The organism is Aerosakkonema sp. BLCC-F183, assembly GCF_041929145.1.
GTDB lineage: Bacteria > Cyanobacteriota > Cyanobacteriia > Cyanobacteriales > Aerosakkonemataceae > Aerosakkonema.
Window position 1 is genome coordinate 115343 of sequence record NZ_JBHFNU010000044.1, and the last position, 57671, is coordinate 173013.

The 57671-nt window shown below is 44.4% G+C and carries 54 protein-coding genes (2 of these 54 running past the window's edge); 36 read left to right on the forward strand and 18 right to left on the reverse strand.

Annotated features, from left to right (window positions below; genetic code table 11):
• From ACE1CD_RS11890 to ACE1CD_RS11900, 3 genes are all read right to left on the reverse strand, one after another.
• A protein-coding gene (locus ACE1CD_RS11890) for a prephenate/arogenate dehydrogenase (protein WP_374824215.1) crosses the window boundary here: on the reverse strand, positions 1-315 show its start. It extends 540 nt beyond the left edge of the window; the window shows 315 of its 855 coding nt (coding positions 1-315); the start codon lies at positions 313-315; its stop codon lies off the left edge, out of view.
• Between the two features lie 11 nt (positions 316-326).
• On the reverse strand, positions 327-2165 hold the full coding sequence (locus ACE1CD_RS11895) for an APC family permease (RefSeq protein WP_374796021.1): 1839 nt from the start codon (positions 2163-2165) through the stop codon (positions 327-329).
• Positions 2166-2426: 261 nt separating this feature from the next.
• Positions 2427-2597, reverse strand: a complete 171-nt coding sequence (locus ACE1CD_RS11900; protein WP_374796022.1) for a hypothetical protein — start codon at positions 2595-2597, stop codon at positions 2427-2429.
• A 9-nt stretch (positions 2598-2606) separates the two neighbouring features.
• Between ACE1CD_RS11900 and ACE1CD_RS11905 the strand changes: the two genes are divergently transcribed.
• The 6 genes from ACE1CD_RS11905 to petD all read left to right on the forward strand — a co-directional run bounded on the left by ACE1CD_RS11905 (position 2607) and on the right by petD (position 9136).
• Positions 2607-4157 (forward strand): pentapeptide repeat-containing protein, encoded by a 1551-nt coding sequence (locus ACE1CD_RS11905; protein ID WP_374796023.1) that lies wholly within the window; start codon positions 2607-2609, stop codon positions 4155-4157.
• Between the two features lie 129 nt (positions 4158-4286).
• A complete protein-coding gene (locus tag ACE1CD_RS11910; protein ID WP_374796062.1) occupies positions 4287-5846 on the forward strand; it encodes a pentapeptide repeat-containing protein in 1560 nt (519 codons plus the stop codon).
• Between the two features lie 87 nt (positions 5847-5933).
• Complete coding sequence (locus ACE1CD_RS11915; protein WP_374796024.1) at positions 5934-6542, forward strand: DUF1517 domain-containing protein; 609 nt, start codon at positions 5934-5936, stop codon at positions 6540-6542.
• A gap of 75 nt (positions 6543-6617) precedes the next feature.
• A complete protein-coding gene (locus ACE1CD_RS11920; protein ID WP_374796025.1) occupies positions 6618-7493 on the forward strand; it encodes a hypothetical protein in 876 nt (291 codons plus the stop codon).
• A 434-nt stretch (positions 7494-7927) separates the two neighbouring features.
• Positions 7928-8596 (forward strand): cytochrome b6, encoded by a 669-nt coding sequence (gene petB / locus ACE1CD_RS11925; RefSeq protein ID WP_374796026.1) that lies wholly within the window; start codon positions 7928-7930, stop codon positions 8594-8596.
• Between the two features lie 57 nt (positions 8597-8653).
• Positions 8654-9136 (forward strand): cytochrome b6-f complex subunit IV, encoded by a 483-nt coding sequence (gene petD / locus ACE1CD_RS11930; protein WP_374796027.1) that lies wholly within the window; start codon positions 8654-8656, stop codon positions 9134-9136.
• Positions 9137-9277: 141 nt separating this feature from the next.
• Here the strand turns inward: petD and ACE1CD_RS11935 are convergent, their stop codons facing one another.
• Positions 9278-9487, reverse strand: coding sequence for a hypothetical protein (locus tag ACE1CD_RS11935; RefSeq protein ID WP_374824218.1), 210 nt, complete (start codon positions 9485-9487; stop codon positions 9278-9280).
• 89 nt (positions 9488-9576) lie between these two features.
• Here ACE1CD_RS11935 and ACE1CD_RS11940 point away from each other — a divergent pair, with 89 nt between their 5' ends.
• Positions 9577-9867, forward strand: a complete 291-nt coding sequence (locus ACE1CD_RS11940; protein WP_374796029.1) for a TIGR02450 family Trp-rich protein — start codon at positions 9577-9579, stop codon at positions 9865-9867.
• A gap of 89 nt (positions 9868-9956) precedes the next feature.
• A complete protein-coding gene (locus tag ACE1CD_RS11945) occupies positions 9957-10829 on the forward strand; it encodes an aldo/keto reductase (protein WP_374824221.1) in 873 nt (290 codons plus the stop codon).
• A gap of 581 nt (positions 10830-11410) precedes the next feature.
• Here ACE1CD_RS11945 and ACE1CD_RS11950 read toward each other — a convergent pair.
• The 5 genes from ACE1CD_RS11950 to ACE1CD_RS11970 form a co-directional block, all read right to left on the reverse strand.
• On the reverse strand, positions 11411-11638 hold the full coding sequence (locus ACE1CD_RS11950) for a type II toxin-antitoxin system prevent-host-death family antitoxin (RefSeq protein WP_374824224.1): 228 nt from the start codon (positions 11636-11638) through the stop codon (positions 11411-11413).
• A gap of 5 nt (positions 11639-11643) precedes the next feature.
• Positions 11644-12075: a PIN domain-containing protein gene (locus ACE1CD_RS11955; protein WP_374824227.1), complete on the reverse strand. Its 432-nt coding sequence runs from the start codon at positions 12073-12075 to the stop codon at positions 11644-11646.
• Positions 12072-12326, reverse strand: a complete 255-nt coding sequence (locus ACE1CD_RS11960; RefSeq protein ID WP_374824230.1) for a DUF6364 family protein — start codon at positions 12324-12326, stop codon at positions 12072-12074. Before ACE1CD_RS11960 ends, ACE1CD_RS11955 begins: the two co-directional genes overlap by 4 nt.
• A gap of 93 nt (positions 12327-12419) precedes the next feature.
• Positions 12420-15110 carry a tetratricopeptide repeat protein gene (locus ACE1CD_RS11965; RefSeq protein ID WP_374824233.1) on the reverse strand — a complete coding sequence of 897 codons (2691 nt, stop codon included), beginning with the start codon at positions 15108-15110 and terminating at the stop codon, positions 12420-12422.
• Positions 15111-15170: 60 nt separating this feature from the next.
• Positions 15171-15632 (reverse strand): hypothetical protein, encoded by a 462-nt coding sequence (locus tag ACE1CD_RS11970; RefSeq protein ID WP_374824236.1) that lies wholly within the window; start codon positions 15630-15632, stop codon positions 15171-15173.
• Positions 15633-15801: 169 nt separating this feature from the next.
• Here ACE1CD_RS11970 and ACE1CD_RS11975 point away from each other — a divergent pair, with 169 nt between their 5' ends.
• Both ACE1CD_RS11975 and ACE1CD_RS11980 read left to right on the forward strand, forming a co-directional pair.
• Complete coding sequence (locus tag ACE1CD_RS11975) at positions 15802-17115, forward strand: pentapeptide repeat-containing protein (RefSeq protein WP_374796039.1); 1314 nt, start codon at positions 15802-15804, stop codon at positions 17113-17115.
• Positions 17116-17177: 62 nt separating this feature from the next.
• Positions 17178-17300, forward strand: a complete 123-nt coding sequence (locus tag ACE1CD_RS11980; RefSeq protein WP_374796040.1) for a hypothetical protein — start codon at positions 17178-17180, stop codon at positions 17298-17300.
• Positions 17301-17544: 244 nt separating this feature from the next.
• On the opposite strand, the gene ACE1CD_RS11985 is transcribed toward ACE1CD_RS11980, so the two are convergent.
• Together ACE1CD_RS11985 and ACE1CD_RS11990 are read right to left on the reverse strand one after the other, a co-directional pair.
• Positions 17545-19080, reverse strand: coding sequence for a dolichyl-phosphate-mannose--protein mannosyltransferase (locus tag ACE1CD_RS11985; protein WP_374824239.1), 1536 nt, complete (start codon positions 19078-19080; stop codon positions 17545-17547).
• A complete protein-coding gene (locus tag ACE1CD_RS11990) occupies positions 19077-20075 on the reverse strand; it encodes a Gfo/Idh/MocA family protein (protein WP_374824433.1) in 999 nt (332 codons plus the stop codon). Before ACE1CD_RS11990 ends, ACE1CD_RS11985 begins: the two co-directional genes overlap by 4 nt.
• 365 nt (positions 20076-20440) lie before the next feature.
• Here ACE1CD_RS11990 and ACE1CD_RS11995 point away from each other — a divergent pair, with 365 nt between their 5' ends.
• Entirely contained in the window at positions 20441-20743 is a 303-nt protein-coding gene (locus tag ACE1CD_RS11995) for a ferredoxin (protein WP_374824242.1), read from the forward strand.
• A 329-nt stretch (positions 20744-21072) separates the two neighbouring features.
• On the opposite strand, the gene ACE1CD_RS12000 is transcribed toward ACE1CD_RS11995, so the two are convergent.
• Positions 21073-22728 (reverse strand): SpoIID/LytB domain-containing protein, encoded by a 1656-nt coding sequence (locus ACE1CD_RS12000; protein ID WP_374824245.1) that lies wholly within the window; start codon positions 22726-22728, stop codon positions 21073-21075.
• Between the two features lie 346 nt (positions 22729-23074).
• Between ACE1CD_RS12000 and ACE1CD_RS12005 the strand changes: the two genes are divergently transcribed.
• The 4 genes from ACE1CD_RS12005 (at position 23075) to ACE1CD_RS12020 (ending at position 25242) form a co-directional block, all read left to right on the forward strand.
• Positions 23075-23338: a sulfiredoxin gene (locus ACE1CD_RS12005; RefSeq protein WP_190475653.1), complete on the forward strand. Its 264-nt coding sequence runs from the start codon at positions 23075-23077 to the stop codon at positions 23336-23338.
• 215 nt (positions 23339-23553) lie between these two features.
• Positions 23554-24027, forward strand: coding sequence for a Dps family protein (locus tag ACE1CD_RS12010; RefSeq protein WP_374796242.1), 474 nt, complete (start codon positions 23554-23556; stop codon positions 24025-24027).
• A 64-nt stretch (positions 24028-24091) separates the two neighbouring features.
• Positions 24092-24745, forward strand: coding sequence for a helix-turn-helix domain-containing protein (locus ACE1CD_RS12015; RefSeq protein WP_374824248.1), 654 nt, complete (start codon positions 24092-24094; stop codon positions 24743-24745).
• A 170-nt stretch (positions 24746-24915) separates the two neighbouring features.
• The gene (locus tag ACE1CD_RS12020) at positions 24916-25242 is read left to right on the forward strand and encodes an STAS domain-containing protein (protein ID WP_374796239.1); all 327 of its coding nucleotides are present in this window, start codon (positions 24916-24918) and stop codon (positions 25240-25242) included.
• 103 nt (positions 25243-25345) lie between these two features.
• Here ACE1CD_RS12020 and ACE1CD_RS12025 read toward each other — a convergent pair whose 3' ends face one another.
• Positions 25346-26473 carry a PP2C family protein-serine/threonine phosphatase gene (locus ACE1CD_RS12025; protein WP_374824251.1) on the reverse strand — a complete coding sequence of 376 codons (1128 nt, stop codon included), beginning with the start codon at positions 26471-26473 and terminating at the stop codon, positions 25346-25348.
• A 186-nt stretch (positions 26474-26659) separates the two neighbouring features.
• On the opposite strand from ACE1CD_RS12025, the gene ACE1CD_RS12030 reads away from it, so the two are divergent.
• Positions 26660-27124, forward strand: coding sequence for an ATP-binding protein (locus tag ACE1CD_RS12030; RefSeq protein WP_374824254.1), 465 nt, complete (start codon positions 26660-26662; stop codon positions 27122-27124).
• On the opposite strand, the gene ACE1CD_RS12035 is transcribed toward ACE1CD_RS12030, so the two are convergent.
• Positions 27073-27846: a DUF1350 family protein gene (locus ACE1CD_RS12035; RefSeq protein ID WP_374824436.1), complete on the reverse strand. Its 774-nt coding sequence runs from the start codon at positions 27844-27846 to the stop codon at positions 27073-27075. The two genes, ACE1CD_RS12030 and ACE1CD_RS12035, sit on opposite strands and share 52 nt — an antisense overlap.
• 28 nt (positions 27847-27874) lie before the next feature.
• On the opposite strand from ACE1CD_RS12035, the gene ACE1CD_RS12040 reads away from it, so the two are divergent.
• From ACE1CD_RS12040 to ACE1CD_RS12075, 8 genes are all read left to right on the forward strand, one after another.
• Positions 27875-28081 carry a hypothetical protein gene (locus tag ACE1CD_RS12040; protein WP_374824257.1) on the forward strand — a complete coding sequence of 69 codons (207 nt, stop codon included), beginning with the start codon at positions 27875-27877 and terminating at the stop codon, positions 28079-28081.
• A 40-nt stretch (positions 28082-28121) separates the two neighbouring features.
• Positions 28122-28361, forward strand: a complete 240-nt coding sequence (locus ACE1CD_RS12045) for a type II toxin-antitoxin system Phd/YefM family antitoxin (RefSeq protein ID WP_374824260.1) — start codon at positions 28122-28124, stop codon at positions 28359-28361.
• A 45-nt stretch (positions 28362-28406) separates the two neighbouring features.
• A complete protein-coding gene (locus ACE1CD_RS12050) occupies positions 28407-28589 on the forward strand; it encodes a hypothetical protein (RefSeq protein ID WP_374824262.1) in 183 nt (60 codons plus the stop codon).
• Positions 28586-28795, forward strand: a complete 210-nt coding sequence (locus ACE1CD_RS12055) for a hypothetical protein (protein WP_374824265.1) — start codon at positions 28586-28588, stop codon at positions 28793-28795. The genes ACE1CD_RS12050 and ACE1CD_RS12055 overlap by 4 nt, the downstream gene beginning before the upstream one ends.
• A 159-nt stretch (positions 28796-28954) precedes the next feature.
• Complete coding sequence (locus ACE1CD_RS12060) at positions 28955-29275, forward strand: CU044_2847 family protein (RefSeq protein ID WP_374824268.1); 321 nt, start codon at positions 28955-28957, stop codon at positions 29273-29275.
• On the forward strand, positions 29276-33067 hold the full coding sequence (locus tag ACE1CD_RS12065) for an NB-ARC domain-containing protein (RefSeq protein WP_374824271.1): 3792 nt from the start codon (positions 29276-29278) through the stop codon (positions 33065-33067). It abuts the gene before it with no gap.
• A gap of 33 nt (positions 33068-33100) precedes the next feature.
• Complete coding sequence (locus ACE1CD_RS12070; protein WP_374824274.1) at positions 33101-35509, forward strand: WD40 repeat domain-containing protein; 2409 nt, start codon at positions 33101-33103, stop codon at positions 35507-35509.
• A gap of 588 nt (positions 35510-36097) precedes the next feature.
• Positions 36098-37576 (forward strand): ATP-binding protein, encoded by a 1479-nt coding sequence (locus ACE1CD_RS12075; RefSeq protein WP_374824277.1) that lies wholly within the window; start codon positions 36098-36100, stop codon positions 37574-37576.
• Between the two features lie 125 nt (positions 37577-37701).
• Here the strand turns inward: ACE1CD_RS12075 and ACE1CD_RS12080 are convergent, their stop codons facing one another.
• Positions 37702-37968, reverse strand: coding sequence for a hypothetical protein (locus ACE1CD_RS12080; protein ID WP_190465508.1), 267 nt, complete (start codon positions 37966-37968; stop codon positions 37702-37704).
• Positions 37969-38248: 280 nt separating this feature from the next.
• Between ACE1CD_RS12080 and ACE1CD_RS12085 the strand changes: the two genes are divergently transcribed.
• The 3 genes from ACE1CD_RS12085 to ACE1CD_RS12095 all read left to right on the forward strand — a co-directional run bounded on the left by ACE1CD_RS12085 (position 38249) and on the right by ACE1CD_RS12095 (position 42093).
• Positions 38249-39796: a nucleoside transporter C-terminal domain-containing protein gene (locus ACE1CD_RS12085; protein WP_374824280.1), complete on the forward strand. Its 1548-nt coding sequence runs from the start codon at positions 38249-38251 to the stop codon at positions 39794-39796.
• A gap of 145 nt (positions 39797-39941) precedes the next feature.
• Entirely contained in the window at positions 39942-40550 is a 609-nt protein-coding gene (locus ACE1CD_RS12090; RefSeq protein WP_374824283.1) for a DUF3318 domain-containing protein, read from the forward strand.
• Between the two features lie 577 nt (positions 40551-41127).
• On the forward strand, positions 41128-42093 hold the full coding sequence (locus ACE1CD_RS12095; protein WP_374796229.1) for a DMT family transporter: 966 nt from the start codon (positions 41128-41130) through the stop codon (positions 42091-42093).
• A 395-nt stretch (positions 42094-42488) separates the two neighbouring features.
• Here the strand turns inward: ACE1CD_RS12095 and ACE1CD_RS12100 are convergent, their stop codons facing one another.
• The 3 genes from ACE1CD_RS12100 to ACE1CD_RS12110 are packed head-to-tail and all read right to left on the reverse strand — an operon-like array spanning position 42489 to position 47268.
• On the reverse strand, positions 42489-44240 hold the full coding sequence (locus ACE1CD_RS12100) for a glycosyltransferase (RefSeq protein ID WP_374824286.1): 1752 nt from the start codon (positions 44238-44240) through the stop codon (positions 42489-42491).
• Between the two features lie 44 nt (positions 44241-44284).
• Positions 44285-45499: a glycosyltransferase gene (locus tag ACE1CD_RS12105; RefSeq protein WP_374824289.1), complete on the reverse strand. Its 1215-nt coding sequence runs from the start codon at positions 45497-45499 to the stop codon at positions 44285-44287.
• Positions 45496-47268 (reverse strand): glycosyltransferase family 39 protein, encoded by a 1773-nt coding sequence (locus tag ACE1CD_RS12110; protein ID WP_374824292.1) that lies wholly within the window; start codon positions 47266-47268, stop codon positions 45496-45498. The genes ACE1CD_RS12105 and ACE1CD_RS12110 overlap by 4 nt, the downstream gene beginning before the upstream one ends.
• A gap of 320 nt (positions 47269-47588) precedes the next feature.
• Here ACE1CD_RS12110 and ACE1CD_RS12115 point away from each other — a divergent pair, with 320 nt between their 5' ends.
• The 9 genes from ACE1CD_RS12115 to ACE1CD_RS12155 form a co-directional block, all read left to right on the forward strand.
• The gene (locus ACE1CD_RS12115; protein ID WP_374824295.1) at positions 47589-48587 is read left to right on the forward strand and encodes a glycosyltransferase family 2 protein; all 999 of its coding nucleotides are present in this window, start codon (positions 47589-47591) and stop codon (positions 48585-48587) included.
• Positions 48588-48680: 93 nt separating this feature from the next.
• Positions 48681-49403: a TVP38/TMEM64 family protein gene (locus ACE1CD_RS12120; RefSeq protein WP_374796222.1), complete on the forward strand. Its 723-nt coding sequence runs from the start codon at positions 48681-48683 to the stop codon at positions 49401-49403.
• A 225-nt stretch (positions 49404-49628) separates the two neighbouring features.
• The gene (locus tag ACE1CD_RS12125) at positions 49629-50360 is read left to right on the forward strand and encodes an acyltransferase (protein WP_374796221.1); all 732 of its coding nucleotides are present in this window, start codon (positions 49629-49631) and stop codon (positions 50358-50360) included.
• Positions 50361-50976: 616 nt separating this feature from the next.
• A complete protein-coding gene (locus ACE1CD_RS12130; RefSeq protein WP_374824298.1) occupies positions 50977-52248 on the forward strand; it encodes a glycosyltransferase family 2 protein in 1272 nt (423 codons plus the stop codon).
• 8 nt (positions 52249-52256) lie between these two features.
• Complete coding sequence (locus tag ACE1CD_RS12135; RefSeq protein WP_374824301.1) at positions 52257-53945, forward strand: B12-binding domain-containing radical SAM protein; 1689 nt, start codon at positions 52257-52259, stop codon at positions 53943-53945.
• 162 nt (positions 53946-54107) lie between these two features.
• Positions 54108-54476 (forward strand): EamA family transporter, encoded by a 369-nt coding sequence (locus ACE1CD_RS12140; protein ID WP_374796218.1) that lies wholly within the window; start codon positions 54108-54110, stop codon positions 54474-54476.
• Positions 54477-54506: 30 nt separating this feature from the next.
• Entirely contained in the window at positions 54507-56069 is a 1563-nt protein-coding gene (locus ACE1CD_RS12145) for a glycosyltransferase family 39 protein (RefSeq protein ID WP_374796217.1), read from the forward strand.
• Positions 56070-56101: 32 nt separating this feature from the next.
• Positions 56102-57076 carry a glycosyltransferase family 2 protein gene (locus ACE1CD_RS12150; protein WP_374796216.1) on the forward strand — a complete coding sequence of 325 codons (975 nt, stop codon included), beginning with the start codon at positions 56102-56104 and terminating at the stop codon, positions 57074-57076.
• A gap of 50 nt (positions 57077-57126) precedes the next feature.
• On the forward strand, positions 57127-57671 hold the 5' portion of the coding sequence (locus ACE1CD_RS12155) for a hypothetical protein (protein WP_374796215.1). The gene runs 1048 nt beyond the window's last position; the window shows 545 of its 1593 coding nt (coding positions 1-545); it begins with the start codon at positions 57127-57129; its stop codon lies off the right edge, out of view.

The following is a 57671-nucleotide window of genomic DNA, read 5'->3' on the forward strand; positions in this document are numbered from 1 at the left end:
CCAAATTGGTGCTAAAGCTTTCACAACCGGTGTTTTAACCGAACCTACATCGGTCACGATTGTGTTGGCAGAAAGGTGAGGAATTAACGCCTCAAAAGTCGGAATAATCGCTCCCAAAGGAGTGCAAATAAAGACAAGATCGGCGTCAGCGAGCAAAGACAAATTTACGGTAGCATCATCGACAATTTGGCGTGCGATCGCCTCCTGACAAGTTCGATCGCGACGGCTGACACCCAAAACTCGATGGCCTAGACTACGCAAGTCCAACGCCAGGGAACCACCAATCAATCCCAATCCGACAATACCAATTTTCATCTAATTTTCGATTACAGATAATACCTGACAGTAGTAACTACCCGACTTTTGTGAGCGCGTAAAGCTGCTTTTAAGAATATGGCAGTTTGGTTGTGCAATATGCCTTCCCACCAATTCGCCGTGACAAAAGACGGAATAATTACCGTGGATAAAACGCCTGGGTGCTTATCTTCAAAATCGCTGACAAAATCGACAAGAGTTCTAATTACCGAGCGATAGGGAGAGTCCACAATTACCAGCGGAATATCTGCTTCTAGCTGTTGCCATCGCCTTTGTAGTTTTTCGCGATCGGTAGTACCGATATCAACATGAACCGCCACAATTTCATCGGCAATACTGCGTGCATACTCCAGTGCTTGAATCGTCCCTCGGTTTAATTGACCGACCACAACTACCGCCGGGTGAGTAGCGACTTCCGCTTTCGGTCTGCGAATATAACTGCGAGGCGCTACTCCCTGAATGCTCAGCCGTTCTGCTACATATTTATAGTGACGGCGAATAGCTAAAAATAAGTTCACAACCAAAGGAATTGCCACCACCACTAACCAAGCTCCCTCTAGGAATTTAGTCGCCACAATTACAGCAAGAACAACTGTAGTAGCAATAGCACCTATACCGTTCATCAAGGCGCTTGCTCTCCAACCGGAAGTTTTTTCTTGGAACCAGTGGCGCACCATTCCCGCTTGCGAGAGGGTAAAAGAAGTGAACACACCTACCGCATACAGCGGAATAATCGCGTTAACTTGCCCTTTAAACACAACGATCAAAATTGCGGCAAACAGACTGAGAATATAAATCCCATTGGAATAAACCAGACGATCGCCCAATAATGCTAATTGTCGCGGCAAAAATCCATCGCGAGCTAAAAAGTAACAAAGTCTGGGAAAGTCCGCAAAGCTGGTATTAGCCGCTAAAAGTAAGATTAATAGCGTGGCTATCTGGATAAAGTAATAAAATGGGTGATGTTCGCCTAAAATCTGGCGACCCAACAAAGAAACTACCGTTTCTCCTTCCTGTGGAACAATGCGGTAGGCATTTGCCAAAAGAGTGATACCCAAGAACATAATGCCTAGAATTTCGCCCATATACAACAATGTGAGGCGGGCATTTTTCCACTCAGGACGCTTAAAAGCTAAAACTCCATCAGATATAGCTTCCACTCCTGTCAGTGCCGTACAACCCCTAGAAAAGGCGTTCAAAACGAAAAATAAACTCACCGATTCTTTGGCCGGAATATTTGGGTAATTTGCAGGTACCTGACCTGTAAACTGTTGGTAAAAGCCAATACCAATCAGGATAAAAATACTGAAAATAAACGCATAAGTGGGAATCATAAATAGCCGACCCGATTCTCTTACCCCCCTCAAATTCGCTACCATGATTAAGAAAATAAAAATCAAACAAAGTTCGACCGTGAACGATCGCAGCTGGGGAATAGCTGAGGTTAAAGCAGCTGTGCCGGCGGACACGCTCACCGTCACCGTCAGAATATAATCGATCATCAAAGAAGCGCCCGCCACCAGTCCCGGAATTAGGCCCAAGTTCTCGCGAGCGACAATGTAGGAGCCACCACCTTTAGGGTAGGCGCGGATCGTCTGCCGGTAGGAAAGCACGACAATTCCCAGCAAAAGGACGATCGCGACAGCAATTGGTAAAGACCACACCAAAGCAGCACTTCCGGCAGTTACCAGCACCAGTAAAATTTCTTCTGTGGCGTAAGCTACAGAAGAAAGCGCATCAGAAGAAAGAACCGCCAATGCAGCAGCTTTACTCAATCTTTCTTCGTCATGAGCGCTAGTTGGTAAAGATTCACCCACTAGAAATCGTTTAAGTTGAGAAAAGAAGGACATACACAGTCCACCGATAAGATCGCTCTTTCTAGTCTACGGGAGTGTGGATTGACTGATTAGCACTGCGAGCATATCGCGGTTAACAATTAAAACAGGAATATAAAACTGTTTGTGAGGCAGTCTTGATGTTCCTGCTACTAGCGGCATCCAAAGCAGCTGTAGTCTACACCAGATAGCGGTAACGTTTGGGCCCCGAAAGCGCGAGCCGTTGACTGGCTCTTTCCAGCACCACTGCCAGTGAACTAAATTAGATTGCACCAATTACAGGCGGACTATCCGCTTTTTTCTTGCCAGCCAATCTCGAAATGCCATCTTTAGTCTGCCAATCTGTTCTGGGTCTAAAATGCCAATATTTATACATGGTTGGCCATCGATCGCATCTGCGGACACCCGACCCTTCCAGTTGTATCCATCTAGCCTGTATGTTTGCAAGGTAGCCTAATGCAAGTAGAAGAATTTCTAAAAAAATACGCAGCAGGAGAGCGAAACTTTACTGCTGTTAACCTAAGTGAGGCCAATTTAAGCGGCGTTAACCTCAGTGGCGCAAATTTAAGCGAAGCCAACCTGAGCATATCAAATCTCAGCGGTGCTAATCTCAGCGAAGCCAATCTAAGTCTGGCAAAACTCAATGTCGCCAGACTCAGTGGAGCCAATCTTACCAATGCTAATTTAAATGGAGCTATCCTCAATGTAGCCAATTTAGTTCGAGCCGATTTAGCTGGTGCAGAACTCAAGCAAGCTTCTCTGATCAGAGCCGAACTGATCCGCGCCGAACTGAGTGGGGCCAACCTCAGCGGTGCTATCCTCACAGGAGCGGATCTGGGAGAGGCAAGGCTCAGACTCGCCAATCTCAATAACGCTAACCTGAGCGAAGCCAATCTTCGGGCTACCTGTCTGACTTCAGCCAGTTTAGAACAAGCTAACTTGCACGGATCTGACTTGGCGCGGGCTGACCTCAGCGGTGCTGACCTCCGAGGTGCGGAACTCAGACAAACCAATCTCGGTCTGGCTGACCTTAGCGGTGCTGACTTGAGCGGTGCCAATCTGCGATGGGCTGACCTGAGCAGTGTAAATTTGAGATGGGCTAACTTGAGTGAGGCCAAGTTGAGTGGAGCGAACTTGAGCGGAGCCGATTTGAGCAATGCTAACTTATTAAATGCTAGTCTGGTTCATGCGGATTTAACTCAAGCCAATCTGATCCGGGCAGATTGGGTTGGTGCAGATTTAACGGGTGCAACTTTAACCGGGGCTAAACTCTATGCTGTTTCGCGCTTCGGTCTGAAAACAGAAGGCATGAGCTGCGAGTGGGTTGATTTAAGCCCGGATGGCGATCGCTCGCAAATTTACCGTCTCAGTGCCGAAGAAGCGCGTAAGTTCTTTCATCAAACATTACCTGCCGTCCGCATTATTGTCGATGCTCCTTTGGATAGAGAAGCTAACTTTGCTTTAGCTGCGATTTATTATCAGTTCGCTCAAGAATATCCTAGCCTAAATCGGCCTCCCAGTATTGAAGTGGGCGAACGCAGAACTACTATCATTTTGCGGATAGATAGTGACGAGCAATTATTTCCGACTGCTTATGTCGCTATTTCTCCTTTTGATGACGCATCTGCCACTCAGGAAAACATTATGACTTTGCTCCAAATGGTTCGGGAACAAGATGTAGAAAGTCTTACCGTACAAGAAAAAAATCAACTTCAACAACTTAGCGGCGATCTCATAGAATTAATCAATAAAATTCATAAAAGTAAATTCTTAAAATTTTTCCCCAAAAATTTAAAGAAAACTAAGTTTTTTCAATCGGCAACTCAAACAATTTTGAATAATTCTAATGACAGATTGTTGAATATATACCACCATCCTACTTTTGGAAAAAGGTTTATTACAGGCGGAGCTATTGAAAGCTCAGCCCAAAAAATACCTATCAATAAAAACAAGTTATCTTTACCCTCCATTAATGCACTCTACGACTTTATCAAAAGTTTTCCTTGAAGTCTAGACATTGGCAAAGAGTAAAATCTCTCTTTGCTTGTAAAATATGTATAAAATATTCGTTACAAGGCCGATTAAAAAAATCAAATTTTCTTTGAAATAGCCGATATTATGGATAAGGCAGCCCTAATGGAAGTGCAAGAAATTTTAAACAGATACACAGCCGGAGAAAGAAATTTTGCCGCTCTCAACCTCAGTGAGGCAAACCTCAGCGCTGTCAACCTCAGCGGTGCAAATTTGAGCGGGGTCAACCTCAGCGTAGCAAACCTCAGCGGTGCAAATTTGAGCGGGGTCAACCTCAGCGGTGCAAAACTCAACGTCGCCAGACTCAGCGGTGCCAATCTCACCCAGGCTAACCTAAACAGAGCTGTACTCAACGTAGCTAACCTAATTCGCGCAGACTTAGGTGCAGCCGAACTCATTCAAGCGGCTTTAATCAGAGCAGAACTGATCCGAGCCGAACTCAGCAGGGCAAATCTGAGCGGGGCAAACCTGACCAGTGCCGATCTTAGAGAAGCAAAACTCAGACAAGCCAATCTCAGTCGCGCTAATTTAAGTGGAGCTAATGTCAGGGGTGCTAGTTTAACAGCAGCTAACTTGGAGGGTGCAAATTTACACGGTGCTGATATCAGTCGCACTGACCTGACTGGCGCTAACCTCAGAGATGCCGAACTCAGACAAACTAATCTTAGTTGCGCTAACTTGAGTGGAGCCAACTTGAGCGGTGCTAATTTGAGATGGGCCGATCTCAGCGGCGCTAATTTGAGATGGGCCGATCTCAGCGATGCTAAATTGAGCGGTGCTAATTTAATTGGGGCAGATTTAAGTAATGCCAATTTACTGAATGCCAGCTTGGTTCATGCAGATCTTACCCAAGCACGATTGATTCGGGCAGATTGGACTGGTGCCGATTTATCAGGAGCGGTTTTAACCGGGGCAAAACTTTATGCTGTTTCGCGATTCGGTCTGAAAACTGAGGGTTTGACCTGCGAGTGGGTAGATTTGAGTCCGGAAGGCGATCGCTCTCAGGTATACCGCCTCAGCGCCGACGAAGCGCGAAAGTTTTTTCATCAAACCTTACCGACAGTCCAAATAATTATTGACGCGCCCTTAGACCACGCCTCCCACTTTACCTTGGCTTCTTGTTACCATAAAATTAATCAGCAATTTCCGCTACTTTCCCAACCACCCAGTATTAAAGTTGGCCGCCGGCGTACTCTGCTAACATTTGTGATAGATAACGATAACCATTTATTTTCTACTGCTTATGTTGCCATTCTGCCGTTTGCAGATAGCGAACATACCCAAAAAAATATCATTGTCTTGATGCAGATGCTGCAATCTCAAGAAATGGATAATTTGGGTCTGAAAGAACCCGAACGTTTCCAAAAATTAAGTGCCATCCTTATTCAAGGATTGAGTAAGATTTTTGCGCTCAAATTGTTAAAAAATAGCTTCGATATTGAAAATACCAAATTTTTTCAATCTCCTACGCAAACCGTACTGACCAATTCTAGCGATCAAACCTTGAACATATACCATCACCCTCGGTTTGGCAAACGTTTTGTGAAACCATCAAGCTTTGCCAATCCAGATCAAATAACCTCAATTGAGCCTGTAAAGTATACTCTACCTTCGGCCAGCGTAGTCGTCGATTTCATCAAAAACTTTCCTTACATGGAAAAATAATTAACTGGAGTAAAAATTTATTAAAATAAGTAAAGAGAAACTTAAAGCTGGCAACATTGCCCTTGAGTTGGGAGGAAAAGAAAAGGGATGAACGCATGGAGCGATCGCTTTAAGCAGATGATGGGCCGCACTCGGTTCGTGGTCTGTCGCATATTTATCCATCTAGCAGGCGAACAAGTCGCCCCCGTACTGGGTGTCCTCAATCGGGTGGGAAGAGAGGCAATTGACGCCGAAGGCGACTTACAAATTGTGGGCGAAGGACTCGTACAAATATGCGAAAACTTGTTGCAGTACGATACATACTGGACATCTGCTGCTAATGAAGGCAACGTATTTTGGAACGAAGGCGAAGCAGGCGACGAGTTTACCAACTTGTTTACCGACTCGGCCCAACGCTACAAAAGCGGCGAACCAGACCTGAGCGGCTCATATGGTAGAGCAAACGACCCCTTATACCTGTCAGTCACTCGGAATCTGATTGTCATGATTACGGTAGCCTATGAAGGTGAAACCGCACAGCTAGAAACCGATCTTGCTGATATGAATGCCCTCAGAGCGGGTTTGAAAAAATTGATCGACCTGCACTATCAAGGCACTCTGCGGGCTATCCAAGTTCACTGGTCGCCCGCTCAATTGGGAGACGAGCTGACTTCCGACCAGCTTTTGCAGCATTTTCCAGAATTAATACCTCTTTGACGGACATCATAGTAAGTAGGAGACTTGCTTTACCTGGCTTGTTGCGAAATTGTCACGATCTTTGATAAATCTGCAATGCGTAAATTTACCATCTTCTTTCTGGCTCTGACCTTGTGCCTCACAACAGTTGCTTGTGGCGGCAACAACAACACAACCAGAACCTACAATCAGAACATTCCCACCCAGTCTACTCCCACCAAGATAAACGATGGTGAGTATCCCGTGCAGCAGGCTAGCTATAACGATGTCAATGGCGAATACAGCTTGTTGTTGCTCAATACTCCACCCGGTACTCCCGCGAACTACCGCTCTAGAGAGTTAGCAATGGCAAGGCTGACGCCGGAGGAGGTATCTGCCGGGAAAAAGAGCTATCTGAAGGTGGAGAACGGTAAACCATCCTTCTACTTAACGGAAGACTTCAAAATCGAATATATCCACACCGTCACTGAAACCCGGCCAGATCCCCAAACCGGACAACCTCAAACCGTAATCGTGCGCCAAGAAAGCGGCGGCTTCTGGGCACCCTTTGCCGGTGCTTTGGCGGGGAATATCGTGGGCAATATGCTATTCAGACCGCAGTACTATGTCCCGCCAGTCTATCAACCGGGCACGAGCGTGATGACCGGTTATGGTGGCTATGGCAGCACGTATAACCAAGCGGTGACACATTACCAAACTCGTTACCAAGCGCCCCCACCGGCGGTGAAGAATCAACAAACTCTACGCACTACCGGTAATATCAGAAACTATTCTTCCGGCCAACCTTCCAGCAAACCTTCTGGGACAAGCACAAGCGATCGCCCCACAGGTTCCGGTTTTGGTTCCAGCACCCTGCGACAGTCCGGCAAATCCACTACTCCATCCTCTCGCCCCAGTTTTGGCAGCGGCGGACGTTCCTCCTTTGGTTCTGGCAGTCGGCGCAGTGCCGGTTTCGGTAGCAGACGACGGTAGAAAAAGTCAAAAGTTAAAAGTCAAAAGTCAAAAAGAAGACTGAGTGGGGAGCGGGGGAGTAGGGGAGCCGAAGAATTAATATTTTGACTTTTCCCCTTTTCCCTTTCCCTCCTCCCTCTCCTTCTTATTTTTGACTGAGTGACTTTTGACTTTTGACTTCCCCTGGCCCCCTCAAATCTTGTAACGGACTATGTTAACTTTTTTATAGAAGATGAGTGCCGCAAAACTAATCTTGGGGCCAACAGATTGGCAGCGCGGCTCTCCACTCAGATAACAGCCTGCCAAAAATCAAGCACAGACTCGATTTTCAGTCTCCCGTGGTATGGCATACTATCCTAAAGCAAAGATAAGGTTGGCTTCTCAATTACCCTATCCCTTCTCAGGAGATTGGGAAACGCGAAAACGGCAATAAATTTTTTAGGAACTCTTGCTTCATGTTTACTAAGCAGGTAACGGACTCTAAAGTATACAACTGGTTTCAGGAACGTCTAGAAATTCAGGCGTTGGCTGATGACGTATCCAGCAAGTACGTTCCTCCCCACGTCAATATCTTTTATTGCCTGGGCGGGATTACCCTGGTTTGCTTTATCATCCAGTTCGCGACTGGATTTGCAATGACTTTCTACTATAAGCCGACTGTTACCGAAGCTTTTAACTCGGTGCAGTACATTATGACGGAAGTCAACTTTGGCTGGCTGATTCGCTCCATTCACCGCTGGTCTGCCAGTATGATGGTGCTGATGATGGTTTTACACGTTTTCCGAGTATATTTAACCGGTGGTTTTAAAAAGCCCCGCGAATTGACTTGGGTAACTGGTGTCATCCTGGCAGTGATCACCGTTTCTTTCGGTGTGACCGGCTACTCTCTGCCTTGGGATCAAATCGGTTACTGGGCGGTGAAAATTGTTAGCGGTGTTCCCGAAGCAATTCCAGTTGTAGGCACCCTGATTGCTGACCTGTTGCGTGGTGGTTCTAGCGTCGGTCAAGCAACCTTGACTCGCTACTACAGCGCCCACACCTTTGTTCTGCCGTGGCTAATTGCCGTCTTCATGCTGTTACACTTCTTGATGATTCGCAAGCAAGGTATTTCTGGCCCCTTGTAAGATAGTCAGAAGTTAAACTGCATTTTTATAAGCCTGACAGAGGAGAACTTTTCAACTATGTCCATCATAAAAAAACCGGATTTAACCGATCCGGTACTGCGTGAAAAACTGGCCAAGGGTATGGGTCATAACTACTATGGCGAACCTGCTTGGCCTAACGACCTGCTGTATGTTTTCCCCATTGTGATCATGGGAACGATCGCATTGTGTATCGGTCTCGCCGTTCTCGATCCGGCAATGGTGGGAGAACCAGCCGATCCGTTTGCAACGCCCTTGGAAATTCTCCCAGAATGGTACTTGTGGCCTGTTTTCCAAATCCTGCGTACAGTACCTAACAAACTGCTTGGTGTGCTGTTGATGACCGCTGTACCTCTGGGTCTGATTCTTGTTCCTTTCATTGAAAGCGTTAACAAGTTCCAAAACCCCTTCCGCCGTCCGCTAGCTACAACCGTGTTTTTGTTCGGAACTTTGGTAACTCTGTACTTGGGTATCGGTGCGACTTTCCCGATCGATAAGTCTATCACCTTGGGTCTGTTCTAAATTCACCCACAGCTTTTGATTTGACGCCTGTTGGCTTTCTTGGCAGTACATCTGTGTTGTTAAGAAAGGTCGGCAGGCGTCGATCGATTTGGGATTTGGGATTTGGGATTTGGGATTTTAGATTTCAATTGACAATTCATTTTACTCTTCTTCGCGCAAATCTCCCCTCAAGTTTTCGCCACCTTCATTAATCATTTGGGGAGCGAATCCTGGATTGCCAAGCAGTTCTTTTGGATTGTCCGGGATATTGCCTGTGCGGACAAGATCTCTGGGGTCTACGGTGTCTTCAGTACCTGTAGGTGGATTAACGTTATCTTTGTATGCAGGCTGTTTGGGCGCTTCTCCAGTCATAACTATTTTCTGGAATAACATATATCTCTCAGCCTAAAATTATTTATAGTAAGGCACACACTATCTGGAGGCAGATAAGAGTTAAAAAAATGCCAAAAAAGCAGAAATTTCCCTATCTGGTAGGATCGAAATGGACAGCCCAGCAGAAAATGTGGGGATGGAGACATTTTCAGGTTGTTAACCGCAAAAATCAAGGTCAGTGGGTGTTTGCGGAAATGGTGGCATCTTGCGACCCCAGCGTGCGTTTTTGGGTTAACGCTCAATCTCTCAAAGATCGATCGCTTTGGCAAGCAGGTTGGCAATCTCTCCAGGAAATGTCAGAAAATGAAATAAGTCTGTGGGATGAGGAAGTATCTCAAAAAGTGGGATTATCTCAGTAAAGGGTCTGACTAAAGGTGAAGAGAAAATCACAAGATGCAAGTTTGCTTTGGCAAAATATTTTCAATTTAAACTTAACTGCGATCGAGCTATGGAAACAAAAAAACTCGGAAATACTAATGTTACTATGAGTGCGATCGGCTTGGGTGGTATGCCGATGTCTGTAAGTGGCAGACCGCCGGAGTCGCAATCGATACAGGTGATTCATCGCGCTCTCGATTTGGGCGTTACTCTTATAGATACGGCGGATTCCTACTGTCAGGATGAGTCGGATAAACACCACAATGAACGACTTATTTACAAGGCGCTTCAACAATATAAAGGTGATACGAGTCAGGTTATTCTGGCTACTAAGGGTGGTTTGATGCGTCCTAAAGGTGCGTGGACGCGCAACGGTAATCCTGACCATTTAAGGAAAACTATCCGGGAAAGTTTTGCGGCTTTTGGTGGAGAGAAACCGATCGATCTCTGGCAGTATCATTCACCCGATCCGGATTATACGATCGAGTCAGCTTTAGCACCAGCAAAGGAAGCGGTAGAAGAGGGTTTAATTAAGTTTGTCGGTGTTTCCAATTTTTCTGTAGAACAGATTAAACGCGCTCGCGATGTGGTAGAAATTGTATCTGTCCAAAATCAGTACAATCCTTGGTATCGCCAGCCAGAGTTTGATGGGGTGCTGGAGTATTGCGAGAAGGAAGGATTGACTTTTTTGCCTTGGAGTCCGCTGGGTGGTAGCAATCGCGTCGGTCGCTTGAAAAATATGAAGCCAATTTCCCAGCTAGCTAAAGAAAAAAAGGTGTCGGTATACAATATTGTACTGGCATGGTTGATGGCAAAATCTCCCTGCGTTGTGCCTATTCCCGGTGCTAGTAAGGTTTCCAGCATTGAAGATTCCGTGCGTGCTGCTGAGGTGAAGCTGTCTGCTGATGAAGTGGCAAATATCGATCGCGCTACTGCATCTTGAAGTGAGCGATCGCATCATATTGTAGGGTGCGTTACGGCAAGCCTAACGCACCGATTAACTATTTGTTAAATTCCCAAAAACCTCTTGCCAAAATTTGCATATTGACATATCATTTAAGAATGGGAATCTGTGCGCTCATATATACTCGTTATAAAAAGTGTGAATATGAGCGATCGCACCTGGTAGATGGAACAGGTGTTGAAGCTACACTTGCTGATGTTAAAGCTGGTAGAATAAGAACTTCTGTAGGGGCGAAGCATTCGGGCGACAGTTTATTAAACCCAACCAAGATCTAACTATCCGAATGCTTCGCCCTCCCCCACAGATAACCTATATCTACAATATTGCGCCAAGACAGGGCGAAGCATTTGGATAAAAGTATTTTCGTTGAGTTGGAAAGGTTATCGCCCAAATGCTTCGCCCCTACCATGATTTATTTGTCTGACTCAAATCAGCAAATGGAAATTGTACTAAGACGATATCTCCTTTTTGGAGTGTCATTTGCATAGCTAATCTAATTCTCTCCATTCAGAGTCAGAAATTTCTGCACCGATCGAGATATTGCGTAAAACCCAGGAAATTTATTCCCTGGCGGGTGTAGGTGACTCTGATAAACCTAATTGCTGCTTTACCTCGGCTAACGATATTGAAGGTTTATCTGCATCTTCCAGCTTAGCATTTCGCAAATCGATCGCATCTTCCAAATCTTCCAACAATTCTTGCAATGCTTCAAATTCCTCGTAAGGGAGGACAACAAATTCTTTCTTGCCGTTTTTGCTTAAATACTCTGGGTGTAATTTGATCGTCATTCTATTCATCCTCCATCCTCTGAAACTGATATAATATTAGAAAAGACTTCCGGTAGCATAGCGGGGATACTTCCTAATCGAAAATCTTTAATATTGCGAGTAACGATATAATCTACTCCTACACCCGCCGCCGCCGCATAAGTGACCCCATCTTCAAAATCCTTAAAGCCACTGGAAAAAGCAGATCGAATTACTGCATCTGTTACGCCAGCAGTTACCATTTTAGACATCAAATTCATCAGCACTTCCTGACTTTTCTCGTTTCCCAAATGTCTTCTCAGTAAATAGAAGATATTTGTAATACTATGGGCGGCTATATATCCTTCTACTTTACCTTGTCCAACGACATCAAGCGCTAAAGCGGAAGCGGCGAAGAAAGGCTGTCTTTCTAATAAAACATCAAGCACGACATCGCTATCAAATAATACTCGTTTCACTGATATTTTTCCTCTAGATAGTCGATATATTCTTCCCGTAAAGCTTCATCATTTGGGATTTCTCCAGTTGATTTAATCACTCCCACTAAGCTTTGAGTCCATGTACTCAATTGCAAAGGTCGATCTGGTTCTGGTAGATGTTCAAAAAATTCTGCTACCGCTTCAGAAAGGGAAATATTACGCGATTTTGCCCAGTTTTTTGCTTTGGCAATTAGACTTTCGTCTAGGCGTAAGGTGAGTTTTGTTTGCATAGAATAATATTTGACGTATATTATATATAGTATAGTACGTCATAAATAGATATTTGTCTAAAATTTGGTGCAAGATTTGGGAAAAGAGATACTTTAACTACGCTGCCGAAATTGTGCGCGTACCACTCGCCACAGCATCAGCGATACAATCCAAACTAAGGCGAAGGGGAAAGCGAATAAACCTAAAATGAAGCATAAAGCTAATTGCCATTTTCCACGTTGGGCAAATTTAGCTATCAATTTCATCCAGTTGGGGTAAGGTATAGCTTCAAGGGGTAGCCCAAGTTCTTGTAATATTAGATTTGCTTGATATGCAGCAGCATAACCTTCCTTAAATTTGCCAATTTGATAATATGATGTAGATAAATTTTGCAGGGAATTAGCTTCACCTCTTTTATCGCCTATTTTTCTTTTTATTTCTAGAGATTGCTGATAGAAACGAATCGCTTCCTGATATTGTCCTAGAGAATCGTAAACAAGTCCCAAACCACCAAGGGATATACATTCACCTCTCTTATCGCCTATTTCTCTTGCTATTCCTAGAGATTGCTGATAGAAACGAATCGCTTCCTGATATTGTTCTAGCGAATGGTAAGCAAGTCCTAAACCACCAAGGGATCTACTTTCACCGCTCTTATCGCCTATTTCTCTAGCTATTTCTAGAGATTGCTGATAGAAACGAATCGCTTCCTGATATTGTTTTAACGAATTATAAGCATTACCTAAATTACCAAGGGAACGACCTTCCACATAACGAGCGCCTATTTTTGTAGCTATGTCTAGAGATTGCTGATAGAAAGGTATTGCTTCCTGATATTGTCCTAGACAATTGTAAGCAACGCCCAAATTACCAAGGGATATACATTCACCTCTCTTATTGCCTATTTCTCTAGCTATTTCTAGAGATTGCTGATGGAAACGAATCGCTTCCTGATATTGTCCTAGAGAATCGTAAGCAGTGCCCAAATTATTAAGGGAACTACCTTCAACATAATGATCGCCTATTTCTGTAGCTATTTCTAGAGATTGCTGATGACAGCGAATCGCTTCCTGATATTGTCCTAGAGAATTGTAAGCATTGCCCAAATGATCAAGGGATCTCCCTTCAATATAACGGTCGCCTATTTCTGTAGCTATTTCTAGAGATTGCTGATAGAAACGAATCGCTTCCTGATATTGTCCTAGAGATTGGTAAGCATTGGCTAAATTACTAAGGGACATACCTTCACCAAAACGATCACCTATTTCTGTAGCTATTTCTAGAGATTGCTGATAGAAATGAATCGCTTCCTGATATTGTCCTAGAGAATGGTAAGCATTGCCCAAACCACCAAGGGAATTACCTTCACCAGAACGATGGCCTATTTCTCTAGCTATTTCTACAGATTGCTGATGGAAACGAATCGCTTCCTGATATTGTCCTAGAGATCTGTAAGCAATGCCCAAAGATGTAAGTGCAGCAATAAATTGCCACTGTTTAAAATCATCTTTCGATTCCTGAAAATTAACTAACCGCAAATAGAGTTCAACCCGCGTTTTGTTGTAACCGCGCAAATTTAAAAACTTATCTACACAGTAATCATCAGGATTATCATCGCGAATAGTGTAAAAAGCTTCCCCATATCTTTGCAACTGACAAAGATGATAAAAAATTTCCAAATAAGCCCTTACATCCTCAAGCGTTTCCCAAGGCTTCGGTTTCACCTGCGACTTATAATGATCGATCGCTTTTTCATGTGCAGCACTTAAATCCGTTCCTTGCTTTTGCAAATATTCCTGCACCAACGGCTGAAATTTGTAGTAGTCTTTAACTTCAGTTTCCAGCAACAAAGAACGGTTGTATAATTCCCGCAATGCCTTCACCGTTGCCAGTTTATCGACAACTTGACCCTCATTCTTAGCAGAAAAAGCTTCCGAATTACTCCCCTCACCTTGCAGGAGAGGGGTAGGGGGAGAGGTCAACATCCTCCCCGCCGCCCGAAAATCAAACGGTTGGCGATAAACACTCAAATTAACGAAAAAATTCTGCTGTTCCTGACTCAATCGTTGCAAATGCTGTTCCAAAATCCACTCTAACCGCGCATCCTCCTTATCCCGATGCACACCTTCCGCCTGATGGTATACCAAATCAAACTGCTGTAATCCCAATTCCGCCACACCACTTAGCTGAGAATAGCAGTATTGCCGTAAAAAACCAGCCACTAGCTGCAACGTCAGGGGGTGTCCATCCACACTCGCCGCAAAAGCTGCCAATTCCTCAACTGTTCCCTGAATCTCTAACTTTTGCAACAAATCTGCGCCATCGCTGGGAGTCATCCCCGCCAAAGGATACCAATTCTTTTCTGCTTGCAACAGTTTCGGCTGTTCCTGGGTAGTCAGCAACAGGGTACTGGTGTCTCCCTGCTGCAACCAGCGACTAAACAATTGCTGGTAAGCTGAATCTGGGAACTCTCGCGCCTCATTTAGCAGCGTTTCCAAATTATCAATTACCAGCAAACACCGTTGCTGACGCAGACATTTGAGCAAATCGTTAATCAGTTGGGTGGTGTCGCCTGTCTGGGTAACGCTTCCCCCCAAAGCTGGTATCGTCTTTTCGGCAAATGCAGCAAAATCGGGCTTTTGGCTGACATCCGCCCAGTATTTGGCTGCAAAGCTGGAGTTTTGGTAGAGATACGCCGCTAGGGAAGATTTGCCGATTCCTCCCAAACCTTGTATCCCAATTGTTTTAATATTGGGATTTGCCAACCATTTTTGCAGTTCTTCAATTTCCTCTTTTCGCCCCACCCAATCTTTCAGACTCGGCGGCGTGTCGATGAGGTTAACGGAAGCGGGTGACGACTTCAGTCAGTGGTCGGGCGGAGGATTGTAATTTATATTGATTTGGTGATTACCACCCTGAAAAACGGGCGCTTTATTATCGGAAGCATCATAACTATCATTAGATAAATGGGCTTGTCCCCCATAAACATTTTGAACATACTTCCCTTCCACATTGCCAACGTTGATTTGTTGATGAATTTCTTGTGCAAGTGTCTGAACTTCTTGGGCAAACTGGGGGTCATTAACCATAGCCGATTCTAGAAAACCAGCAATCTGCTGTAAATCTGCCGGGGAAGGATTGGGCTTCTTCTCCACTTCTGCTAAAACTGCTTCAGCGTTAGGGTTTCCCCTCAGCTTGTGCCAAATCTTATCGCGTAAAGGTTTCAGCTTTTCTACACCAGCTTCGATACCTTTACCTACCGCAGTTTCCACCAATTTGCCAAAAGCGATTTCTGCAATCTTTACTGCTGCCAGTTCAAGTGCCATAAGTTAGAGATAGAGGAGGGTATCATATCATTTTTACTCGATCGCCATCTCGTCCGCCAACGTCGATCGCACCCCAAATCAGCCACAAGCTACAAACCAAATCCCAACTGTTAGTTAAAATTTTCTAGGTAGCAGGCATTTCGTCCAGACTGCCAAACCTAGAACAAAGATGACCGAATCGCCTAATTCTCGTCAAAACAGCCCAACTCAGCCAGATTTGCCTACAGAAAGTCCAGACGGTGCTACTGACAATGGCACTTTTGCCGATCGACCTCGCGCTAGCGAATATTCAGCATCGGCGGGGACGAACGAATCGGATCGGCTACTATCTAGCCTTGCACGAAAAGAGATTACCATCCAACAAAATGCCGCAGCTGCCGTTGCGCCAAATCGATCGGCATCTTGGGTTATTGTATGTGCGACAGCCCTAATGTTTGTGGGCATAATCCTCAATAACTTCTGGATCGGGATATCCGGATCGATCGTCGCCTTACTGCTATCTCTGCGTCTAGTTTGGCCGCTCCTACAATCGTGGTTAAATGATTTACAGCCCCACGAGCGATCGCAACTCTTAGGCATTATTGGCTTTTTAGCTGCCTTATTAGGCTTATTTAAGTTTATCGGCGTTTATAATGCGATCGGCTATTGGCTGGAACGGATTAAATGGGATGAATTCGGTTCTTGGGCAGAATGGACTGGTGCTGTAGGGCAAATTATGATCGCCGTTCTCGCTGTTTATATCGCTTGGCGTCAATATGTCATCTCCAAAGACTTGACCATTCAACAAAATATCATCACCCAACAACAAACGATCGATGCTTACTTTCAAGGCGTCTCTGAGCTAGCATTAGATGATGAAGGAATGCTAGAAGATTGGCCTCAAGAACGAGTCTTTGCAGAAGGACGCACAGCAGCTATTCTTACCAGTATCGATGCACAAGGTAAAGCGAAAGTCCTCAGATTTTTGTCTCAATCCAGGTTACTCAGTCCCCTCAAGCGCGATCAACATTTAGGACGACCCATTCTTAATGGTTTTGGCGGTTATGAAGAAGACCGCGAATATGGTGTGCGCGTCATCGATCTCGGTGTTATGTTAGCAGGAGCAAATATTTCCTGTACCGATTTGCGTTGGGTAGAACTCAGTGAAGCCAATCTCGTCAGAGCGGATCTCAGCGGCTGCGATTTGGCACACGCTAACCTTTCTCGTACTATTTTATATGAAGCCAATCTAGTCGGTGCAGATCTCAAAGGAACCCGATTATTTTACGGTGCTGCGAAAACCGCCAGCCCCCGCAGTCGCACCGTATTTCCCGACTACGAAACTGGCGCTCACACAGGTGCTGTAGTGGAAAATGCCGATTTTACAGATGTTCAGCGCTTATCGGAAGAACAGCGCTATTACTGTTGCGCTTGGGGTGGCGAAAAAACTAGATCTACTATTCCCGGCGGTTGTGTTGGTATCCCCAACAAATTAGGGCATTAGTGATTTTAGACTTTGGGTTTTGGATTTTGGATTGAAAAATCAAATTTGATTCTTTCGGGTTTATGGTGGAAAATGTTTGTTTTTATTACATATTTGTGCGAGCTTGGTGGGTTACGGCACGGGAAGTTAATTATTGGTTGAAAGTGCTGAAATTATCGCCCGTGCCTAACCCACCCTACGATTAGATAAGTTTTGCGGTTGCAACGGTATTCCCAACAAATTAGGACATTAGTGATTTTAGATTTTGGATTGAAAAATCAAATTTGGTGCTTTCGGGTTTATGGTGGAAAATGTTTGTTTCTATTACAGATGTGTGCGATGATGGTGGGTTACGGCACGGGAATTTAATTATTGGTTGAAAGTGGTGAAATTATCGCCCGTGCCTAACCCACCCTACGCTTAGATCGGCTTTTACGATCACCACAAAAACTAAATCCAAGAGGGAAACCACATTCTAATTTTAAAAGCTTGCGGCGATAATGGCAATCCTAAATAAACTGGCAGCCAGAAGGCAAAAGCGAGCAAAATCAAAAAGATAGCTGTAACTCCCATCATCCGCAGTCGAGGTTTTGGACTGTGCAGCCACCGTTCTACCAGCCACGCCAAACCCAAAAAGGTAAAGATTGTCGCACCCATATATAAATAGATAAAAGTGCAGCGCGTCACTTTTATCCAAGGCAAAAAGTTAGCGGCATAATTTAACACTACATAAAGCAATATCCACAATTCTTTTTGCTGAGGAAAGTAAACTTGGTTTGGTTCGCCATTTCCAGATATATTAGCCCAAACCCAGACGCGCTTGCCTAGCTCTGCTACTAACACCAAAATTGCGATCGCACCTAACCACCACAAAGCTGGATTTCCCATCGCATGAACATCGTAAATCGCTTTTTCTGCACCCGCAGGCAATGGCGGTAAGGATGGAATCGGTTCGCTTTTGCTAGTAGCAGTTTCGTAAAAATATACGATCGGACGCAGCATCAAAGGCCAAGTGTACCATCTAGAGCAATAAGGATGAACTTTTGGGCCACTTTGCATCCGTTCGTGGAATCCTAACATTTGTTGATGCAATTCCCAAAATCCGGTCTTGGCGTTTATTTGTAAGTGAGGAATCCAAATTAAGTAGTAAACTATAGCTGGAATTACGCCCAAATAAAAGACAATTTGAAATATATTAATCCGCGTCAGATTTTGCAAAGGTGACTGACTATCTGTGACTCTGCCCCACTCTACTTCTCTGCCTCTGCCCCTCTGTCCCTCTGCTCTTGCTCCCCTACCCGTGGACGGGGAGGGGTTGGGGGTGGGGTTGCCCCTCTGCGCCCATCGCATTACCCAAGCACATATCCAAATCAGATAAATCCCCAATAAAAATGCCAAACCATTCCATTTAACTCCAGCGGACGCTCCGAAACAAATACCCGATGCAGTCAGCAAAACCCAACGCGAAAAAGCCTTTTGTTGCAGCGCCAACAGAAAAAATAATTGACCCAAAATGCCAAAGAAAACTAAGTAAATGTTAATCAGAGCATAACGGGATTCAACCAAAAGTAAACCATCGCAAGTTGTAAATAAAGCTGCAATTAAGGCATAACTGGGTCGGCGGCTCAACTGATAAGCGATCGCGCCTACAATTAATGGTAGTAAAGAACCTACCAGTGCGTTCATCCATCGATAACTCAGGGGAGAAAGCTGGACACCGACATAGTTATTGACGGTATCTTGTCCAAAATGAAAATAATTGCCGATCGATATAGCGATGGCAATCATATACTTACCCAAAGGGGGATGGGCATCAAACAAAGGTGTGTTGGTTAAGTAGTTATAGGCATATTTGACATAATAAACTTCATCAAATACCAGAGAATTAAATCGGCTCAATCCCCAAAAGTGCAAAGCCAATGACAGCAGAAATACAATTGCGATCGCCATCTTAAACCTGGGAACAAGCTTTTTAATCAATGTCATAAAATTTCAATTGTTTGTCCCGTTTCAGCCGAACGGCGGGCAGCATCGGCCACTTTGAGCGCATACAAGCTAGCATCTGGCGTCACGTACAACGGTTTCCCTTCTAGCAAGCGGTCTAACACCATAGCAGTTTCTTTGGCAAATAAACCACGTCGGCTGCCTACTTCAATAGGTGTCGTTTCTTCTCCCCTCACCAGTTGACCATTGTCGCCATCAAAAATAAGACTGCCTTGCTCGCCATGTACCTCAAAGGGACGTGCTGCCTGCCAAAAAATTTCCCCTTTGCCATAGGTTACCTCAGCTATCAACCCACTGGTAAAACGCAATTGGGCAGTGCAAAGACAAGCGGTGTAAAATTCCGATTCCTTACCCCAAAACCGACTTTGGCAGCTGACGGTGGCGACTGTGCCAAACAAATCTGTCAATCGGTGGATGCGGGAAAGAGCAGCACTAAAGGGAAATCCAAATAACGCTGAGTTGTAAGTCCACCTGCGGGGCGCGGGTCTTTTCGGATCGATCGTACTGTAGCGGGCATAAAATGTCGTGCCAATTTCCGGTAAGTGTTGCTTGAGGGCTTGGTGCAATCCGCCCAGCAGTTCGATATGCTCGACGTGCAGGAGTTTGCCTTTCCTTTGGGCTAAAGCAATCAATTCTGCTGCTTCTGTTGGGTTTAAAGAAAGCGGGTATTCTACTACAACGTGCTTACCTGCGTCAAGGGCTGCACGAGCGATCGCACCATGTTCGCTATTAATAGAAGAAATAATAATCAAATCCAGATCCCGACGTTCCAGCAGCTGTTGCCAGTCCAAAAAAACTTCAACTTGGTAAGTTTCACCGAACGCCTGGGTCTTTTCTGGCGTATGACCGGCCACAGCTACCAGATGGCTGCGGGGGTCAGATTGCAAAGTTTCGGCCCGCAGCTTCGCGGCATAACCCGTACCGACCAGCCCCACCTTTATAGGTATCGTGAGAAAAAAATACACAGGAGAACTCATCGTCATATCTACCAAAGTAATTTTAGGGGTTAAGGCGTCGGGGCGTCGGGGCGTCGGGAAGAGGGGAGAGGGAGGAATTTTGACTTTTGACTTTTGACTTTTGACTTTTGGCTCCCCCACACCCCTCCCTCCGATACCAAGCTTGTGACTTTCCGCAATAAGTATAAGCAATCAAGATTAAATTAGGAAATTTAATTACGAATCCCATTGTCAGAAACTGGTAATCGAGTATCAAAAATCCGAACTTTTCCCGTAATATCAAAAAGTGAACCAATCCCGAACGCAGATCTGCCTAAAACGGAAGTTGGCTGGGCTGCTTAAGGAAAACTTATATAGCCGTTTAGAATACTTGAGAGGACAGCTACATGGCAAAGACATACAGGGTTACGTTAATCAACGAAGCCGAAGGCTTGAACAGCACCATTGACGTCAAAGAGGACGAATATATTCTTGACGCGGCTGAAGAACAAGGACTTGACCTACCCTACTCTTGCCGCGCAGGTGCTTGCTCCACTTGCGCCGGCAAAATTAAAGACGGTACTGTTGACCAAAGCGACCAGTCTTTCTTGGATGACGATCAGATTGAAGCTGGGTACGTGCTGACCTGCGTAGCTTACCCCACATCTAACTGCACAATCCTCACTCACCAAGAAGAAGAACTGTACTAGAGGCGCTGGCCAACTAGCCAAGCAGGAATCAGAAAAATTCACAAGGGAAAGGGAAAGCAAAAATTTTCCCTTTCCTTCTTTTTATGATTTTGGTGAAATCATCGCCCCACACTGCAAGAGTTGGTTTCTGACGCCTAGAGCGCCAGTCCACTAGAATAAATTGACAAAAACAATGAAATATGTATTGTGTAGGGGCGAAGCAAGAGGGCGACAATCGATCGCCAGAAGCAACAATTTTTATGTCCTCTTGCTTCGCCCAGCCGAGGTTTATATACAAATACACATCTTATTTCTTTTGTCAACCTTTTTTACTGGACTGACGCTCTAGTTCACTGTTCCTTCCAAAAGGAGATCGAATCGTTGAGCGGTTGGATTTGAGTGCCGGGATAATAAAAATTGAGAATTTGCTCGCTCGACCAACCCAGGTTGGCCAACTGGAGGGCACCATTTTGACTTAAACCAACCCCGTGTCCGAAGCCGCCGCCGACAAAGGCGTAGCCCCATAGGGTTTGTTTATCTTTTTTGACAGGCTCCAGATAAAACAGAGTGCTGATGGGAGCCATAAACGCACTGCGAACTTCTTCCTTGTGGAGTTCGATCGCACCCTTGTTAGTCTGGATGACCATTGTCAGGATGCGTCCGCTTGCCGATCTCTGTGTCACCTCCATAGACTGAATAGTTTGGAAGTTAGCCTGCGGATGTTTTTTGTCCTTGAGAAATTTCTGCAACTGCTGTGTCAAGTCTGGAAGGCTGGTTTCTTTGCGCCAGCGAAACAAACTCTTGCCTTCTTCGTTGAAGCCTTTCTGCAAATTGATGAACTGTCGCAAATTTTGCTCGTTTGCCAAGCTGTTGCTGCCTAAATCCCAAATATTGCTGACAGCATCGACGATCGGACGCAGATAAGGTCGATCTGGCCCATTCCAAACATCCCTAAAAGAGGCACTCACTCCCCCATTGGTGGAAGAATAAACCGCATCGATCAACTCGTTTTTGTACACGATCGCTAAGCCTTTTGTAGCTGCGATCGCTTTATCTGTGGTCGGAAAAGCACCGCTGAGTCCGTAATAAACTTGGCAGTGAATATCCGCAGACAGTTCGTAGCCATCGATTGCAAAACGGCGTAAGTTCCGTAGCGCATAAGTCCTAGCCAAAATTGTCTGCGCTTCCAGAGCTGCATTAGGTGCCAAGGCTCCAATTTCATTGGGTACTACACCCCGCAAATATGTTTCCAGGGGTACTTGGTTGACTAAGGTGTATGTACCGTAAGCGTTAGGCTGGATTTTAAGAGGGCCGACAAATATCCGTCCGATTTTGTCGTTTTTGCCTTGAAACACCTGAATCATATTTTTTTCAGATGTAATCTCGATCTTTTTGCGGTTGTAGCGCAAGCCATCCATCACCCAAGATGGTTTTGGCTCCTCCTTCATTATTTGCGTATCCAGATGAGCCGTTCTGACACCCTCGGTTTGCAAACTCTCCACCAGCAATCGTCGCAGCAAAGGAGTCTTGTACACATCCCGTTTGGCCCAAACTTGCCACCTTCTGGGTTGAGCGATTTCGACTTCAATTCCTTTGGCACGCCACTGTAGGGCACTATCTTCTGCTGTCTCGAAGTTTGGGTGGGTACTGAGGACAACTCGCTCTTCTACTTCTGGCTGCGGTAGCGGTTGCATCTGTATTTGTAGCTTGATGCTATCTACCGAAACGGTTTGCGGCTCCATATTGCCAGCTAAAAACTGCAATGTCAGCCGATCGCCCGCTGTCGCCTTCAAAGTCAGCTCGTCATCCGGTTTGGCACCAAATCTCTGCACAATGCCAACCTTGAGTTCTACATCAGAGCCTACAGCCGAAGCTCGTATATCTGCCGTGAGTCCGACTAAACAAAACACGGTGACTGCTGTACGCCACCAGTAAGCTAGCCATCGACCGTCGCGGGTTTGAGTAACGGTGAAAATCTGTCTGAGGATACAAGTAGTTTTCTGCATGAGCTGCCTTGCGATAGATCATTTGCGATCGACCATAGCTTTATGCTTTCTATCGATCTAAACAGGGGTTAGGGGTTAGGGCTAGGGCTAGGGCTAGGGCGTCGGGCGTCGGGGCTAGGGAAGAGGGAAGAGGGAAAATATTAATTCTTCTGCTCCCCCGCTCCCCTGCGACCCCGCCCCCCCGCTCCCCCACTCCCTTTGCCCCCGCTCCTCCTCAAAAGCTGTCAGACTTTTGAGAAGTTTAACTTACTCAAAAGTCGAACTGAATGTTGACAGTTGCAAAACAAACTCATAACGAGTATGATTAAGGAGTGAAAAGTCAAAAATAAAAGTAGTAATACACCCGATGGTAAGAATACAGGAAATTCCGCTACGGCAGATTCATCGTCCCCTGATCCGACAGACCGATCCTCAGAAAGTCGAAGCACTAATGGAATCAATTCGAGAAATCGGTCAACAAGAACCGATCGAAGTTCTGGAAGTAGATGGACAGTATTATGGGTTCTCTGGTTGCCACCGATTCGAGGCTTGCCAGCGCCTGGGTCAGGAGAGCATCCGTTGCAGAGTCCGCAGGGCCACCCGCTCGGTTTTACAAATGCACTTAGCTTAAAGTAAGGGCTAGGAGCTAGGGTCTAGGGGCTATAAACTGCGGATTTTTCCTAGAAACCAGGTTTATAGCCCACAAAAACCCATCAAAATCAATTTGTGGGCTACTAGCTCCTTGACGATCGCTTCTCGTAGAAAACATATAAAAGTAGAGCTAAAGCTGCCAAAATTTCAACGCTAACTCAGGAGAATTCTGCAATGCAACTTCAAGACAAAACCATGCCAGTAGATATCGGGATTGAGGAACAAGCTCGCCAAGAAATTGCTCAAGGACTGTCTCGCTTGCTAGCGGATACCTACTCGCTCTATCTGAAAACCCACTACTTCCACTGGAACGTCACCGGTCCGATGTTTCATTCCCTGCACCTGATGTTTGAGGGACAGTATACCGAACTGGCTGCTGCTGTTGATGTCATTGCCGAGCGGATCAGGGCGCTGGGCGTGTTCGCCCCAGGTTCTTACAGCCAATTTAGCGAATTAGGCTCGATTCCAGAAACGCGGGATGTCCCCAGTGCTGAGGAAATGGTACGCTTGCTTGTGGAAGGCAATGAAGCTGTAGCAAAAACTGCTCGCTCAGTTTTCCCTCCCGCACAAAATGGTGATGACCAATCGACTCTCGATATGCTCACCGAACGCCTCCGAGTTCACGAAAAGACCGCTTGGATGCTGCGGAGTATCCTTAACAAACAGTAAGGACTGGATTTTTAGTGGCGCGAAGCGGTAGGCTGTTAATGTTTGACGCGCCGCATCAACAGCAATGAACCTGTCTCCGCTTCCAGACTACACCCACCAACTGCAAGATTTAATGCAGCGGGTGGGTGTATTGAGTTTTAAAGCTCTCAGCCGTTCGGCTGGGGTATCGGAACGTCAGCTAATGCGACTGCGGCGAGGACAAATAATGCAGATGCAGGTGGAAAATCTGGTCAAACTCGGTCAAGTTTTGCAAGTGTCGCTAGAAGAGTTATTGGCAACTTTTTCCGATCGTCAGATCGGTCGGACAGAAAAAGCAGGGGAAGTATCACCAGCGCTACAGCAGGAGTACCAACGATTGCAAGCGCAGATGCAGTCACAGCGACAGTCGTTGATGCAGGAATTTCAGCTTACCAGTTTGCAAGTGTTGGAATCTTGGCTGATACAATGGCCAACAGCTGCCTATGCCGCCGGACAAAATCCTCAGCTGCCGGCAGTGAAATTGTTGCCTCTGCTGCGACCTGTAGAACAACTGGTGCAACAATGGGGGGTGGAAGCGATCGCACCCGTAGGCACAGAATTGCCTTACGACCCGCAGCAGCACCAGTTGATGGAACTGACGGCACAACCGGGCGATCGCGTTAAGGTGCGCTACACTGGCTATCGGCAGGGCGATCGGCTCCTCTACCGCGCCAAAGTCAGCCCTGTATTGCCAATTTGATCGAAACAACAAAGCGCTGCTCTATGCTAAAGTCAGATGCGTAGAGTTTAATCCTTAATGCTGATATATTTAAATTCAGCCAAAATAATCACAAAAATAAACGAGCTAGGTTATTTAATATGGCCGATGCTTTGGAGAGCTAAATCTTGACAAACTGATTTTTCACAATCATGGACTCTGTTGTTAAAGTTGTTCAACCCGCCGGTATCTTAGATAGTTCTAAAGGTTCTCTATTTCGCCAGGAAATTAACTCTTTGGTGGAAAATGGAGCCACTATTGTGTTAGTCGATTTCCAGGAAGTCACCTTTATGGATAGTTCTGGACTGGGTTCTTTGGTATTAGCCCTCAAAACAGTTCGCGCTGCTGGGGGTAAGCTTTTTATCTGTTCGATTAACGAGCAAGTCAAAATGTTGTTTGAACTCACTAGCATGGATCGGGTGTTCCAAATATTTGCCAATAGAGATGAATTCAATGGCAAATTGGACTCGCTTAAGTAGAAGGCGATCGTTCGTGAATTATTGTAAAAATAGTCAAGCATATACACAGAGATATGCTTATTTTTTACTTTGAGTCCGTTAAGCCTTGGTGCATTTACCAATGTTAATCAAAATTAATCTCTAAGATAGACACATCATCTTCAAAAGATTCTTTCCAGTTGAGAGCGCGAACTTCTGCTAAAATCCGGTCTAAGTTGGATTTTTCGGTGTGAGAACAGCTTTTGACAATATTTATAAAAGCATCCAGACCCCATATCGAACCGTCGGGTTGCTGAAGTTCGTAAATGCCATCGCTGAAAATGTAAAGCGTACTAAACGGCTCAATTTCACAAAAATTATTGGTAAATAGGACATCCTCGAACATCCCAACAGGCATACCTGGAGTTTTTAGGCGTTGACTTAATGTCCGTTTTGGGGATAACAAAATCGCTGGGGGATGTCCGGCGCTGGCGTAAGTCAGTAGGCGCTTGGCTCGATTGTAGACACCGTACCAAATGGTGAAGTATTTATCATTTTGGGCGGTCATCTGAAAAGTATGATTTAAAGCGCTGAGAACGTCGCTGGGTTGATAATAATTAAGATTGGGAATGGCACGCGATCGCAACAGGTGCATGACCGAAATGGCAGGGAGTGTGGCTTTCAAGCCGTGTCCGGCTGTATCCATCAGGTAAATGGCCAAATTCTCGCGATCGAGCCAGAAATAATCATAGCCATCGCCTCCCAGACGACTGGAAGGTATATACTGACCTTGGATAGAGAGCGGCTTGGTTAAAGGTTCTGGCAGAAGACTCCGCACGTATTCAGCCGCCTCAGCCAATTCTGCGGCTAGTATCTGCTTTTGGGTTTGCAATTCGTGGTTGAGTTGGTACAACCGCAATCCCGATCGCACTCGCGCTGTCAACTCGTGGATCTCGATCGGCTTGGATATAAAATCATTCGCGCCAGCATCTAGCCCTTTGACCCGATCTTCCACCGAGTCCAACGATGTCAGTAAAATGAAAAAAGTGCTGGATAAGCTTGGATCTGCCTTGACCCGACGACAGACCTCTATGCCGTTCATCCGGGGCATCATCCAATCGCAAACAATTAGCGCCGGATGTAACTGCTGCGCCTGTGCTAAGCCTTGTTGGCCATCGCTTGCTACCGTTACCTCATAACCCTGTTTTTTCAGCAGCCTTGTCAGCACCAGCTGTATAGCAGGATCGTCATCGACAACCAGAATTTGATACATGGACTAAAAAGGATACCATTCCTATAATATTGAAGCATCCCTAAAAAGATAACGAAAAATTATACTGGCTCAAGTTGGTTTTAGGCTAAAACATTAGCACAAACGCGATACGTAAGCAGTAAATTTATAGTAAATTTAAGAATTACCTCTGAGTTGCGCTTTTCTTGAATCATAGGTTTTGTCAAATTGCCACCATCTCAAAAAAGCCATTTACAACTTCCCACAGATCTCAAGGCTTTACCTCAAATGCTTTCGTGGTTTGAACAGTTGCATCAGCCCCAAATCGCGAGAAAGTTATGGTTGCGATTCCAACTGGCGCTAGCCGAAGCTTTTACCAATGCGGTTCGTCACGCCCATAAAAATAAATCCCCAGAAGTTCCTATTGATATTGAAGTGACGATATTTGAAGATTCGATAGAGATTCGAGTTTGGGATTGGGGCCCACCCTTCGATCTTCGCAAGAAGCTGAGTGAGATGCTTAGCAATGAGGAAAACGACTCCGGGGGAGGGCGAGGTTTGCAACTGATGGAGAGTATAACAGACCATTTGAGTTATACTCGCACGGAAGACGATCGCAATTGTCTGTTAATGGTGAAACATTACGGGGGCGACAGCGGATTGAGCCAGCGCAGTATTACCGATTTTAACTGATTGAATTCCCGAAATATTTCTTGCTTGACCCATTGACCGATCGCATCGAAAGGGCTAAAATCTTTTCCACTTTGCCATCGGAGATCTTGACCTAAAGGTGTAAGATGATTTCCGGGTAAGGTTAAAGCGGAAATCATATCGGGATAGCGGTTTTGCAGCAACTCGGTGAGGGGGGTTGTTTGGTCGATCGTATCGTTGTTAAATTTAACGAGGAGATTGCGCCGGACTTGGTAGCCTCGATAGATAATTTGCTTGGTTTCTTTTGGGGAAGGTGTAAATTCGATATTGAGGGCGGGATTGAAGTTGAACTGCTGCACAAAAGGGATAGCTTCGCTGGCGGTGTAGTTATTGAAAGAAATGAGGATATTGCCAGCGCGATCGACTGGAAAAAGGCTACCGATAAGTAAGTGTAATTTGCAACCCATGCTGTGTCCGATCCCGTAGATGGGGAGATATCGGCTTTTCAGTTTGTTTGTGGTTCGCAATTCGTCGAGAGTGCGATCGAATTTATACAGTACATCTTTGGCGATCGCACTATGATCGAGGGTATTCACAAAGGGAGTAGCAATAACTGCGTATCCCTGGCTTCCCAGGTGTTCTAATAATAACCGATAAGTTACTTGCGGTGCGGCGGCGACGAAAGCACCGCCGAGGAAATGCACTATTGCCTTGGATTGCGGGGGGATGTACACCCAGTTACCGGAAACTTCCTGCCAGTTCATACCGAGAAAAGGTAGTTCACACCTTTTCATGTTAATGCTTGTTGGGTGGGTTGACCTCACCCCCCTACCCCCCCTCTCCTCTGGAGGAGAGGGGGGAAAGGAGGAGACGGATTTGAATGCAGCGATCGTCAAAACCGATCGCATCGTAGGATGGGTTAGGTACGGCAATCAATTCACTGCTTGCAACGAAAAATTAACGAACTGTGCCGTAACCCACCATCAACCTCATTGGTAAAATTTATGAACCGATAAACTATTAGTAAATAGAGGTGACAATGACACGGATTACATTAGCAGAAGCGCAACTTCGTTTACCTGAAATTATTGCAAATCTACAACCTGGTGAAGAAGTGGAGATTCTCTCCGGCGATCGTACTGTCGCCAAACTGGTTGGGGAACTTCAACCACCCCGCCAACCCCGCCAACCTCGCCGACCCGGTAGTGCGATCGGAACTCTAACCATCATATCCGAAGACGAAACTTACTTAGAAGACTTTCAATATTATATGCCATAAACGCTATCATTTAATACAGCTTGGTTTAACTTCAGGAGTTGCAAGTTGCCGACGCGAAGACAGTCAGATACAGCAATATTTCTTTGCCAGTTGCTTTCCAATTTGTACCAGCAAATACAAATTTTTCGTTACGATCGCAACTTAAAAACAATATACATCCAGGCTGGAAGCAGAGATGAGATTGCGGTGATAATAGATGAAGAAGGAAGTTGGGAGTTTGTGTTATGACACCGAATTTGCCTCAAATGTCGAATGCTGAGTTAAAACAGTATCTTTCGCAACATAGAAATGATGAAGAAGCTTTCCGCGCCGCGTTGGAAGTATTAATGAGTCGTCGCAATCCCGCTAATCTTCAACCTTATCCTTTCGATCTGGCGAATCCAGAAAGCGAAGTTGAAGCTATTCTGAGAGAAAAGCTACATAAAAGTGAATAGCAGTAGGCTCTGTGGGAGTATAAAGGTACGTTGTTAAGCTTTAGCGCTAAAGCCCAACAACGTATCTTAATTTAATCTGTCAGGTGATAAAGCCTACACTCTAGGTAAGTTTGGCTGGGGATGGTAAAATTGCTACAAGCGCTGAAGGAGTGATGAAACTTGAAACGGCTAGTTAAATTTGACTTGGGTAACGGCGAGACTATCATGGTAGAAGTGGATGAGCCTGATACTGGTGGCCCGAAACCTGTAGCCCGAAATTTGGTAGAAGATGCCAAAAAATCTTTTGATGAAGCACTAGATAAGATTAAGCCGATCGCTACTAAAGTAATTAGTAAAGTGCGCGACATCAGCGACTCACCCGACGAAGTGGAAGTTAAATTTGGCTTGAAAATGAGTGTAGAATCTGGTGTAATTATGACTTCGGTTGGTGGTGAAGCTAACTATGAAATTACCCTGAAATGGAAGAAGCAAAATCCCTAGATGAGTAAGCAGCTTGAATCTTCAGTTGCACGCATTTGGACGGCAGATGGTCAAACAATTGTCGGGACGGGTTTTTTGATGGCGGAAAAATACGTGCTGACGTGCGCCCATGTGGTTGCACAAGCACTTGGTTTAGATATTTATACAATTGAAAAGCCGCCAGATGAGTTACTGCTAGATTTCCCATTTCTCGATACTCAAAACCAGATTACTGCCCGTGTTTTGGTGTGGAAACCTCGCGAATTTGCGGAGACTAATGCAGGTGATGATATTGCTATTTTGGAACTGGACGCTATTCCACCAGCGAGTATCCAAGCTTGTCGATTAATTCAAACGGCAAATCTTTCCGGTCATCGCTACAAAGCTTATGGCTTTCCCACTAATTACAATAGCGGCGTTTGGTCGGAAGGGAAAGTGGGAGATCGACTCCCGAACGGACGATGGCAAATTGCGGACGACAAACAACCGGGAATCGAGATTAGAGGCGGTTTCAGCGGTGGGCCAATCTGGGATGAGAAAGCTGGCGGCATCATCGGGATGACGGTGGAAGAAGCAGAAGCGAAAGTTGCTTTTATGATTCCCACTGAGGTACTGGTAAAAGCATGGCCGATGTTGGCAGAATGGGTTGTGCCTTGGCCTTTCATGGTAGAAGATTTGCCAGCTGATTTTGTACCCCGTCCCCAGGAATTTGAGGAGATTATTAAATTATTGTTTGAAAAGCAGGGTCAGTCTGTTGCTATTACCGCCGCATTACGGGGGGCGGGTGGCTATGGGAAAACTACTCTCGCCAAAGCAATTTGTTACGATAAGCGCATTTGGCAGACTTTCAGCGATGGCATTTTGTGGGTGACGCTGGGGGAAACGGGGAATGTTTTGCCGGGACTGACAAAAGTTTATCGGGAATTAACGGACAGGGAAATTAATTTTATTGATATAGAAGAAGCGGCTAGAGAATTAGCGAAAGAATTAAATGATAAATGCTGTTTGCTGGTAATTGATGATGTTTGGAACGAAGCACATTTGCGACAATTTTTACGCGGGGGTGAAAACTGCGTTCGATTAATTACTACTCGCAATAGCGATACTTTGCCAATTGATACCCGGAAAGTAGATGTAGATGCGATGCGGCAGAATGAAGCTGTCGCACTTCTGGGTTACTGTTTGCCTGATGAGAATGGGGAAGAGTTTCGCCAACTGGCAGCGCGTTTGGGAGAATGGCCTTTATTGCTAAAGTTGTGCAATGGGGTATTGCGAAATCGGGTAAAGGAACAAAAGCAAACTTTATCGGCGGCGCTGGCATATTTAAAGAAAGCGCTGGATAAAAAAGGCGTGACTGCTTTCGATGCGCGGAATGCTGAGGAACGCTACCAGGCTGTTAGGAAAACTTTGGAAGTAAGCTTACAGCAGTTAACTGACGATGAACGTTGCCGTTATGGAGAATTGGCGATTTTTCCTGAAGATGTGGATATTCCTCTAGCGGTGTTGGAAAAACTTTGGGCGGCGACGGGTGAATTGGATGATTTTGATACGGAAGAATTATGTGAAAAGCTCAAGCGGTTGTCGTTGTTGTTGAATTTTGATTTAAATCAAAAATATATCCGGCTGCATGATGTGGTACGGCAATATTTGATTTCGGAAAATAGAGATAATTTAGCTACGCTACATGGTGAATTTTTGGATGCCCGCCTGGGGTTCAAACCCCAGGCTAATAGCGAAAGTCCGTTAAAACGGACTGAAGATTTTAGCTACCAGATCTGGGTTGATTTACCTGTTGAAGAAACTTATCTTTGGCGGTATTTGGCTTATCATTTTCACGAAGCGGGTAGAGATGAAGAACTGAAAGCGCTGCTATTGAATTTTGATTGGTTGCAAGCGAAATTAAATGCAACTAATGTTAGTTATTTGATTGCGGATTACGATTTTTTGCTGGAGGATGCCAACCTGAAGCTAGTACAAGGGGCAATTCGACTTTCGGCACATATTTTGGAGAAGGATAAGACGCAATTGGTAGGTCAATTGTGGGGGCGATTGCTGTCTTTTGATGTGTCAGAAATTCGGAAAATGCTGGAAGTGGCAAAGCAGAGGCAAACTACACCTTGGTTGCGTCTGCTGACAGCTAGCTTAACACCGCCAGGGGGTGCTTTGCTGCGTACTCTCACCGGACATACCCACAGGGTATATGCAGTAGCGATCGCACCCGATGGCAAATTGGCGGTTTCTGCTTCTGGGGATAAAACCCTGAAAGTTTGGGATTTGGCAAGTGGAAAAGAACTCAATACTCTGGGCGGACATACCAACTTGGTAAAAGCAGTAGCGATCGCACCCAATAGCAAATTCGCTGTTTCTGCTTCAGTGGATAAAACCCTGAAAGTTTGGGATTTGGCAAGTGGAAATGTACTCAAAACTCTCAGCGGACACACCGACTCGGTAAATGGAGTAGCGATCGCACCCGATGGCAAATTCGCTGTTTCTGTTTCAGTGGATAAAACCCTGAAAGTTTGGGATTTGGCAAGTGGAAATGTACTCAAAACTCTCAGCGGACATACCGACTCGGTAAATGCAGTGGCGATCGCACCCGGTGGCAAATTCGCTGTTTCTGCTTCATCCAATGACACCCTGAAAGTTTGGGATTTAGCAACTGGTAATCAACTCAAAACTCTCAGCGGACATACCGACTTGGTATATGCAGTAGCGATCGCACCCGACGGCAAATTCGCTGTTTCTGCTTCAATGGATACCACCCTGAAAGTTTGGGATTTGGCAACTGGTGAGGAACGCAAAACTCTTACAGGACATACCGACTCGGTAAATGCAGTGGCGATCGCACCTAACGGCAAATTCGCCGTTTCTGCTTCAATGGATACCACCCTGAAAGTTTGGGATTTGACAAGTGGAAATGTACTCAATACTCTCACCGGACATACCGAATGGGTACATACAGTGGCGATCGCACCCGACGGCAAATTCGCCGTTTCTGCTTCGGGGGATAGCACCCTGAAAGTTTGGGATTTGTCATCTGGTAATCAACTCAAAACACACATCGGACATACCAACAGGGTAAATGCAGTGGCGATCGCACCCGATGGCAAATTCGCCGTTTCTGCTTCATGGGATCACACCGTGAAAATTTGGGATTTGTCATCTGGTGAGGAACGCAAAACTCTTAGCGAACATACCTTACCAGTAACAGCAGTAGCGATCGCACCCGATGGCAAATTCGCCGTTTCTGCTTCATGGGATCACACCCTGAAAGTTTGGGATTTGTCATCTGGTGAGGAACGCAAAACTCTTACCGGACATACCAACTGGGTAAATGCAGTGGCGATCGCACCTAACGGCAAATTCGCCGTTTCTGCTTCGGGGGATAGCACCCTGAAAGTTTGGGATTTGTCATCTGGTGAGGAACGCAAAACTCTTACCGGACATACCGACTTGGTATGGGGAGTGGCGATCGCACCTAACGGCAAATTCGCTGTTTCTGCTTCTGACGATAACACCCTGAAAGTTTGGGATTTGTCATCTGGTGAGGAACGCAAAACTCTTACCGGACATACCAACTGGGTAAGAGCAGTGGCGATCGCACCCGATGGCAAATTCGCTGTTTCTGCTTCTGACGATAACACCCTGAAAATTTGGGATTTGGCAAGTGGAAAAGATATTGCCACTTTCGCAGGAGATAGTGTTTTAGATTGCTGTGCGATCGCGCCGGATGGGGTGACAATTGTGGCGGGTGAGGAGTCGGGTAGGGTGCATTTCCTGCGTTTGGAGGGATTGCCACAACCAAAATTTTAAACACAGAAACATCTATATAATATCGGAGTTAATATGAGCGATTTTAAAACCAAATTAGCCAGTATATCCCCAGATCAGCAGGGAGAATTTCTCGCCAAACTACCTGCTGCTTTAGCTGCCAAATCCCAAAGCGAACAACTGCTAAAATTATTAATTGATTTCGATTTTATCAAAGCGAAAATTTCCGCTTTCCCACCGCAGCAGCTAATTGACGATTACAAATTTGCTTTGCATCCGAATTTTCCCCTTGACGCAGACCAAAAGCATTGTTTGCGCTTAATTCAAGCAGCGATTCGCCTATCAGCACATATCATAAATGAAGATAAAACGCAACTACCAGCGCAATTATTAGGGCGTTTGCAATCTTTTCCAGTTCCAGAAATTCAGGCGATGTTGGAAGTAGCAAAACATGAGTGCGATTCGCCTTGGTTGCGTCCTTTAACTGCTAGCTTAGTGTCTCCCGGCGGTGTGTTGCTACGCACGTTTACAGGTCATATCAGCGCGGTAAATGCAGTTGCAATTACACCTGATGGTAGGCGATTTGTTTCCGGTTCTTCTGATAGAACGCTGAAAGTTTGGGATTTGCAAACAGAACAGGAAGTTTTTACTCTCAGCGGTCATGTTAATTCGGTAGAATCGATCGCCATTACCCCAGATGGCAAAAAAGTAATCTCCGGTTCTTGGGACAGCACTCTCAAAGTTTGGGATTTGCAAACAGGTGAAGAACTCTTCACTTTAAACGATGATACTGGTGGTATACAATTTATTTCCATTACGCCAAATGGTAAACGGGTAATTTCTGGTTCTTGGGGCAAAATTCGCAAAGTCTGGAATTTAGAAACTGGAGAGGAAGTTTTTACCTTTGCAGTTTCTACGGGGATGAAAAATGAAGCGATCGCCTTCACCCCAGATAGCAAGCACTTAATTTTTGGTACAGATGAAAAAAACATCAAAATTTGCGATTTAGAAACCGGAGAAGAACTGCTATCTTTTGGAGACGATCGCGGTTTTAGGGCGGTAGCAGCAATCTCCAACAATCGCGTCATCTCTGTTTCGTGGAACAACACGAGAATCTGGGATTTGGAAACAGGAAAAGCCCTAGTTACGCACGCAACTCATAGGGATTGGATCGCCGCTGTAACATTTACACCAAATGGCAAAAAAATTATTTCTGGCCCTTATGAAGGTCTTGGTAAAAGCAGTTTCAAAGTCTGGGATATACAGACAGGTGAGGAACTGTTTAGGCTGACGGGCTACACTCAATATACGAATCATCCTTTATATTTGGTCGTAGTTACGCCAGATAGTAAGAAGGCGATCGCCAATGCTACAGAACGAACTCTCAAAGTTTGGGATTTGGAAACAGGACAAGAGTTAATTAATTTAATCGGTCATACTGATAGTATAAGTTCTGCCGCCTTACACCCCAATAGTAAGCTAGTAATTTCTGCGTCTAGGGACAATACTCTCAAACTTTGGAATTTAGAACCGAAAGAACAACTTTCTATCCCCGCTATTTATAGTAGCCCGGTAACAATGCTGGTAATTACACCTGATGGAAAACGGGTAATTTCTGGCTTAAGAGACAACACTATCAAAGTCTGGGATTTGTCCACGAAACAGGAAATTTCTACATTCACTCGTCATAAAAACAAGTTTGTGAATGCTATGGCGATCGCACCAGATGGCAAACAAATAATTTCCGGTTCAGCTAATAAAAATTTTAAACTATGGAAAATCGAAACAGGCGAAGAACTCCTTTCTTTTGTTGCTAATTCCATTTGGTTAGATCCAGTCACATTCACACCCGATGGTAACCGGATAATTTATGGATCGCATGGCGATATCAAAATCTGGGATTTGCGAACAGGAAAACAGATTTTTACTCTCAGCGGTCATATGACTGCGGTGACTGCTATTGCAATTACCCCAGATGGAAAGCGGATGGTTTCTGCTTCCGGTAGCAGTCCTTATGTTGGCCCAGAAGATTGTTTAGATGGAGATAATCACACTCTAAAAGTTTGGGATTTGGAAAGCAGAAAAGAATTATTTACTTTCACTGGCGACCCCAGAAAAGTTAATGCTGTGGCAATTACACCCGATGGGAAGCGGGTTATTTACGGAACAGACCACCAAAATAATATCAATCTCAAAATTTGGAATCTAGAAACCAGAAAACCACCGATTTCTTTAAGCGGTCATTCCAAAAAAGTAAACGATCTGGCAATTTCACCCAATGGCAATTTCATGGTTTCTGTTGCCGATGACACCACGCTTAAAGTGTGGAATTTGTCAAGTCTGGAAGTTATTGCCACTTTCACCGCAGAAGATGGTCTAGAATCTTGTGCTGTTGCACCCGATGGCGTGACAATTGTCGCGGGAGAGCGATCGGGAAGGCTGCATTTCCTGCGTTTGGAGGGTTTGACACAACCAGAATTTTAAACACAGAAACATCTATATAATATCGGAGTTAATATGAGCGATTTTAAAACAGGATTAACCAGTATGTCGCCTGAACAGCAGGCAGAATTTATCGCCAAACTACCTGCTGCTTTAGCTGCCAAATTACAAAAGGAATAGCTGCTAAAATTATTAACTGATTTCGATTCGATCGAAGCCAAAATTTACACTTTCCTATTTTAGTCATACGAACGTTTTAATTTTGTGTGCTAATATACCAGAATCCAAGTTTATGATTAGCCCAGAAGAGTAGAAGGGAAAAAGCATACATAATCCTCTTCTAGGGGTAAGGAAGTAAAAATTAATGAATCTGCTTAAATTTATTTTAATGAAAGTTTATACCTTTTAAAAAAATCCATTGAAAGTTTATTTTAACCGCTCATAATATTTATATTTATAAACAGAGATTGACAGCAAATAGGAAATTGTGATTATGATTTGAAAATTCCGGGGCTCTCTTTTACACGCCGATAAGACAAAAGGTAAGCGCGTGTAAATTTTTATATTGGAGTAGGTAAAAGTTTTAAATCTTAAAAGAAAAATTACCATGAGGTTGGTAGGAGAAAAAATATGGAGCCAAAGCAAGTGGCCGAGCAAAATGTATTGAAAAGCACAGATTTTTTAAATACAACAATGTTAAGTAAGGAAGAAGATGCCATCCAAGCTTACGCTGTTGCGGTAGCGGAACGCAAATATAGCGATGAGTTAATTCGGCAAACACTAAAAGAATTATCAGACATCAAATTTGCCTTAGATCGAGCAGCGATCGTAGCGATAACAGACGCTAAGGGAAAAATTACCTATGTAAATGACACATTTTGTAAAATTTCCAAATATTCGCCAGAAGAACTGATCGGACAGGATCATCGGATTGTAAATTCCAGTTATCACCCCAAAGAAGTTTTCCGCCGAATGTGGTCTATTATTAGGGTGGGAAAAGTCTGGAAAGGTGAAATCAAGAATAAAGCGAAAGATGGAACTTATTATTGGGTAGATACTACTATTGTGCCGTTTTTAAATGAAGCAGGCAAACCAGTCCGGTATTTATCAATTCGATTTGATATCACCGAACGCAAGCAAGTAGAGGAAGCGCTCAAGCGATCGCAGGACGAGTTAAGAGAAAATGCCAAACACTTGGAACAAGCGATGAACCGACTAAAACAAACACAATCTCAACTCGTTCAAGCTGAAAAAATGTCTTCTCTCGGTCAACTGGTAGCTGGCGTAGCGCACGAAATTAACAATCCGATTAACTTTATTTATGGGAATTTGATTCACATCAACGAATATACCAAAAACCTATTACATCTATTGGAGCTATATCGACAATACTATCCCAATCCTATCTCGGAAATTCAAGCGGAAATAGAGTCGCAAGATTTAAATTTTGTGGCTGAAGATTTGCCGAAATTGCTGGATTCGATGAATTTGGGGACAAATCGCATCTGTCAGGTAGTTGCTAGCTTGCGAAATTTTTCTCGCCTAGACGAAGCGCAGAGGAAAGAGGTCAATTTGCACGAAGGAATTGATAGTACGCTGCTAATTTTGCAAAACCGACTGAAAGCACGAGGAAAACATCCGGGAGTTCAAATTGTGAAAAAATATGGCAAGTTGCCTTTGGTGGAATGTTATGCAGGGCAACTTAACCAGGTATTTATGAATATACTCAGTAATGCGATCGATGCCATCTCATCTCACTTCACGAACAATGCTTTAGAAACGCAGAATAGCAAATTGCGTATAAACAATGAGGAAGATAACCAATCCCTTTTAGTAAAACCTACCATTTGGATTCGCACTCAAATGGTAGGAAAAGAAAGGGTGAAAATAGCGATCGCAGATAACGGCAGCGGTATGACAGAAGAGGTACGCCAAAAAATATTCGATCCCTTTTTTACTACCAAACCCGTTGGTGTTGGAACTGGGCTTGGTTTGTCCATTAGCTATCAAATTGTAGTAGAAAAGCACCGGGGAAAATTAACTTGTATTTCCGCACCCACACAAGGAACCAAATTTATCATTGAAATACCAATTCAGCAGTCTAAATGACAGAAGTGCAACCGACAAACAATCAATTTTATCCTTCCAAAAATAGAATAAAAATTTGTATAGCCCGCCGCTACCCAAGCTTTCGCCTGAGAGGAAAACGGCGGGCTAGCTGCTAGCGCATCTCGTCAAAAAGGATTGTCCATCTGAGGTTCGCGATTGGCAAACTCAGATGGGGGACGTTCGGTACTCCACGCCCACCACACGGAACCGCACTGGCAGTGGTAGAACTCCTGCCACTTTTTGCGGTAATCTTCGGTATAGACTGGCGATCGCCTATTAATCCAGACTCGCTCAGCTTCCATACAGGTACAGTGGCAAGTGGGACAGCGGAACTCGTGGGCGTGAGTCGCTGCTTGTGTCCAGTCGGGCGGAATTGGGGCAAAAGCTTCCATGAGTCAAACTTCCTGGGGTCTTGAGCCCATTATCAACTTTATGAGCGCAGATATGATATCTGAGATGGGGAGTACCAACGGCAAAGGAATCTTAAACTTTACCTAATTCGGAACTTCTTACTTGATTTTGCATCACCACTCGTGCAGCAGCAGCTCACTTATACGATTATTATCTTGGGTGTATCCTGCCCTGCCTTCGATCGACCAATTTATCGGTAAACTTCCCTTCTCAGGCTCATCAGAATTTTGAATCTGTATCATTCCACCAAGGAATCTACCCATGTCCCATCCCTTTTACTTGAATATAGTTTCCTTTTTTGGCATATTTGGCTTGTGTGCGATCGCCTGGTTATTTTCCGAACACCGTCGCATCATTCCCTGGCGCGTGATTATATCCGGCATAGCTTTGCAATTACTTCTGGGAGCTTTTGTTTTTCTAGTTCCGATTACCAGAGACCTCTTGCAAGGTTTTAGTAACTTATTGGATAGTGTATTTATTGCGGCAGATGCCGGAGCTAGATTTGTCTTTGGCGCTAATATAGTACCCAGACCCGATGTACCGCCTCCCGTAAATCTCGGTTATATATTTGCCTTTCGCGCACTCCCCACCGTGATCTTCTTTTCCGGGCTGATGGCATTGCTCTACAACATCGGTGTTATTCAAATCATCACCGAAGTTTTTGCCAAAATATTTTATGCCACCATGCGCTTGAGCGGAGCAGAAGCATTGAGTGGAGCGGCTAATATTTTTGTGGGCATTGAAGCAGCTATTGTCGTTAAGCCTTATTTACCCAAAATGACTCGCAGCGAGCTTGCTGCCATTTTGTCTTGTTGTTTTGGTACAGCAGCTTCATCAACATTAGCTATTTATGTAAGTTTCCTTAAACCAGTTTTTCCTAACATTTTGGGGCATTTGGTATCGGCTTCAATTATGGCCATACCCGCTTGTTTTGTTTTGTCAAAAATTTTAGTTCCCGAAACAGAAGTTCCTCTGACGGCTGGCGGTATTCCTCAAGAAGAAAAAGCCGCCAAAGACAGTAGAAAATTCAGCGGGACGGAACTCGGCAATGAAGCAATGGACGAGGCTCTCGATGAAGATTTAGGTAATATCAAACAAGAGACAGTGGGAGGAGAACCCATAGAACGGGTCAGCCCTTTAGATGCCGCAATTGTAGGAGCGTTGGATGGGGTAAAAATGGCAGTGGCGATCGCTGCTGTATTGATTTTAATCTTGGGTTTTGTTTCTTTAATTAATCAATTTTTTGGTTTTCTGGCTGGCTTACCCGCTCCCGTTGGTAGCATTTTTAAAGTTGTTACCTTACAAAATATTCAAGGTGTCTTATTTTATCCCGTGACTCTGTTAACGGGAGTACCATTTGACGAATCTTGGACAGCGGCGGTGATTATTGGGCGCAGACTGCTGGAAACAGCGATTCCTCCATACCAATCTTTAGCAGAAGCAGCCGCAGCAGGACAGGTGAGCGATCGCACCGTTTTAATTGTCAGTTACGCCCTGTCTGGATTTGCCCATCTTGCCTCTGTAGGTATTTTCGTCGGCGGTACGATCGCTTTGATTCCCTCCCGCCGCAAAGATATTTCCGAATTGGGTTGGAAAGCTTTATTTGTCGGTACTTTAGCAACTATAATGATCGCTTGTGTGGCAGGTGTCTTCGATACCGGCAACCCCAGCATCTTGGGTGACAAGCAAGCTCCCGCTGCCACTCCCGCACCAACCTCAATCCAATCTCCACCTCCCAAGCCTGCACAAACTGCACCAACTGTCAACCCTGCAACAAACCGCGCTCCAACTCCCACACCACAGCGTTAGGACTTACGCAAAGAAACCGGGTTTGTCTGAAAAATCGTGGCTTTGTGGCTAAAATACTACGCACAAACCCGGTTTCTAAGATCGTGGCTGTAAAAATCTAAAATCTAAAATCTAAAATCTAAAATCTAAAATCTAAAATCAATATATGGAGCCTACAACTGAAATTCGCCGCCTTTTAGATTTAATGCCTGCTTCCGGTCGCATGATGACTAAAATTATCAGCAAACCAGAGCAACCGAAAGTCATTGAAACTCAATTTCCGCTACCCTGGTCTGGGGATAGACCGATTTGGATTAATTTCGATCTGTGGAGTCGCCTAACCAGGCCGCAGCGAGATATGATACTTTTGCGGACAGTCAGTTGGTTAACTGGCATCAAATGGTTTAAGCCGGATATTTACCAAGGTGTCGCTGTAGTTGGATTTTTGGGCGCAATGGCAGAACTCGTACAGAGGGATGCAGTGGGTGTGCTGGTTGCTGGTGGACTCACCGCGCTGGCTACCACCCAAATATGGCGCAACACTCGCAGTTCTCAGTCGCAACTCGATGCTGACGAAGCGGCACTCAAAATAGCGCAACGGCGAGGTTACAGCGAAGTAGAAGCAGCGCAAAATTTGTTATCTGCGATCGAAGCTGTCGCTAAAATTGAAGGCCGTTTCAACTTAAATTTTATCGAATTGCTGCGCTGCCAAAACCTGAGAGCGATCGCCGGTCTTTCCCCAATGGGTGTCCCCGAAACTATCAAACGCGAATAGGGGTAAGTCAATAGTCAATAGTCAAAAAGAAGAGGAGAAGTAGGAGAGAAAGAGAAAAGTCAAAATATTACAACGGGAACCACTGTAATGCTGTACATCAAATAAAGTGCTAGCCAGTTCCAGATTGGCAGACCCATTGCTTAACTCTTGAGTGTTCGGCGAGCCGTTTTTTATAGCTCAGCACAAAAAGGGCTTTTTGTCAATCTCTTTTACTGGACTGGCGCTTTAGGATTGTGCTACGTACTTGCCTGCGGGAGAGCCAATTTTGGCCCAACCTACTTCGCCAAAAAAAATTGCGTGAAGTCGTTGGTAATATGGGATTATAGAATAAGTCAAGTTTAGATAAGTTGACTGAAAAAAACGAGGAAATCCTTGGTAGTAGCGCAATGATACTTAAACAAATAGCTTTTTCGGAATTGGGACGTAAATGTTACATAAATAACATTTTTATTTCTCTTACTAATGTAGCAAGGAAAGAATAATAGTAAACCTAACTATTCAGAGATAATTAAATATTATGAAATAACTTTGCGCCTACAAATTTACAATATGCAAAATCATTCCCATCACTAAAAGTATGACAATGCAAATAAAATCGCTAGAAGAACCTTTGTCAAAAGCAGCAATTTTGCTCGGAACAGCATCATTATTTGCTGCTTTAATTCCTATATCTTTAGCCCCAAGCCTAGTCAAATTATGCGAACGGGAAATAGGTGCAAATGCCGTAGCATTTCATCGGAATTGGATCGCCACAATCATCTTTGCTTTGCTGACTGCAATCGAATTTTTCCGCCGCTCAGATTCCGATCGTCAAACCTTAGAAAAGAAGCCTTTTACCAGATGGGAATGGGGGCTATTGCTGGTAATGGGAACTTCGGGGGCTACCTACTTCATTCTGTGGGTTTGGTCGGTGACTAAAACTAGCATTGCCAACGTGACTTTACTTTCTAATTTAAACCCCTTATTTGTTGGCTTGGCTGGGTATTTTTTATTAGGTCGGCGTTTTGATAATAGATTCGCTATTGGTATGATTATGGCGATGCTGGGAGCGATCGCCTTTGAAGTCAATAAGGTACAATTTGGCAGTAACCAAATACTTGGTGATGGGCTAGCATTTCTCACTGCTATTTTTATCGCGACCTATCTGATGCTGGTAGAAAGACTGCGAAACAGATTTACTACGGCAAACATAATGCTGTGCCGTTGCGGAATCACCACAATGTTTCTCCTGCCTATTCTGCCAATCACCGAAGATAGATTGTTTCCCTATTCCGGAATGGGATGGTTTTTCATCATTTTCCAAGCTTTGTTTTGCCAAGTCTTGGGTCAAGGACTTCTGGCTTATAGCCTCAGCAAATTATCATCAGGAGTCGTCGCTGTCACGCTTCTCCTAGAACCAGTCCTTGCCTCAATATTTGCTTGGTTCATTTTTTCCGAACAGGTAAGTTTGTTTGGGTGGATGACATTTGCTGTAGTTTTATTTGGTATATATTTAGCTCAGTCCAGTCAATCTGGTGTTAAAGAAACGAAGGAAGAATCTTGATGCTTCCCTCGTGCATAATACATATTTCGTTATTTTTGTCAATTTATTCTACTATTGGACTGGCGTTCTAGGAATTTATTTGTAGGTTGGGTTTCGTTTCTCAACCCAACCTAAACTACTACAACTACAAGACTTAGACATCTGTCAAAGGCGGTTTTTAAACATGAATGTTACAGTATATCAAAATAGGTCTTCGTCGCGTTCTAGGTATGGAAGAAATAAATGGAGAATCTTTACTCCCACCTGAAAAAACATACATTCGTAAAAATAGTTTTAAAGACGATCGCCAATCGCGAAATGGACATAGGAGAACTATTTTATGGCCATAATAAAACATGATTTTACCAATAAAATTTTTTCTATTATTGAACGTTCTCTAGTTTCTGTATGATTTTTCAATTGCAGCGATACAATTGATAATCGTAGCCATCCACAAATGGCAAAGTTTGCGAACTAGCAAAACAATTTTGCGTTTTCACATCTTGAGGCGCGTGGAAATTCACCAGCCACAAATCTAAAGGTCGGGGAAGTTTACTCAGCGTTTTTTGCAATATTTTTGTGGGTAAAGTTGAATTATCTTTATCTTGATGAGCTAAAATAAATAATGGTTTTTTAGATATTGCGGAATCAGACAAATGTTTAAATTCCCAACCTAAACCCATCATTTCTCCAGTTTGTACGTGGGTTTTGTGAGTAGTGGCGATCGTTACTGGATATTGAGAAAATTCTTGAATGACAGGCACTAATAAATCTGGACGATAATATTTTTGATAACCCATATTGAAAGTCACTGTCAGCGCACTTAGGAATCCCATCAACAAAATAATGGCAATCTGAAAAGTCGCCAATTCAAAATAACTTTTGAAATTGATTATTTTGACTTTTAACTTTTGACTTTTGACTTCTTCAGCTAGGCTTGCGCCTACTAGAAGAATGACAGCGGGAAAGTAGACAAAGTTATATCTCGCACCGCGAGTGAGGTCAATTCCAAAAACGTAGGTAACGATTAAAAATAAGACTATGCTGGTGATAACAAAACTTCCAAATAGCAAAACATATTTGCGATCTCTCGCTTTTATCAAAGTTTTTTTGATACCTCGAATGAGTATAGGTACTGCCCAAATAAAAAATATTATCATCACCAAACCGGAAGCTATTACTATCGGTAGTGATGTCACTTCTACGGGTAGCAGAGATAGCATTGTAATCCAGGCGGCAAGTAATTGAAATATAGGATTTATCCACTCCCATCCAACGCGATCGCTATTTTTTATCCATTCTGTGAGTTCGCTGTTATAGTTGTGTTGCCAAACAGGTAACCAAATCAATCCTCCCAATAATGTTGCAATGGCGACAGCAATTAGGGATTTGAGATTTGGGATTGCGGATTTATTTTCGTAATTAGTGTTTGGGATATTTTTGAGCGAAATACTGCTTTGGTGTTTTCGATGTTCGCTTCGCCAATAAATCAGCAAAAATGCTAGTAATACTAATGCTTCTGCCAATAAAGTAAAAGCGAAAAAATAATGGCTGGCCATTCCTAAACTGTTAATAGCAATCCAACTTATCGAAAACCAAAAAGATAGAGGTTTCTGCGCTTCGATGTGGCGGACAGCAATTAGTAGACAGACAAGAGAAGCGATCGCAAACAGAATGGCTAAAGTGTAATGACGGGCTTCTTGTGCTAAAAAAATACCGTAGGGAGACACCGCCATCATTGCGGCGGCTAAATGACCGACCAAACGCGATCGCGCTGCAATGTATCCCCATGCGTACATAGCTGGAATAGAGGCTGCACCCAGTATAGCTGGAAGCGATCGCGCTACCCACAGAGAAATCAATCCGTCATTGTGCGGAAATAATTTCATCCACAAGTGCGCCAGTACAAAATAAAGTGGAGGATGGTTACTTTCCGATAATAAGTGTTGAACTACTTCCCCCGTACCCGCACCTGTAGGTACAAGCGGCGACATGAGAAGATCGAGTGCGATCGCTCGATCTAGCGGGACATTGCGAAAACTATTCCCCAGACTGAACACCATTGTGGAAAACTCATCCGTCCAGGGCGATTTTAATTCCAAATTGGTGAAGCGCAACCACGTACCGATCGCAAACCATATGATCAGAATTAAACTGGAGTTACGCATAAAGTGGGAGGGGAGTGAGGGAGAGATATTATGTCGGCCCAATTTTAATTTTTAATTTCCGTGACGCGCCAGCTGAGCTTGAGATTAATCCAGAAATTCCAGAAAGTCACAGCTGCGATCGCAATTAAATTAGCCCACTGATAGTGAATATGCAAAAAGTTATACAACACATTCAACAGCAGCACATTTAAAATCAATCCCATCAAACAAACAATATTAAATTTGAGAAACCGCTTCAAACGCTTGCGCCAACCTCGCTGTTTACTCGCCATATCGCCAAAAGTCCAAGCATCGTTCCACAAAAAGTTATTGATAATCGCGATTTCAGCAGAGATAATTTTACTGCGAGTTAAACCCAAACCGAGCGCACTGGGGTCGTGAAGTAAATAAAGCACCAGCATATCTACAAATACCCCGCTCAAACCTACCACAGCAAACCGCAAGAACCGACCGATCGGCCAGAGGTGGAAGCGCAACCGCAGTAGATGACCCAGGTACTCCACGTATTGTTTCCAAGTTACCTTGCTCTCGCCTTCCTGACGTTCTTGAAACACATACCCCACTTCGGTAATTTGGCCGATTTTGCCGCGACCGAGTACCTCAATCAAAATTTTGTATCCCAGCGGATTGAACGATCGCCCTGCGATCGCACTACGGCGTACCATAAAATAACCGCTCATCGGATCGGAAACTCGACCGATCACCTCCGGGAGCAAAATTAACCCCAACATCTGCGCCCCACGCGATAAAAATCGTCTCGCAAAACTCCACTCGCTGACACCGCCGCCTTCCACATGGCGACTGGCAACTACCAAGTCCGCACCTTCCTCAATTGCTGCCAAAAGTTTTAACAGCACCTCCGGCGGGTGCTGAAGGTCGCCATCAATGACTGCCAATATCTGACCCCTTGCCACTTGCCAACCGCGAATCACGGCGGTGGAAAGTCCCCGTTCTTCCTGACGGCGCATCACCCGCAGTTGGGGATAATCTGGGATGAGAGATTGTGCAACTTCCCAAGTGCGATCGGGACTATCATCATCTACTACGATTAGCTCGTAGTCACCTGGAATAAAATTATCTAGCAACCCACTCAAGGTCTGAATAACTTCCTTGATATTTTTACTCTCGTTATAAGTGGGAATCACCAGGGAAAAGCTCAAGTAATGTCCGTTTCCATTGGCTGCGGCAAACTTAGATTCAGTAATCTGTAAAGAACCGGATGGTACTGGTAAAAGAGAGTTAGTTGGGCTGGAATTCATGAAAAACGATTATAAAGGTTGAGGGTGAACCCATCAATGTTCATAGTTCCCGTTAGCTGCTGCGTTTCGATCGACTTAAACTGCTTTTGCAAAATTTGTTGAATGCGCTGTTTTGCCGCGATCTTTTCAGCTTCTGTTTTGAGACGAGACCATACGGGATTAGCACTATCTAACCAGATGAGGCGACGATATTGGGAAGCTTCTGCGGATGTCAGTACTTTTTCTAGAGAATCTGCCAACCGATCGGGGTTTTCGGATAAAAGCATTACGGGTGAGGATGGGGGAATATAGTAAGCTAACCGCAGGACGTGTCCCCAAGCTTTAGAGTTAATGGCAATTAAGGTGGGGGTTGTTGCTTCTCTGGCGATAACGTTGGCGATCGAATGGAAAACCCAGCGCTGTCTGAGACTGAAATCGCCAATACTAATCGTAAGATACAACAGCAACAGCCCAGCTGCTGCCGCTTTACGCCAGTCGTTTTTCCGATCTTGGCTTGTTTGCAGGTCAACTGCGGGCGGTTTCCGTTCCAGACATAATGCCAGTAACAGCAGACATCCCGGCAGAATAAAGCTCATTGCCCTACCCCAACCAAAGCCTACCGTAAATTTGTTGGTAAGGATATCTACCGTTAAAGCGATCGATAAAGGTAAGATTCCCAGTGCCAGCGCGATCGTCAATTCGCGATGAGCGTGTCTCCAAAGGCTAATTGTACAAGCTGCCAGCACCGCAATGGCAATGCACCCGGCGATGATTGCGATCGCATCCGGTAAACTCGTTACCCAATCTCCCAAGATTAAGTGAGCGCCCAGCGTCTGAGTAATATCCTGTAAGTGTTTGAGTGCGGCATTCGTCGAACTGCTCACCTGACCGACTACGTAAGCGGCATTACGGATCTGCTGCCTAGTGCCCCAAAGCACCCACGGAAGGGTCAGCGCCACACCTGCACCCAGACGCAATCCATGCTGCCACCATTGTCGGCGATCGAATAGCAGCACAAAAATACCCAGTGTCATCAACCAAAACGCAAACAGGTATTGGGTTAGCATCCCAGCTGCTACAGAAACGCTCAGCACTATACTCCACAAAATTCGTTTTTTTGCGGTTTTTGGTTGATTTTCTGGTGAAAGTTGCGAATCTATGCGCGAATTTGGCGTTATCAGTTCCAACATTGCCCAACCGCTTAAGATTGTCCACAAAATCAGCGGTGCGTACATCCTGGCATTTACTGAATGAGATAAATAAAAAGGATTTGTCGCCAACAATGCTGCCAGAAGCAGTCCGCCGCGATGTCCCAGTAAGGTTTTTCCCAGTCCGTAAACGCAGGCGATCGCTGCTACGCTGAACAATGCCATCACACTCCGCATAGCGGCTTCGCTATTGCCAAACAGACGCAACCAAATATGAAGGCTCAGATACGAAAGCGGTGGATGAGGATCGCTCAGTATTCCTTTTAACAGGTTTCTTACCGTTTGCAGGATATCGCCCAGTCCTGTTTCTGAGGGAAGACTCAGCAATGGTGTATAGTCGCTCAAAGCTACAGGTACAGAGGGGGGTGTTTGGTAGTGAATCTTTTGACCTGTAGAGATGACCAGCGATAGAACTTCGTCGTACCAAAATTCCCGGCTACCCAGGTTTAGCAAGCGTAACATAATGCCGATCGCTATGGCTGCGATCGATAGTATTTCTAGGGAAAGCGGTATTCCGGATATCGGAATTGAGAAGTTGGTTTCGATCGGGTTGCTGCCTGCCTCTTTTCCGTTTTTTGGCATAAAATTTCTCACAATACCGTAATTTTCATTAAACTCGGCTTAGTTAACATATTTAAATAATCTTCACTTACTTTTGGCATTTTTAGCAAGATATACAAAATCAAGCTATCCTGACGAGGTTATCTTTACTCGGCTGTTAAACAACTGTTATTTTAACGGTAAAGTTGTGAAGATTATCCAAAAAAAAAGATAACTTGTGAAAAATAGGATAAATTTGTGATATCCAGAAATTTACTATTGCTCTACCCAGCGCCAAATTTCTGTATCTTTTTCAACTAACCTAGAATTATTTCAAAATATAGCTAAGTGGGTTTTTGACAATGGTTTATTCAAACCCTATAGAAATCTCTGTAGTAGTTCCCCTTTACAATGAGGAACCCAATATCGACTACCTGTTTGAACGGCTGCACAAGGTACTCGATGGGATGAACACCAGCTATGAGATCGTTTGCGTCAATGATGGTAGTAAAGACAACACACTGAAGTGTCTGATCGAGCATCATCTTCTTGACCCAGCAATCAAAGTAGTCAATTTATCCCGTAACTTCGGCAAGGAAGTCGCCCTCACCGCCGGGATCGACTACAGCACCGGATCTGCTGTAGTACCGATCGACGCCGATCTGCAAGATCCGCCAGAATTAATCGAGGAACTGGTTGCTAAGTGGCGGGAAGGCTATGATGTAGTTTATGCAACAAGGCGATCGCGTCAGGGAGAAAGTTGGCTGAAACGCTTGACCGCGAAAGCATTCTACTGGTCGATCGGTCGCATGAGTCGCGTTCCCATTCCCTCCAATACCGGCGACTTTCGCTTACTCGATCGGCGTGTCGTAGAAGCCATCAAGCAAATGCCAGAAAGAACGCGGTTTATGAAAGGTTTATTTGCTTGGGTTGGTTTTAAGCAAACATCAGTTATGTTCGATCGCCCCCAACGTTACAAAGGAACGACAAAATGGAACTATTGGCGACTTTGGAACTTTGCGATCGACGGAATTACCTCCTTTAGCTTAGTTCCCTTGAAAGTATGGGGCTACATAGGCTTTTGTATATCCCTAATTTCATTTATTTACGCCAGCTTTCTGATTATTCGCACTTTAATCTTTGGTATCGATTGGCCCGGTTATGCTTCCTTAATGGTAGCCGTATTATTTTTAGGAGGTATCCAACTCCTGACTCTGGGTATTATGGGTGAATATCTGGGTCGGATCTACGAGGAAGTCAAAGGTCGTCCCCTTTATTTTGTGCGCGAATGTTACGGCTTCGATCAAAGCAGTGTGCTGCCAGTAGTGACCGATCGGCGCGAAACAATGAATCAATTTTAGAATTGGGATTGGGGATGGCCTAATTAAAATTAGGGAATTGTATATAAAAATCTAAAATTGTTTGTTCATTCGGTCAGGAGTATCAAAACAGCCTTGAAATTTAAAAGCGGTATTTTTGCGATCGTTCTTGTCTGCCTAGTTGCCACTGGATTAGCAGTCTACCTACTGGGCGGCATCAACCAAAATCAGCTACAAGATTGGCTCAAGCAAGCTGGCATTTGGGCCCCGATTATTTATATCGGATTATATACAGTAGCAACAGTATTGGTGTTACCTTCAACTGCACTCAATCTTACAGGTGGTGCAATTTTTGGCCCTTGGCTCGGTACGCTTTGGACGAGTATTGCAGCCATAATTGCTGCCGTAGTAGCCTTTGCTTTTACCCGCACCGCCGGACGAGAATTAGTCGCCCAAAAGCTGGCAGGACGCTGGCAAGCAATGGATGCTGAAATGCAGCAAGGGGGATTGTTTTATATGTTTGCCATTCGGTTGCTACCGATTATTCCTTACGGTTTAGTCAATTTTGCAGCTGGATTGACATCGATTAGTTTTCGGGATTACCTTTTGGGTACAATTCTCGGCACAGTACCCGGAATTTTACCTTTTGTATTATTGGGTAGTTCTGGTTTGCAAGCGCTCAGAACTGGCGATGTTTTTCCTTTGATGGGAGCGTTGTGTTTAACTGGGATGCTGGTAGGCGGCGCGACTTGGTATCGACGCCGCCGTACCTTCCCACAAAAAGCTTTGCAGGATATTGAGCAGCAGCGCTTGGATTCGGCAGATATTGATGATGATAATAATTTATCTGAAAAGTAGGGTTTGGAGATTTTTTTTTACCGCAGATGATAACAGATGAACGCAGATGAACGCAGATGTATTGATTTGTTTAGTTGGTCAAAGAAAAGTTTTTTGGATAGGCTCTAATAAGCTATGCGAAAAATCGATAAATATCTAAATTTATCTGCGTTTATCTGCGTCCATCTGCGGTAAAATTTTTCTAAAATTCAATTTTGTGTAAATCTGTTTAGATTCGCAATTTCTATGTCTATTATTGATGGTTTGCGTCTTTATATTAGTCGTCAAGCTTCCGGATTGGGAAGGTATATCCTCGAACAGATACTATATTTTTTGGTAGGTGGGATACCGACAATACTGGGTATAGCAGTACGCGCTGTACTTTACCGTTTGATTTTGCGTATGGATGGTTTTGCGGCGATCGAAGATGGAGTACGCTTGCGTTTTGCTGACAACATCAAACTCGGTCACGGTGCTTACTTAGATAAGGGTGTTTATTTACACGCTTGTCCGAATGGCATCGAAATTGGTCGCGATACCATCGTCATGCACGGAGCGGTTCTCCACGTTTACAATTTTCGCGATTTGCCTAATGCTGGTATCAAAATTGGCAAAAATAGCCTGGTGGGTGAATATACGACGATCCGGGGACAAGGAGGGGTGGAGATTGGCGATCGCGTCTATACTTCCCCTTTCACTCAAATTCTCGCCGTCAATCATGTTTTTGACGATCCGACTCGCTCTTTTGTCGAACAAGGTATCACCGCTGAGGGGATCGCGATCGAAGACGACGTTTGGTTAGGTGCTGGGGCGATAATTACTGATGGCGTTCGCGTAGGTAAGGGTGCGGTTGTCGCTGCTGGTGCTGTTGTGACTAAAGATGTACCACCGCATACGGTGGTGGCGGGTGTTCCAGCTCGTGTAATTAAGACGATCGACAAAAATAACCCCGATCGACGCGATCGGGTGATTTACTAGGAACGTCCCTTTGCCTTTGAACGTGCGTGCGATCGCCACTTTCTCTAAGTAAATATGCTTAAAAAACCCGTTGCTGAGATTGTCTTTTCACACAATTTTTAAAATTATGTCAATCTACCCGAAAAATACCTAAATGCAAAAATGATTGCCAGCTAAGGGTTTGATTGTTTCTTAATAAAAATATACAAAACCTTATTGATAATATTCTCAATTATCAAATCCTAGAATACCGATGATTTCGTTGGCTTCTTCGAGCTGCAAACCAGCTATTTCGGCAGAGTTATAGCCTCCAAACTTAAGCTATGTAACGCTTTTAGCTCTCTTTCATTATTCCCGAATCGGAAATGACGCATTTAATATAAAGAATCTGTAAAGTAGCAGCTTGATGTATGGTAGTTTTTGCACGACTTGTTTATGATATTACACAACAAATCAAGCACGTAAGTATGTACTAATCCTACATAACCGAGATTTTGCATACTTATTCTGTGGCGAAGCTTTTCAATAAAAAAATGGTCAGGGCTAAAAGGCTGGATAAGCAGCCATAAAAGCCTGTAGCTGGCTATGCCGATAGGTTTTAAATACTTAATTTTCGTAAGCAGAGGAGAATGTAAGGGTGAAAACTTTTAAAGAAATTAATCATAATTTAACATTTTTGGAGAAGACAACAACACTTTCAGTCGTTATACCTGCTTATAACGAAGAAGAAGGTATTGCGGATATCGTCCATCGCGTCTTACGGGTGGAAAACGATCTGGCCAAAGTTGGCATTAGTCGGCTGGAATTGCTTGTGGTTGATGATGGTTCCCACGACAGAACAGCCCAAATCGTCAGCAGCATAGAAGGAGTGCGGCTGATCCGTCACGTTACCAATAAGGGATACGGTGCAGCGCTCAAAACAGGGTTTCTCCATGCGCGAGGTGAACTGATCGGATTTCTGGATGCGGATGGTACTTATCCACCGGAATATTTTCCCCAATTATGTCAGGTAGCCTTAAATGGGGCAGACTTGGTAATTGGTTCACGTATGGCGGGTGCTAAAAGTAAAATGCCGATAACTCGGAGGATTGGAAATTTGTTTTTTGCCAATCTCCTCAGTTTGATCGGTCATCAAAAAATTACCGATAGCGCCAGCGGGATGCGGGTCTTTAGACGGGAGGTGCTAGAGCGAATTTACCCTCTACCGGATGGGTTGAATTTAACACCGGTGATGAGCGTCCGGGCAATTCACGAAGGCATCAAAATGGTAGAGGCACCAATTCCTTATAACGAACGTTTGGGTCGTTCCAAGTTAAGCGTTGTCCGCGATGGCACTATTTTCTTGCGATCGATTATATGGACAGCTTTAACCTACAATCCCGTTCGCATACTGGGTGCGATCGGCTTAGCTGGAATGGCAATGGCAGCAGCGATTTTGTTGGGACTGGTCACCCACAGACTGAGCGGAATTACGACGTTGAATTCATGGGGAGTTACCGCTGTTTTTGTGGCGCTGGTTGCTGGCGTAACCGCTCTAGATATATTCGCTTTGGGCATTACTTTTAATTATCTGGTATCGCTGTTTTACAAACGACCGATACGTCAAGGTTTGTTGGGGCGTCCATTGTTCAATCCGCCGTTAGAACATCATTTCGGCTGGATGGGATTGTTTACTTTGTTGGCTGGGTTAATCGTAGGAGGAATTAGTCTGGCTTTGGGTGTGAATGGTTGGGCGATCGCTCGACTGTGGCTTTATCTTTTAGGTAGTGCCATGCTCATTTTGACGGGAATGCAGCTAATAATTTATTGGGTTATCTTGCGGGTGTTAGAAGAATTGAGTCAGCGAGAAATGCTGACCAAAAAAGATATGGATTTGAGTCAAACATCAGAAGTTAGCTTAACAGTTTAAAGATAAAAATGGCAAAAGAAACATTCGACCCCATCAGAGAAAATCGGGGAAGCCGAGCTGCGCTCAAAGTGCCAAGGGCAAATTTCCCGAATGCAGATGAAATTGTGCGGCAAGGATTGCTAGAAGATTCTAAATCGGTAGAAACGGTTGACATTATGTTGGTCAATCCACCGTCGCCTGATGGCGGAATCTGGATTCGCAGTCAGCACCGAGTCGGTAGGCGCACGCGGGAGAATATGATTTGGCCGCAAGTATCGCTGGCGCAAATGGCAGCTTTGTTGCACCCTACTTATAAAGTTAAAGTGGTGGATGCGATCGCCGAGCGAATGAGTTGGTCTGAGTTTAGCGCATTGCTCGATCGCCACAAACCCCGCTACTATCTCACCCAGGTAACAGCGCCGACACTGGAAAACGATATGTACGGCGTGTTTCTCGCCAAAGCTCGCGGTGCGTACACAATTGCTTTCGGTACTCACGTCACGCCTATCCCTCGCGAGACGATGCGCCCTTATCCCAGTTTGGATTTTATTTTATTGGGGGAACCCGATTTAACAATTCGCGATTTGCTGGATTGTTTGGAAGGAAAATTTGACAAACGTCCGGCAAATATCCAAAAGCTTTTCGCCGACCACGACCCAAGTTACAAACCGAGTTTAAATGAAGATGGTACGGCTAATTTGAGCGGCGTGAAAGGTTTGGTATGGCGGCGCGGTGACGAGATTGTCATGAATGGAACTCGACCGTTTATTCACAATCTCAGCGATATGCCTTTGCCAATGCACGAACTGTTGCCTTTGCAAAAATATCGAATGCCGTTGCTCAAGGGGCCATTTACGTTTATTGTTACCAGCAGAGGTTGTCCGGCGGCTTGCACCTACTGTATCAAGCACGTCAGCTATCAGTTTAGCGCCAGAGTGCGATCGCCAGAAAACATCATGCAAGAGTTGTGGAAGCTCAAAAATTTGGGCATCAACAACATTCATATGTATGCCGACTTGTTCACAGTCAATCGCGACCAAGTTGTCGGTCTTTGCCAGCTCATGATCGAGCAAAAAATCAACATTAAATGGACTTGCAACAGCCGCGTTGATTATGTGGACGAAGAAATGCTCGCGCTCATGGGGAAAGCTGGCTGCTGGTTAATTTCTTGGGGAATCGAAAGCGGCAACGAACAAATTTTGAAACACGCCCGCAAGGGAGTTTATCCAGAAAAAGCAGCGAATTCTTTGCGGGCGGCGAAGAAAGCGGGTATCAAAAATTGGGGTTATTTCATCATCGGTTTGCCCGGTGAAACAGAAACTACAATCCGAGAAACAATAGAATTTGCCAAGAAACTGCCCCTGGATATCGCTCTCTTCCACGTTGCAGCTCCTTATCCCGGCACACCATTCTTCTTTGAAGTAGTCAAAAATGGTTGGTTCCGTGCGGGAACTCGCTGGGAACAAGTCGATATGGACAAAGGCACAGTTTTAGATTATCCAGATTTGCCAGCCGAACGTTTATTATATTGGCAAAAACGTGCCTTCCGCGAATGGGCGTTTCGTCCCGGCCCGATTATGACTTATTTGAAGATGCTGATGTCGGACACATCAACGCTTAGCTCAGCTATTAACGTAGGGTTGCAGCATCTTAACTGGTCATCCAGTGAGTCAGAGTCGAAAGAGCGTTTTGCGATCGCCAGAGCATCAAAAGCTTAAATAGTCAACTAATCGCTACACAGATTTGTGTAGCCGCCTTTCATCCGCAGCCTGGACTTGCGATACCATTTGACCATAAACTTGTAAGGTTTGGATTGAATAAATTCTGTCATATCCGGAATTTATTCAATCTAAAAGATAAAACCTCTACTCACAGATGGTATGAATTGGCAAGAAGTTTGTTTGTTACTGGCAACAGTTTTATTTGGCGCAACAGGACAATTTTTTCTGAAAACAGGAGCATTAAAGTTAGGCAAAGTCAACAGCACCAATTTTGTCAGACACATTTTGCAGATTATTACTGTTCCAGAATTGATCTGCGGCTTGATTTGCTACGGATTGGGGACACTCGGTTACATCTTTCTTTTGACTCGCATTGAACTTAGCATTGTTGGCCCTTCTGTAGCCTTGAGTTACGTTTTTTCCGTTTTACTCGGTCGCTTCCTCTTTAGGGAACCTGTGCCGCTGAGTCGTTTAATTGGGTTAGGTTTAATTGTCAGCGGCGTTATTTTAGTCATCTGGAAAAAATGAATTTTAAGTAAGAAAGCAAAATAACTAAACATGAAAATTAAATTAGTAAAAAAATGGGGTACCTATCAAAAAAAAATAGGAATTTTACTAGCCTTGTTGTTGGTAATGGGGATATTTTTTCGGTTTATTAATATCGATCGTAAAGTTTATTGGGACGATGAAGCTACAAATTCATTAAGAACTTCTGGATATACTGAAAAAGAGTTATTCGACCAAGTTTATGATGGCCGCGTAATTGGCATCGAAGACTTGCAGAAGTATCAATATCCCAGTTCGGAAAAAACTGTCATAGATACAATAAAATCTTTAGCAGTAGAAGAATCCCAAAGTCCACCGCTCTATTACGTAATGGCGCGATTTTGGATGCAATGGGTTGACCATTCACCGACTGCAATGAGAAGCTTATCTGCGCTGATTAGCTTGTTAGCTTTTCCTTCTATCTATTGGTTATGCTTAGAATTATTTGAGTTGTCCCTAGTAGGATGGATAGCGATCGCACTATTAACTGTTTCACCATTCCATGTAATTTACGCACAGGAAGCACGGCTGTATAGTTTGTGGACGGTGACAATATTGCTATCCAGCGCTGCTTTGCTGCGAGCAATCCGCCTCAAAACAAAGCTCAGTTGGGGTACTTATGCAGCAGCTTTGGCAGTGGGACTGTATACTTTTCCCTTTACTGCATTAGTCGCGATCGGTCATGGAGTTTACGTATTTGCGACCGAAAGATTTCGATTGAGTAAGACGATTATCGCTTATCTGCTGACATCTTTGGTAGCAGTTATAGTTTACTCGCCTTGGATTTTTTTAATTATTACTAATTCCCACAAAATTGGAAAATGGAGAGAGCAAAAACTCAGTCTGTCGGTCACGATCGAAAAGTGGGCTTTGAATTTTATTCATGTTTTCCTTGATTTTAATTTTGAACGTCCAGAGTGGACTATTATCGTTTTAATACCGATAATATACGCAATTTATTTTCTCGTTCGTCATGCTCCCCTACGGGTATGGCTGTTTATCGTGACATTGATTGGCGTGACAGAACTAGCCCTAATTTTGCCTGATTTACTTAAAGGAGGGATTAGATCGACTATCGATCGCTACCTGATTCCCTGCTATTTGGGTATTGAACTAGCTGTTGCTTTTCTAATTGCTAGTAAAATTACAGTTTTGACTGTGAAAAAATGGCAATATAGGCTGTGGCAAGTTTTCGCACTCGCACTCATTTCTTGTGGAGTTATCTCCTGTGCAATCCATTCTCAAGCAGTAACTTGGTGGAACAAAGGCCCTGCTGTTGTCTATGTGCGATTGGCTAACATCATTAATCAAGCCGATCGCCCACTTTTGATTAGCGATGGCGATCGGCAAATTGAAGGTAGAGAACTGGCTTTGAGTTATTTGCTGGAGCCAAAAGTAAAGCTAATATTATTGTCAAAAGAAAATCTTAATAATCTTCAGATTCCCAATGGATTTAGCGATGTGTTCGTGTTCGATCCTTCCGGAAAATTACTAGAGCAGATAAAAAAAATACCAAATCGGCAGTTGGAGTCAGCCGATCGCGGCACTACAAAAGTTTGGCTATGGCGAGTTTAAAAATCCAAAAAAAAAATCACGAGGCGATAATTATGACAAAACTCATTATCCAAATACCCTGTTACAACGAAGAATCAACACTAGCAATTACACTTTCCGAACTGCCGCGTAAGCTGCCTTACATAGACTGCATAGAATGGCTGATAATTAATGATGGCAGTACTGACAGAACTGTTGAAGTCGCCCGACAAAATGGCGTCGATCGTATAGTAAATTTGGATCGTAATCAGGGTCTGGCTAAAGCTTTCATGGCAGGTATAGAAGCAAGTCTCAAGGCTGGGGCGGATATCATTGTCAATACCGATGCAGATAATCAGTATTGTGCGGCTGATATACCAAAATTGATAGAACCAATCTTGCTGGGTGAAGCGCAAATAGTGATCGGGGAAAGACCTATTAAACATATTAAACACTTCTCCCCTACCAAAAAAGTTCTCCAAAAAATCGGTAGTTGGATTGTACGAATAGCCAGCAATACTAACATTCCAGATGCACCAAGCGGTTTTCGCGCCATCAGCCGCGATGCCGCCATGCACTTGAATGTATTTAATGAATACACCTACACTTTAGAAATGATTATTCAGGCTGGCCAAAATGGCATGGCGATTACCTCTGTACCTATACGAACTAATGGATACTTGCGACCTTCGCGTTTGCTGAAAAGCATTCCATCTTACATCAAGCGCTCAATATTGACAATTTTGCGAATTTTCATGACCTATCAACCTCTCCGGTTTTTTACTATCCTGGGGAGTCTTCCTTTTAGCTTAGGTTTTTTGTTGGGAATGCGCTGGATTTGGCTGTTCTTTAGCGGCACTGAAAAGGCTCATGTACCTAGCCTAATTTTGGCGGCTATCCTAATTTTGATTGGCTTTCAATTGTGGATGTTTGGCTTGGTGGCAAGTTTAATGGCGGTGAATCGCAAAATACTTGAGGATATACAGCTAAGGTTGCGTCGCGCTGAGTTTGATTCTGAAAATAAAAGAACAGCAGATTTGTTCCGATGAAATATCTGTTAATATTTGAGACTATCTGGCTTTTTTAGCGCTCTGGAATCATGAGTAGAGATTTATTTGCTGGCTTGGCGATCGCCCAAATTCCCAAAATATTAACATTGCTCGATCGCAATCCCCACAGCCCAACTTACGGTTGTTTCGATCGTAACTTTTGGCACTACAAAATCATTGATTTTCCTAGCGGAATGGCCCAAGAATTTGTTTGGCCGCTGGCTTTAGCTTACGATACCAACGTGCCCAACAACCCATTTTACCGCCAGTCAGCTATCCGAGAATGGGTAGAAGCTGGTATTCTCTACGCCGCCAAAAGCGCACACAAAGATGGTTCTTGCGATGATTATTTTCCCTACGAAAGAGCGGGCGGAGCAGCCGCTTTTTCGCTGCTCGCCTGCGTGGAAAGTTACACTTTACTCAGATTAAACAACCCAGATATTCTAACTTTCTTTGAAAAACGAAGTGATTGGCTGGCTCATCACCATGAAAGCGGACGCCTAAGCAATCACCAAGCCTTAATTGTATTGTGTTTAGAATTGGTTTCCAGGCTCTTGTCTACTACCAAATGGAATGCTGCTAAAGAGCAACGCTT

Coding starts and splice junctions, on each gene's coding strand:
- ACE1CD_RS11975 (WP_374796039.1), top strand. CDS start 15,802: ATGACCGAATCGCCTAATTCTCGTCAAAACAGCCCAACTCAGCCAGAT.
- ACE1CD_RS12005 (WP_190475653.1), top strand. CDS start 23,075: ATGGTAAGAATACAGGAAATTCCGCTACGGCAGATTCATCGTCCCCTG.
- ACE1CD_RS12145 (WP_374796217.1), top strand. CDS start 54,507: ATGAAAATTAAATTAGTAAAAAAATGGGGTACCTATCAAAAAAAAATA.
- ACE1CD_RS11980 (WP_374796040.1), top strand. CDS start 17,178: ATGGTGGAAAATGTTTGTTTTTATTACATATTTGTGCGAGCTTGGTGG.
- ACE1CD_RS12140 (WP_374796218.1), top strand. CDS start 54,108: ATGAATTGGCAAGAAGTTTGTTTGTTACTGGCAACAGTTTTATTTGGC.
- ACE1CD_RS11950 (WP_374824224.1), bottom strand. CDS start 11,638: ATGACGATCAAATTACACCCAGAGTATTTAAGCAAAAACGGCAAGAAA.
- ACE1CD_RS12075 (WP_374824277.1), top strand. CDS start 36,098: ATGGAGCCAAAGCAAGTGGCCGAGCAAAATGTATTGAAAAGCACAGAT.
- ACE1CD_RS11915 (WP_374796024.1), top strand. CDS start 5,934: ATGAACGCATGGAGCGATCGCTTTAAGCAGATGATGGGCCGCACTCGG.
- ACE1CD_RS11920 (WP_374796025.1), top strand. CDS start 6,618: ATGCGTAAATTTACCATCTTCTTTCTGGCTCTGACCTTGTGCCTCACA.
- ACE1CD_RS11985 (WP_374824239.1), bottom strand. CDS start 19,080: ATGACATTGATTAAAAAGCTTGTTCCCAGGTTTAAGATGGCGATCGCA.
- ACE1CD_RS12080 (WP_190465508.1), bottom strand. CDS start 37,968: ATGGAAGCTTTTGCCCCAATTCCGCCCGACTGGACACAAGCAGCGACT.
- ACE1CD_RS12090 (WP_374824283.1), top strand. CDS start 39,942: ATGGAGCCTACAACTGAAATTCGCCGCCTTTTAGATTTAATGCCTGCT.
- ACE1CD_RS12055 (WP_374824265.1), top strand. CDS start 28,586: ATGACACCGAATTTGCCTCAAATGTCGAATGCTGAGTTAAAACAGTAT.
- ACE1CD_RS12105 (WP_374824289.1), bottom strand. CDS start 45,499: ATGAATTCCAGCCCAACTAACTCTCTTTTACCAGTACCATCCGGTTCT.
- ACE1CD_RS12125 (WP_374796221.1), top strand. CDS start 49,629: ATGTCTATTATTGATGGTTTGCGTCTTTATATTAGTCGTCAAGCTTCC.
- ACE1CD_RS11995 (WP_374824242.1), top strand. CDS start 20,441: ATGGCAAAGACATACAGGGTTACGTTAATCAACGAAGCCGAAGGCTTG.
- ACE1CD_RS12015 (WP_374824248.1), top strand. CDS start 24,092: ATGAACCTGTCTCCGCTTCCAGACTACACCCACCAACTGCAAGATTTA.
- ACE1CD_RS12135 (WP_374824301.1), top strand. CDS start 52,257: ATGGCAAAAGAAACATTCGACCCCATCAGAGAAAATCGGGGAAGCCGA.
- ACE1CD_RS12150 (WP_374796216.1), top strand. CDS start 56,102: ATGACAAAACTCATTATCCAAATACCCTGTTACAACGAAGAATCAACA.
- ACE1CD_RS12000 (WP_374824245.1), bottom strand. CDS start 22,728: ATGCAGAAAACTACTTGTATCCTCAGACAGATTTTCACCGTTACTCAA.
- ACE1CD_RS12085 (WP_374824280.1), top strand. CDS start 38,249: ATGTCCCATCCCTTTTACTTGAATATAGTTTCCTTTTTTGGCATATTT.
- petD (WP_374796027.1), top strand. CDS start 8,654: ATGTCCATCATAAAAAAACCGGATTTAACCGATCCGGTACTGCGTGAA.
- ACE1CD_RS12040 (WP_374824257.1), top strand. CDS start 27,875: ATGTTAATGCTTGTTGGGTGGGTTGACCTCACCCCCCTACCCCCCCTC.
- ACE1CD_RS11940 (WP_374796029.1), top strand. CDS start 9,577: ATGCCAAAAAAGCAGAAATTTCCCTATCTGGTAGGATCGAAATGGACA.
- ACE1CD_RS12025 (WP_374824251.1), bottom strand. CDS start 26,473: ATGTATCAAATTCTGGTTGTCGATGACGATCCTGCTATACAGCTGGTG.
- ACE1CD_RS12115 (WP_374824295.1), top strand. CDS start 47,589: ATGGTTTATTCAAACCCTATAGAAATCTCTGTAGTAGTTCCCCTTTAC.
- ACE1CD_RS12110 (WP_374824292.1), bottom strand. CDS start 47,268: ATGCCAAAAAACGGAAAAGAGGCAGGCAGCAACCCGATCGAAACCAAC.
- ACE1CD_RS11935 (WP_374824218.1), bottom strand. CDS start 9,487: ATGACTGGAGAAGCGCCCAAACAGCCTGCATACAAAGATAACGTTAAT.
- ACE1CD_RS11970 (WP_374824236.1), bottom strand. CDS start 15,632: ATGGCACTTGAACTGGCAGCAGTAAAGATTGCAGAAATCGCTTTTGGC.
- ACE1CD_RS12045 (WP_374824260.1), top strand. CDS start 28,122: ATGACACGGATTACATTAGCAGAAGCGCAACTTCGTTTACCTGAAATT.
- ACE1CD_RS12035 (WP_374824436.1), bottom strand. CDS start 27,846: ATGAACTGGCAGGAAGTTTCCGGTAACTGGGTGTACATCCCCCCGCAA.
- ACE1CD_RS12010 (WP_374796242.1), top strand. CDS start 23,554: ATGCCAGTAGATATCGGGATTGAGGAACAAGCTCGCCAAGAAATTGCT.
- ACE1CD_RS11895 (WP_374796021.1), bottom strand. CDS start 2,165: ATGTCCTTCTTTTCTCAACTTAAACGATTTCTAGTGGGTGAATCTTTA.
- ACE1CD_RS12070 (WP_374824274.1), top strand. CDS start 33,101: ATGAGCGATTTTAAAACCAAATTAGCCAGTATATCCCCAGATCAGCAG.
- ACE1CD_RS11990 (WP_374824433.1), bottom strand. CDS start 20,075: ATGAGTTCTCCTGTGTATTTTTTTCTCACGATACCTATAAAGGTGGGG.
- ACE1CD_RS11905 (WP_374796023.1), top strand. CDS start 2,607: ATGCAAGTAGAAGAATTTCTAAAAAAATACGCAGCAGGAGAGCGAAAC.
- ACE1CD_RS11910 (WP_374796062.1), top strand. CDS start 4,287: ATGGAAGTGCAAGAAATTTTAAACAGATACACAGCCGGAGAAAGAAAT.
- petB (WP_374796026.1), top strand. CDS start 7,928: ATGTTTACTAAGCAGGTAACGGACTCTAAAGTATACAACTGGTTTCAG.
- ACE1CD_RS12100 (WP_374824286.1), bottom strand. CDS start 44,240: ATGCGTAACTCCAGTTTAATTCTGATCATATGGTTTGCGATCGGTACG.
- ACE1CD_RS11960 (WP_374824230.1), bottom strand. CDS start 12,326: ATGCAAACAAAACTCACCTTACGCCTAGACGAAAGTCTAATTGCCAAA.
- ACE1CD_RS12020 (WP_374796239.1), top strand. CDS start 24,916: ATGGACTCTGTTGTTAAAGTTGTTCAACCCGCCGGTATCTTAGATAGT.
- ACE1CD_RS11945 (WP_374824221.1), top strand. CDS start 9,957: ATGGAAACAAAAAAACTCGGAAATACTAATGTTACTATGAGTGCGATC.
- ACE1CD_RS12065 (WP_374824271.1), top strand. CDS start 29,276: ATGAGTAAGCAGCTTGAATCTTCAGTTGCACGCATTTGGACGGCAGAT.
- ACE1CD_RS12095 (WP_374796229.1), top strand. CDS start 41,128: ATGACAATGCAAATAAAATCGCTAGAAGAACCTTTGTCAAAAGCAGCA.